The sequence below is a fragment of the Vibrio sp. KMM 9700 genome, from assembly GCF_058545285.1.
Genome location: NZ_CM178589.1, coordinates 807402 through 865072, shown reverse-complemented (window position 1 = coordinate 865072; position 57671 = coordinate 807402). Strand labels below are relative to the sequence as shown.

Annotated in this window: 50 protein-coding genes and 1 other RNA gene (2 of these 51 cut by a window edge); 39 read left to right on the top strand and 12 right to left on the bottom strand. The window is 42.0% G+C overall.

The genetic code is table 11. From position 1 onward, the window contains the following. Positions 1–359, bottom strand: partial view of a methionine adenosyltransferase gene (gene metK, locus AC2VOY_RS03910; RefSeq protein WP_491832352.1) — the 5' portion only. 796 nt of this gene lie to the left of the window's left edge; 359 of the gene's 1155 nt are visible here — the first part of the coding sequence; it begins with the start codon at positions 357–359; its stop codon lies off the left edge, out of view. A 649-nt stretch (positions 360–1008) separates the two neighbouring features. Between metK and tkt the strand changes: the two genes are divergently transcribed. The 8 genes from tkt to AC2VOY_RS03870 all read left to right on the top strand — a co-directional run bounded on the left by tkt (position 1009) and on the right by AC2VOY_RS03870 (position 13380). Beyond that, positions 1009–3003 (top strand): transketolase, encoded by a 1995-nt coding sequence (gene tkt / locus AC2VOY_RS03905; RefSeq protein WP_491832350.1) that lies wholly within the window; start codon positions 1009–1011, stop codon positions 3001–3003. 316 nt (positions 3004–3319) lie between these two features. Then, entirely contained in the window at positions 3320–5275 is a 1956-nt protein-coding gene (locus tag AC2VOY_RS03900) for a ligand-gated channel protein (RefSeq protein ID WP_491832348.1), read from the top strand. 353 nt (positions 5276–5628) lie between these two features. Further along, a complete protein-coding gene (locus AC2VOY_RS03895; RefSeq protein WP_491832346.1) occupies positions 5629–7551 on the top strand; it encodes a TonB-dependent receptor domain-containing protein in 1923 nt (640 codons plus the stop codon). Positions 7552–7693: 142 nt separating this feature from the next. Then, positions 7694–8725 (top strand): erythrose-4-phosphate dehydrogenase, encoded by a 1032-nt coding sequence (gene epd / locus AC2VOY_RS03890; RefSeq protein WP_491832344.1) that lies wholly within the window; start codon positions 7694–7696, stop codon positions 8723–8725. A 205-nt stretch (positions 8726–8930) separates the two neighbouring features. Beyond that, entirely contained in the window at positions 8931–10094 is a 1164-nt protein-coding gene (locus tag AC2VOY_RS03885) for a phosphoglycerate kinase (protein WP_491832342.1), read from the top strand. Between the two features lie 175 nt (positions 10095–10269). Next, a complete protein-coding gene (gene fbaA, locus AC2VOY_RS03880; protein ID WP_491832340.1) occupies positions 10270–11346 on the top strand; it encodes a class II fructose-bisphosphate aldolase in 1077 nt (358 codons plus the stop codon). A gap of 296 nt (positions 11347–11642) precedes the next feature. Next, complete coding sequence (gene mscS, locus AC2VOY_RS03875) at positions 11643–12521, top strand: small-conductance mechanosensitive channel MscS (RefSeq protein WP_491832339.1); 879 nt, start codon at positions 11643–11645, stop codon at positions 12519–12521. Between the two features lie 148 nt (positions 12522–12669). Then, a complete protein-coding gene (locus AC2VOY_RS03870; protein ID WP_491832337.1) occupies positions 12670–13380 on the top strand; it encodes an SIMPL domain-containing protein in 711 nt (236 codons plus the stop codon). A gap of 157 nt (positions 13381–13537) precedes the next feature. On the opposite strand, the gene serA is transcribed toward AC2VOY_RS03870, so the two are convergent. The 5 genes from serA to zapA form a co-directional block, all read right to left on the bottom strand. Continuing rightward, positions 13538–14788 (bottom strand): phosphoglycerate dehydrogenase, encoded by a 1251-nt coding sequence (gene serA / locus AC2VOY_RS03865; protein ID WP_491832335.1) that lies wholly within the window; start codon positions 14786–14788, stop codon positions 13538–13540. Between the two features lie 254 nt (positions 14789–15042). Next, a complete protein-coding gene (gene rpiA, locus AC2VOY_RS03860; RefSeq protein ID WP_491832333.1) occupies positions 15043–15702 on the bottom strand; it encodes a ribose-5-phosphate isomerase RpiA in 660 nt (219 codons plus the stop codon). 112 nt (positions 15703–15814) lie between these two features. Continuing rightward, positions 15815–16411 (bottom strand): 5-formyltetrahydrofolate cyclo-ligase, encoded by a 597-nt coding sequence (locus AC2VOY_RS03855; RefSeq protein ID WP_491832331.1) that lies wholly within the window; start codon positions 16409–16411, stop codon positions 15815–15817. A 38-nt stretch (positions 16412–16449) separates the two neighbouring features. After that, positions 16450–16633, bottom strand: a non-coding RNA gene (gene ssrS / locus AC2VOY_RS03850) — 6S RNA. A 20-nt stretch (positions 16634–16653) separates the two neighbouring features. Further along, the gene (zapA, locus tag AC2VOY_RS03845) at positions 16654–16962 is read right to left on the bottom strand and encodes a cell division protein ZapA (RefSeq protein WP_491832329.1); all 309 of its coding nucleotides are present in this window, start codon (positions 16960–16962) and stop codon (positions 16654–16656) included. Positions 16963–17262: 300 nt separating this feature from the next. Here zapA and AC2VOY_RS03840 point away from each other — a divergent pair, with 300 nt between their 5' ends. From AC2VOY_RS03840 to AC2VOY_RS03830, 3 genes are read left to right on the top strand one after another with little or no spacing between them, the layout of a single operon-like run. Continuing rightward, the gene (locus tag AC2VOY_RS03840; protein WP_491832327.1) at positions 17263–17832 is read left to right on the top strand and encodes a UPF0149 family protein; all 570 of its coding nucleotides are present in this window, start codon (positions 17263–17265) and stop codon (positions 17830–17832) included. A 20-nt stretch (positions 17833–17852) separates the two neighbouring features. Further along, complete coding sequence (gene ubiH, locus AC2VOY_RS03835; protein ID WP_491832325.1) at positions 17853–19151, top strand: 2-octaprenyl-6-methoxyphenyl hydroxylase; 1299 nt, start codon at positions 17853–17855, stop codon at positions 19149–19151. After that, entirely contained in the window at positions 19152–20390 is a 1239-nt protein-coding gene (locus tag AC2VOY_RS03830) for an FAD-dependent 2-octaprenylphenol hydroxylase (protein WP_491832323.1), read from the top strand. It begins immediately after the preceding gene. 91 nt (positions 20391–20481) lie between these two features. On the opposite strand, the gene AC2VOY_RS03825 is transcribed toward AC2VOY_RS03830, so the two are convergent. Continuing rightward, positions 20482–20691 carry a DUF1107 domain-containing protein gene (locus AC2VOY_RS03825; RefSeq protein ID WP_491833007.1) on the bottom strand — a complete coding sequence of 70 codons (210 nt, stop codon included), beginning with the start codon at positions 20689–20691 and terminating at the stop codon, positions 20482–20484. A gap of 378 nt (positions 20692–21069) precedes the next feature. Continuing rightward, entirely contained in the window at positions 21070–22083 is a 1014-nt protein-coding gene (ygfZ, locus tag AC2VOY_RS03820; protein WP_491832321.1) for a tRNA-modifying protein YgfZ, read from the bottom strand. A 223-nt stretch (positions 22084–22306) separates the two neighbouring features. Here ygfZ and AC2VOY_RS03815 point away from each other — a divergent pair, with 223 nt between their 5' ends. Further along, on the top strand, positions 22307–22567 hold the full coding sequence (locus AC2VOY_RS03815; protein ID WP_491832319.1) for an FAD assembly factor SdhE: 261 nt from the start codon (positions 22307–22309) through the stop codon (positions 22565–22567). A 29-nt stretch (positions 22568–22596) separates the two neighbouring features. After that, positions 22597–23028 (top strand): hypothetical protein, encoded by a 432-nt coding sequence (locus AC2VOY_RS03810; RefSeq protein ID WP_491832317.1) that lies wholly within the window; start codon positions 22597–22599, stop codon positions 23026–23028. On the opposite strand, the gene nadB is transcribed toward AC2VOY_RS03810, so the two are convergent. After that, positions 23025–24656 carry an L-aspartate oxidase gene (gene nadB, locus AC2VOY_RS03805; RefSeq protein WP_491832315.1) on the bottom strand — a complete coding sequence of 544 codons (1632 nt, stop codon included), beginning with the start codon at positions 24654–24656 and terminating at the stop codon, positions 23025–23027. The genes AC2VOY_RS03810 and nadB overlap by 4 nt on opposite strands. Before the next feature lie 373 nt (positions 24657–25029). Here nadB and rpoE point away from each other — a divergent pair, with 373 nt between their 5' ends. The 13 genes from rpoE to AC2VOY_RS03740 all read left to right on the top strand — a co-directional run bounded on the left by rpoE (position 25030) and on the right by AC2VOY_RS03740 (position 37329). Next, complete coding sequence (gene rpoE / locus AC2VOY_RS03800; RefSeq protein ID WP_491832313.1) at positions 25030–25608, top strand: RNA polymerase sigma factor RpoE; 579 nt, start codon at positions 25030–25032, stop codon at positions 25606–25608. Positions 25609–25688: 80 nt separating this feature from the next. After that, positions 25689–26315 (top strand): RseA family anti-sigma factor, encoded by a 627-nt coding sequence (locus tag AC2VOY_RS03795; protein ID WP_491832311.1) that lies wholly within the window; start codon positions 25689–25691, stop codon positions 26313–26315. A 1-nt stretch (position 26316) separates the two neighbouring features. Then, on the top strand, positions 26317–27267 hold the full coding sequence (gene rseB, locus AC2VOY_RS03790) for a sigma-E factor regulatory protein RseB (protein WP_491832309.1): 951 nt from the start codon (positions 26317–26319) through the stop codon (positions 27265–27267). Positions 27268–27341: 74 nt separating this feature from the next. After that, positions 27342–27812: a SoxR reducing system RseC family protein gene (locus AC2VOY_RS03785; protein ID WP_491832307.1), complete on the top strand. Its 471-nt coding sequence runs from the start codon at positions 27342–27344 to the stop codon at positions 27810–27812. 107 nt (positions 27813–27919) lie between these two features. Continuing rightward, a complete protein-coding gene (gene lepA, locus AC2VOY_RS03780) occupies positions 27920–29713 on the top strand; it encodes a translation elongation factor 4 (protein ID WP_491832305.1) in 1794 nt (597 codons plus the stop codon). 66 nt (positions 29714–29779) lie between these two features. Then, complete coding sequence (lepB, locus tag AC2VOY_RS03775; protein WP_491832303.1) at positions 29780–30682, top strand: signal peptidase I; 903 nt, start codon at positions 29780–29782, stop codon at positions 30680–30682. Positions 30683–30692: 10 nt separating this feature from the next. Further along, positions 30693–31400 carry a ribonuclease III gene (rnc, locus tag AC2VOY_RS03770; RefSeq protein ID WP_491832301.1) on the top strand — a complete coding sequence of 236 codons (708 nt, stop codon included), beginning with the start codon at positions 30693–30695 and terminating at the stop codon, positions 31398–31400. After that, the gene (era, locus tag AC2VOY_RS03765; protein WP_491832299.1) at positions 31400–32443 is read left to right on the top strand and encodes a GTPase Era; all 1044 of its coding nucleotides are present in this window, start codon (positions 31400–31402) and stop codon (positions 32441–32443) included. Before rnc ends, era begins: the two co-directional genes overlap by 1 nt. A 176-nt stretch (positions 32444–32619) precedes the next feature. Next, on the top strand, positions 32620–32934 hold the full coding sequence (locus AC2VOY_RS03760) for a hypothetical protein (RefSeq protein ID WP_491832297.1): 315 nt from the start codon (positions 32620–32622) through the stop codon (positions 32932–32934). 80 nt (positions 32935–33014) lie between these two features. Further along, positions 33015–33743: a DNA repair protein RecO gene (gene recO, locus AC2VOY_RS03755; protein WP_491832295.1), complete on the top strand. Its 729-nt coding sequence runs from the start codon at positions 33015–33017 to the stop codon at positions 33741–33743. Next, positions 33740–34477, top strand: coding sequence for a pyridoxine 5'-phosphate synthase (gene pdxJ / locus AC2VOY_RS03750; protein WP_491832294.1), 738 nt, complete (start codon positions 33740–33742; stop codon positions 34475–34477). Before recO ends, pdxJ begins: the two co-directional genes overlap by 4 nt. Before the next feature lie 155 nt (positions 34478–34632). Continuing rightward, on the top strand, positions 34633–35028 hold the full coding sequence (acpS, locus tag AC2VOY_RS03745; protein WP_491832293.1) for a holo-ACP synthase: 396 nt from the start codon (positions 34633–34635) through the stop codon (positions 35026–35028). 18 nt (positions 35029–35046) lie between these two features. Next, positions 35047–37329 carry a peptidase U32 family protein gene (locus tag AC2VOY_RS03740; protein ID WP_491832292.1) on the top strand — a complete coding sequence of 761 codons (2283 nt, stop codon included), beginning with the start codon at positions 35047–35049 and terminating at the stop codon, positions 37327–37329. Between the two features lie 39 nt (positions 37330–37368). Here AC2VOY_RS03740 and barA read toward each other — a convergent pair whose 3' ends face one another. Next, on the bottom strand, positions 37369–40161 hold the full coding sequence (gene barA / locus AC2VOY_RS03735; RefSeq protein WP_491832291.1) for a two-component sensor histidine kinase BarA: 2793 nt from the start codon (positions 40159–40161) through the stop codon (positions 37369–37371). A gap of 202 nt (positions 40162–40363) precedes the next feature. On the opposite strand from barA, the gene rlmD reads away from it, so the two are divergent. The 13 genes from rlmD (at position 40364) to rpoS (ending at position 54426) form a co-directional block, all read left to right on the top strand. Continuing rightward, positions 40364–41842 (top strand): 23S rRNA (uracil(1939)-C(5))-methyltransferase RlmD, encoded by a 1479-nt coding sequence (rlmD, locus tag AC2VOY_RS03730; RefSeq protein WP_491832290.1) that lies wholly within the window; start codon positions 40364–40366, stop codon positions 41840–41842. Between the two features lie 56 nt (positions 41843–41898). Next, positions 41899–44118, top strand: coding sequence for a GTP diphosphokinase (gene relA / locus AC2VOY_RS03725; RefSeq protein WP_491832289.1), 2220 nt, complete (start codon positions 41899–41901; stop codon positions 44116–44118). 47 nt (positions 44119–44165) lie between these two features. Continuing rightward, positions 44166–44612: a MazG family protein gene (locus tag AC2VOY_RS03720; RefSeq protein ID WP_491832288.1), complete on the top strand. Its 447-nt coding sequence runs from the start codon at positions 44166–44168 to the stop codon at positions 44610–44612. Positions 44613–44776: 164 nt separating this feature from the next. Continuing rightward, positions 44777–46417 carry a CTP synthase gene (pyrG, locus tag AC2VOY_RS03715; RefSeq protein WP_491832287.1) on the top strand — a complete coding sequence of 547 codons (1641 nt, stop codon included), beginning with the start codon at positions 44777–44779 and terminating at the stop codon, positions 46415–46417. A gap of 364 nt (positions 46418–46781) precedes the next feature. Further along, the gene (gene eno, locus AC2VOY_RS03710; protein ID WP_491832286.1) at positions 46782–48083 is read left to right on the top strand and encodes a phosphopyruvate hydratase; all 1302 of its coding nucleotides are present in this window, start codon (positions 46782–46784) and stop codon (positions 48081–48083) included. Between the two features lie 139 nt (positions 48084–48222). Further along, on the top strand, positions 48223–48525 hold the full coding sequence (gene ftsB / locus AC2VOY_RS03705; protein ID WP_491832285.1) for a cell division protein FtsB: 303 nt from the start codon (positions 48223–48225) through the stop codon (positions 48523–48525). A gap of 24 nt (positions 48526–48549) precedes the next feature. After that, positions 48550–49290 carry a 2-C-methyl-D-erythritol 4-phosphate cytidylyltransferase gene (gene ispD, locus AC2VOY_RS03700; protein WP_491832284.1) on the top strand — a complete coding sequence of 247 codons (741 nt, stop codon included), beginning with the start codon at positions 48550–48552 and terminating at the stop codon, positions 49288–49290. Positions 49291–49390: 100 nt separating this feature from the next. Further along, entirely contained in the window at positions 49391–49876 is a 486-nt protein-coding gene (ispF, locus tag AC2VOY_RS03695) for a 2-C-methyl-D-erythritol 2,4-cyclodiphosphate synthase (protein WP_491833005.1), read from the top strand. Positions 49877–49890: 14 nt separating this feature from the next. After that, the gene (truD, locus tag AC2VOY_RS03690; protein ID WP_491832283.1) at positions 49891–51021 is read left to right on the top strand and encodes a tRNA pseudouridine(13) synthase TruD; all 1131 of its coding nucleotides are present in this window, start codon (positions 49891–49893) and stop codon (positions 51019–51021) included. Next, positions 51005–51748, top strand: a complete 744-nt coding sequence (gene surE / locus AC2VOY_RS03685) for a 5'/3'-nucleotidase SurE (protein WP_491832282.1) — start codon at positions 51005–51007, stop codon at positions 51746–51748. Before truD ends, surE begins: the two co-directional genes overlap by 17 nt. Positions 51749–51786: 38 nt before the next feature. Next, on the top strand, positions 51787–52416 hold the full coding sequence (locus tag AC2VOY_RS03680; RefSeq protein ID WP_491832281.1) for a protein-L-isoaspartate(D-aspartate) O-methyltransferase: 630 nt from the start codon (positions 51787–51789) through the stop codon (positions 52414–52416). A gap of 71 nt (positions 52417–52487) precedes the next feature. After that, positions 52488–53381 carry a peptidoglycan DD-metalloendopeptidase family protein gene (locus tag AC2VOY_RS03675; RefSeq protein WP_491833003.1) on the top strand — a complete coding sequence of 298 codons (894 nt, stop codon included), beginning with the start codon at positions 52488–52490 and terminating at the stop codon, positions 53379–53381. Between the two features lie 58 nt (positions 53382–53439). Next, positions 53440–54426 (top strand): RNA polymerase sigma factor RpoS, encoded by a 987-nt coding sequence (gene rpoS, locus AC2VOY_RS03670; protein ID WP_491832280.1) that lies wholly within the window; start codon positions 53440–53442, stop codon positions 54424–54426. Positions 54427–54487: 61 nt separating this feature from the next. Here the strand turns inward: rpoS and mutS are convergent, their stop codons facing one another. Then, complete coding sequence (gene mutS / locus AC2VOY_RS03665; protein WP_491833001.1) at positions 54488–57067, bottom strand: DNA mismatch repair protein MutS; 2580 nt, start codon at positions 57065–57067, stop codon at positions 54488–54490. A gap of 125 nt (positions 57068–57192) precedes the next feature. Further along, positions 57193–57671: the 3' portion of an arsenic transporter gene (locus tag AC2VOY_RS03660; protein WP_491832279.1), read on the bottom strand. The gene runs 805 nt beyond the window's last position; the window shows 479 of its 1284 coding nt (coding positions 806–1284); its start codon lies off the right edge, out of view; it ends in the stop codon at positions 57193–57195.

The window sequence follows — 57671 nt, the reverse complement described above, 5'->3', positions numbered from 1 at the left end:
TGGTCGCCAGCGCCTTGATCTTTCGGATCAGCTTTATCAACACCTTGGTTGATGTCAGGTGATTGTTTACCGATAGTGTTTAACACTGCGCAAGAGTCAGCATCAAAGCCCATATCAGAATGCACATAACCGATTTCACGAACCGTTTCACGCGTTAGCTCTTCAATATCAACCCAAGCAGAAGTAGTGATTTCACCGCCAACCATAACCATGCCAGTTTTAACATAGGTTTCACACGCAACGCGTGCTTTTGGGTCTTGCTCTAAAATTGCATCAAGAACGGCATCAGAGATCTGATCCGCGATTTTATCTGGGTGACCTTCTGATACTGATTCAGAGGTAAAAAGATGCTTAGACATAAAAATAGGCTCCACTCATTTAGCTTGATGCGCAAAGCTTACGAGCACATCAATTAGAGGTAAAAAAAGGTGCACACAAACCAATGCGCACCTTGATATAAAATTTGTGTCACACCAAGCGTTCAACGCTCACCTTATCAAGCTCTATTTCTTGAAAGCTATATCCATATCTAGAACAAGGTGTGTGGGTGTTTTGACTTCTAGACGTCTATTTTAAGGATGAAATCCAAAATCGCAAGCTTATTTAACAAAAAAAGCAAAAAAATGATGTTTTATTGTTCAGTTTAAAAAGATTAGAGCTTTGTATCGTGCAATGATGAGTGACTCTCTCTGATTTAATTAGCGGTATTTGGGTGAAAAGGGGGTTAATCAAGGCGTTAATGAATCGAATGATTGTACACATAATAAGAAGAAGCTCACAATGAAATACGCCTGATAAGCCTCTTACACACTGAATTATGCAAAAAAGCGACGAAAATTAGATTTAAACTTGACGAATTGAATTGATTTTATTGCGATTTAGTTATTGCTTTGCGACAATAGCGAACAATTAAAGATTGAGCTGTTTAGGCGAGTTCGTTTTTTTAAAAGCTTGGCTAAACGTTTGCTTGATCTCTTTTCTACCAATCGCTCACTTTGAGGAATAGACATGGCGTCTCGTAAAGATTTAGCAAATGCAATCCGCGCTTTAAGCATGGACGGAGTTCAACAAGCAAATTCAGGTCACCCTGGTGCACCTATGGGAATGGCTGATATTGCAGAAGTGCTGTGGCGTTCGCACCTAAAGCATAATCCGCAAAATCCGAATTGGACAGATCGCGATCGTTTTGTACTGTCAAACGGCCACGGATCAATGCTGATTTACTCTCTTCTTCACCTTTCTGGTTATGATCTTCCTCTTTCAGAGCTTAAAAACTTCCGCCAACTTCACTCTAAAACTCCAGGTCACCCTGAATACGGTTATGCACCGGGCGTTGAAACGACGACTGGGCCACTAGGTCAAGGTATCACGAACGCTGTTGGTATGGCGCTTGCTGAGAAATCATTGGCAGCGCAATTTAACCGTGACGGTCATGACATTGTTGATCACTTCACTTATGTTTTCCTAGGCGATGGCTGCATGATGGAAGGTATTTCACATGAAGCATGTTCACTTGCTGGCACTTTAGGTTTAGGCAAGCTAGTTGCATTTTGGGATGACAACGGCATTTCTATCGATGGTGAAGTTGAAGGTTGGTTCTCTGATGACACACCAAAACGTTTCGAAGCGTACGGCTGGCATGTGATCCCAGCTGTTGATGGCCACGACAGTGATGCAATCAATGCGGCGATTGAAGCGGCAAAAGCTGATCCACGTCCAACCCTAATCTGTACTAAAACTGTAATTGGTTTTGGTTCACCAAACAAAGCGGGCACGCACGATTGTCACGGCGCACCACTTGGCGCTGATGAAATCGCAGCAACCAAAGAAGCACTTGGTTGGAAATACGGCGCGTTTGAAATCCCTGAAGATATTTATAGCGAATGGGATGCAAAACAAGCAGGCGCAGCAAACGAAAGTGCATGGGAAGAAAAATTTGCAGCTTATGCAAAAGCTTACCCAGAGCTAGCAGCAGAATACAAACGCCGCATGGCGGGTGACTTGCCACAAGAGTGGGAAGAAAAAGCAACTGCTATCATCAATGATCTGCAAGCAAACCCTGCAAACATTGCATCACGTAAAGCGTCTCAAAACGCACTTGAAGCTTTCGGTCAAATGCTTCCTGAGTTTATGGGCGGCTCGGCTGACCTTGCTCCATCAAACCTAACCATGTGGTCTGGTTCTAAATCACTGACTGCTGACGATGCTTCAGGCAACTACATCCACTACGGTGTGCGTGAGTTTGCGATGACAGCTATCATCAATGGTATCGCACTACACGGTGGCTTTGTTCCTTACGGCGCAACCTTCTTGATGTTTATGGAATATGCACGTAACGCTATGCGTATGGCTGCATTGATGAAAATCCAAAACATCCAAGTGTATACCCATGACTCTATCGGTCTGGGCGAAGATGGTCCAACTCACCAACCTGTTGAGCAAATGGCAAGCTTACGTCTAACACCAAACATGAGCACATGGCGTCCTTGTGATCAGGTTGAATCTGCGGTTGCTTGGAAACTTGCAATTGAGCGTAAAGATGCACCAAGCTCACTTATTTTCTCGCGTCAAAACTTAGCGCAACAAGAGCGTAGCGCAGAGCAAGTTGCAAACATTGCTAAAGGTGCTTACATCCTTAAAGATTGTGACGGCAAACCTGAGCTTATCTTGATTGCAACAGGCTCTGAAGTTGAGCTAGCAGTTAATGCAGCGGCTGAGCTTAGCGCACAAGGCACAAAAGTTCGCGTTGTGTCTATGCCATCAACAGATGCATTTGATAAGCAAGATGCAGCATACCGCGAGTCTGTCCTACCATCTGATGTGACTGCACGTATCGCAATTGAAGCAGGTATTGCTGATTTCTGGTACAAGTATGTGGGTCTAAACGGTCGCGTGATCGGTATGACAACATTTGGTGAATCTGCGCCAGCAGGTGAGCTATTCAAGATGTTCGGCTTTACAACTGAAAATGTTGTGAGCACTGCAAAAGAGCTTCTTGCGTAAGTAGAAAAGGCCATATCCATGAATAATTAATGGGTATGACTACTTAAATAAGCATTAAAATTTAAGCCATCTCAACCACGAGGTGGCTTTTTTGTATTTTTATTCTCCAAAAAATCTTCATGTTTTCTTCATTATGTCAACTTAACGCGCTTATTTTAGCAACAATTAAACCTATCAATTGTTAAAATATCGATCCAAATCGCAATCTAAATGTTAATGCTTATCATATATATTTAATATACTTGCAAATTCGGTATCAATCTGAATAATAATGCAAACGAAATTAATTATCATTTAGATTAAAAGGAATTTATACATGTTCACTCAAAAGCCGAGACTTGCTGCATTAAGCTCTGCAATCTTAGTTTCTCTTTCTTCTCAATCTTTTGCTGCTGATGAAACTATGGTCGTAACGGCCTCAGGTTTTGAACAATCACAAGCAGATGCTGCGGCAAGTATCAGTGTGATCACGCGTGAAGATCTTGAAAAGAAATATTATCGTGATGTGACTGATGCCTTGCGTGATGTACCTGGGGTCACCATTACCGATGGGGGTGATGGTACAGATATCAGCATGCGTGGTATGGGCTCTGCATATACTTTGATTTTGGTTGATGGCAAACGCCAAAACTCTCGTCAAACACGTCCAAATAGCGATGGCCCTGGTATCGAACATGGTTGGTTGCCACCACTTGAGGCGATTGAACGTATTGAAGTTGTGCGTGGTCCTATGTCAACCTTATATGGCTCAGAAGCTATGGGGGGTGTGATCAACGTGATCACGCGTAAAGTTTCTAAAGAGTGGTCTGGTAATGTCAGTGTTGATGCGATCATTCAAGAAAGCAATGAATCTGGGAATCAGTACGGCAGTAATTTTTATCTTAATGGCCCATTAATCGACGACAAGCTAGGACTTCAGCTTTATGGTCAATATGTGCAACGTGATGAAGATGAAATCATTGATGGTTATGAAGATAAAAGCATTCAGAGTCTAACTTCTAAGTTTAATTACCGTTTAAATGACTCAAATGATCTGATTTTTGAAGCGGGTATTAATGAGCAAAATCGCTCTGGTACCGTTGGCAAAACAATTGAACATGAATTTAATGATGCCGGAGTCGATGAAGCAGAAGATAGTGAAAACAACTATCGTCGTAGCCATTACTCTTTGACTCACCAAGGGCAATATGGCTTTGGTATGTCTGATTCTTATGTTCAATATGAGCGTACAGACAATGACTCACGCGATATGACAATTGAGAACACTGTGGCTAAATCAACTTGGACATTGCCACTTAATGCTCATTTCTTAACAGTCGGTGGTGAGTATAAGTATGAAAAACTGACCGATGAAGGCAACCAAAATTCAAACTCTGATCTAAGCAAAATTGATAGCAGTGCAGGTGCGCTCTTTATTGAGGATGAATGGGCGATTACCGATACCTTTGCGGTAACTTCAGGGGTTCGTTTTGATTATGACGAGGATTACGAAGAGCACTTTAGTCCACGTATTTACGGTGTTTGGCATACAACCGAAGAGTTAACGATTAAAGGTGGTGTGTCTACCGGCTTTAAAGCGCCAGACTTACGCGCGAAAACGCCAAACTGGGTGCAAGTCAGCCGTGGTGGTAATATCTATGGTAATGAAGACCTTGAGCCAGAAAAATCAATTAACTATGAAATTGGCGCACTCTTTAATAATGATTATGGCATCAATACCGGTGTAACTGTCTTTTATAATGAGTTTGATGACAAGATCACACGTGTTGCCTGCCCAACAGATGTTTGTACGGATGGGGTGAATGATTATGGTAGCGATCCAACTTACCGAGTGAATGTGGACGAAGCAATCACTAAAGGTGTGGAAGTCACTTTTGAAGCGCCAATTACTGAAACCATCAGCATGAATTCTAGCTATAGCTATACCTACTCAGAGCAAAAATCTGGTGAGTATAAAGGTGAGCCGCTAAACCAAATTCCTGAGCATTTAGCTAACTTAGGGCTAGATTGGCAAGTCAATGAAAAGACTTCTACATGGGGTAAGGTGACTTACCGTGGTGAAGAAAGTCAACCAACAACAGGGCCATCTAGCGATAGCTTGATTGCACCGGATTACACATTTGTGGATATGGGTATCAACTATAAAGTGAATCAAAATACAAAACTCAAAGCCGCTGTGTATAACCTATTTGATGATGAAATTACAGCCGATGAATATGGTTATGTTGAAGATGGTCGTCGCTATTGGGTTGGATTAGATGTTAACTTCTAATTAAATTTTTACATTTTCCATATAAATGCCTCAATTGCCGAGTGAGTGAATCGCTCGGCTTTTTTGCATTTTGAATTAAATATAAATAGTCAATGACACAAGTAGGGAGAACTTAAAATAACACAGAAAAAATGTATCAATTCATGTCTAAACCATTTCATAACTATGGTTTCAAGTCAAATTTAAGTGTTTCTTTTATATGCACTTAATTGTTTGGATTGCTTTATCCTCGATCTAGATCTCAATATAAATACAAATGAGATATATTTCTATTTACAAGGTTGAACTTTTTTAAGACCTTATGAATAATAATGAAAATAACATTTATTCTCATTTAATCTAAAGGATTTGATATGTACTCCCAGAAGCCGAGTTTAGCTGTACTCGCCTCAGCTGTTATCTTCTCTCTCTCGAGTCAAGCCGCGCTTGCAAATGTTGATGAAACTATGGTTGTGACAGCATCAGGTTTTGAACAAGCACAAATTGACGCTGCTGCAAGTATTAGTGTTGTGACCCGTGAAGACCTAGAAAAAAGATATTATCGTGATATTACAGATGCGCTACGTGATGTACCGGGCGTGACAGTGAGTGATGGCGGCGATAATACAGATATCAGTATCCGCGGTATGGGCTCTGCATACACACTTATCTTGGTTGATGGTAAGCGTCAAAACTCACGTGAAACCCGTCCAAATAGTGATGGCCCTGGGATTGAACATGGTTTTTTACCACCACTTGAAGCGATTGAGCGCATTGAGGTGATCAAAGGGCCAATGTCAACGCTTTATGGCTCTGATGCGATTGGTGGTGTGATCAATGTGATCACGCGTAAAGTTAGCAACGAATGGTCTGGTAATGTTCAAGTTGATGCTTTGATTCAAGAAGATAGCGATTCGGGCAATCAATATGGAGCGAACTTCTACTTAAATGGCCCACTGATTAAAGATCAAATCGGCATGCAAGTTTACGGTCAATACGTGAGCCGTGAAGAAGATTCAATTCTTAATGGTTTTGAAGATAAAGATCTGCAAAGCTTAACCGGTAAGTGGACCTATCAAGTTGATGATGTTAACACTTGGATTTTAGAATCAGGTGTCAATGAGCAGGAGCGTTCCAGTTCACTCGGTAAAACAGTGGATGATATTGATGATGTGGATGTCAATAACTATCGCCGCGTACATGTAGGTTTAACTCACCAAGGCACATATGACTTTGGTGCATCGGATTCTTATGTTCAGTTTGAGCGAACTGATAACGATAGTCGCGATATTCGTATCGAAAACACTGTCTTGAAAAGTACTTGGACCATGCCTTTTGATTCTCATTTCTTAACCTTTGGTGGTGAGTATGAATATGAGCAGTTAAATGATGATGGCACTAATGGGAATCCAAACTCAGATCTTACTAAGATTGACAACAGCTCTGGCGCACTCTTTATTGAAGATGAATGGATGATCACGGATAGCTTCTTCTTAACTGCTGGTTTGCGGTTTGATTACGATGAAGAATATGACGAGCACTTTAGCCCTCGTGCTTACGGTGTGTGGCATATGACAGATGAATGGACAATGAAAGGTGGGGTCTCAACCGGCTTTAAAGCGCCAACATTACGCCAAAAAACAGCGGGCTGGGCACAGACAAGTAATGGTGGTGACATTTATGGTAACCCAGATCTTGATCCAGAAGAATCAGTTAACTATGAGCTTGGGGTGCTGTATAACAATGACTTTGGGATCAGCTCAGGCGTTACACTCTTCTTTAGTGATTTTGATGACAAGATCATTACCACTGAAAACTGCCCAGACTCAATCTGTGTGAATGATACTGATAGATATAGAACTAATGTTGATGAAGCCGAAACCAAAGGTGTAGAAGTGAACTTTTCATCACCTATCACGGAAACGGTTTCGATGAAATCTAGCTATAGCTACACTGATTCTGAGCATAAAACAGGAGAGCTAAAAGGTAAGGCGCTAACCGAGTTGCCAAAACACCTTGCAAACTTGAGCTTAGATTGGCAGAACACAGATGCATTAAATTCTTGGACACGTGTGACGTATCGCGGTAAAGAGTCAAGTAGCCCATCGACTAAATCAAGCGTAGTCAAAGCACCGGATTATACTTTCGTTGATGTGGGTTTAAATTATCAACTGAACAAAGATACTAAATTAAAAGCAGCGGTTTATAATATTTTTGACGAAGATGTTGATTATGATGAATACGGTTATGTTGAAGATGGTCGCCGTTATTGGATTGGTATGGATGTGAGTTTTTAAGCTCGCGTGCAAAGCTTATCTAACCCGGATCGGTTAATATAATCCTATCGCTTCAAAGCCAAGTGTTGTTTAATGCTTGGCTTTTTGCTATTTATGAATAAAATCATGTTAAAAATGAAAAATTATTAGACAGGGAAAGCGAATGTTAAAAATAGCCATTAATGGTTTTGGCAGAATCGGCCGCAGTGTGCTGCGCGCACTCTATGAAAGCGGCAAAAGTGACAGTATTCAAGTGGTCGCGATTAACGAGCTTGCGAAACCAGAGGCAATGGCGCATCTTTTGCAATATGATTCGACGCATGGCCGTTTTATGCATCAAGTTAGCCATGATCAAGAAAATATATTTATCGAGCACAACTCAAATGCGATCAAAAGCTTAGACTCAATCCGCTTGCTTCACCTTGAGCAGCTTGAGCTTTTGCCATGGAAGAACTTAGAAGTGGATATAGTGCTAGATTGCACTGGCAAATTTGGCTCGCGTGAAGATGGCTTAGCGCACCTCAAAGCGGGCGCAAAGAAGGTTTTATTTTCTCATCCCGGTAGCCCAGATCTCGATAAAACCGTGATTTATGGCGTTAACCATGATGCCTTGGAAGCCAGTGATAAAATAGTTTCCAATGGTTCTTGCACCACCAATTGTATTGTTCCGATTATCAAAATATTAGATGAAAACTTCGGCATAGATTCTGGCACGATAACCACGATTCACTCCTCGATGAATGATCAGCAAGTCATTGATGCATACCATGATGATTTACGCCGTACGCGCGCTGCAAGCCAATCCATTATTCCTGTGGATACCAAATTGCACAAAGGTATCGAGCGCATCTTCCCTAAGTTTGAAAATAAATTTGAAGCGATTTCAGTACGCGTGCCAACGGTGAACGTCACGGCAATGGATTTAAGTGTCACACTTCACAAAAACGTAACACTTGATGATATAAATCAAAAAATGCAACAGGCATCTAAGTGTACATTAGAGGGCATTGTGGACTTCACCCAAGCGCCGCTCGTTTCTAGTGACTTTAACCATGATCCGCATAGCGCAATTGTTGATGGCACCCAAACGCGCGTGAGTAACGGGCATTTAGTAAAAATGCTAGTTTGGTGCGATAATGAATGGGGATTTGCTAATCGCATGCTCGATACAGCGTTAACTATGTATCGTTTATAAACCGTAAATCGATTGCTGCGGCGAATTAATTTCAAGGTGATGATTTTTAAATTATTTTCAAAGCGTAGAATATAAATTGCATAAAAAAGTGCGATTTATTTATTTTTACACTTGAAATAAATATGAATCATCTCCATATTACAACTAGTTAAGTTGTTATTTTTCACAACACATAGATTTTTAATAATCCATTAGAGGACAAAACATGTCTTACATCAAGCTAACTGACCTAGACCTAGCAGGTAAACGTATCTTCATCCGCGCTGACCTTAACGTGCCAGTAAAAGACGGTAAAGTAACTTCAGATGCGCGTATCCTTGCATCTATCCCGACTATCAAGCACTGCCTTGAAGCTGGCGCAAAAGTAATGGTTACTTCTCACCTTGGTCGTCCAACAGAAGGTGAGTACGATGAAGCATTCTCACTACAACCTGTTGTGAACTACCTAAACGACGCGCTTGATTGTGACGTTAAACTTGCGAAAGATTACCTAAACGGTCTTGAGCTAAACGCTGGTGAGCTTGTTGTTCTTGAAAACGTTCGCTTTAACAAAGGCGAGAAGAAAAACGACGAAGAATTATCTAAGAAATATGCAGCGCTTTGCGACATCTTCGTGATGGACGCATTCGGTACCGCGCACCGTGCACAAGCATCAACTCACGGTGTTGGCATGAATGCACCAGTTGCATGTGCAGGTCCTCTACTTGCAAACGAGCTTGAAGCACTAGCAAAAGCTATGGACAAACCAGCACGCCCAATGGTTGCTATCGTTGGTGGTTCTAAAGTTTCAACGAAACTAACAGTACTTGAGTCACTATCTAAAGTTGCTGACCAACTTGTTGTTGGTGGCGGCATTGCAAACACATTCATCGCAGCAGCTGGCCACAATGTAGGTAAGTCGCTTTATGAAGCAGACCTAGTTGGCACTGCGAAAAAACTAATGGACGAGTGTGCAATTCCAGTTGCAACTGACGTTGCATGTGCAAAAGCATTTGATGAAAACGCAGAAGCTGAAATCAAACACGTTTCTGAAGTTCAAGATGACGACATGATCTTCGACTTAGGTCCTGATTCAACTGCAGAACTTGCGAAAATCCTTAAAGATGCAAAAACTATTCTTTGGAATGGTCCTGTTGGCGTATTCGAATTCAAAAACTTCGAAGCTGGTACAGCTGGCATCTCTAAAGCAATCGCTGACTCTGAAGGCTTCTCTGTTGCAGGCGGCGGTGACACACTAGCAGCTATCGACAAGTTTGGCATCAAAGCAGACGTTTCTTACATCTCAACAGGTGGTGGCGCTTTCCTTGAATTCGTTGAAGGTAAAGTACTTCCAGCAGTTGCTATGCTAGAAGAACGCGCAAAAGCATAATAAATAAATTCACGGGCATAAATTTATGCCCGTTTTTAATTTCATCGGTTGGTTCAGGTAAGCTTTATTGATATAATCCAGCCGATCATTCATAGCAAACGGTTTCCTCATCCTTGTCTATACTTGTATGAAAGCCTCATTTGCAAGAAAAACCATGAAAAATAGGACTAAATCCATGTCTAAGATCTTCGATTTTGTAAAACCTGGTGTTATCTCTGGTGATGACGTACAAAAAGTATTTGAAGTTGCTAAAGAGAACAAATTTGCACTTCCAGCGGTAAACGTTGTAAACACTGACTCAGTGAACGCAGTACTTGAAGCAGCAGCTAAAGTTAAAGCGCCTGTAATCGTTCAGTTCTCTAACGGCGGTGCTGGTTTCTTCGCTGGTAAAGGTCTAAAACTTGAAGGTCAAGATGCTCAAATTCTTGGCGCTGTTGCTGGTGCAAAATATGTTCACGCGATTGCTGAAACATATGGTATCCCAGTGATTCTACACACTGACCACGCTGCGAAAAAACTTCTTCCTTGGATCGACGGTCTACTTGACGCTGGTGAAGAGTTCTTCGCTCAAACTGGTAAGCCTCTATTCTCTTCTCACATGCTTGACCTTTCTGAAGAGTCACTAGAAGAGAACGTTGAAACTTGTGCGAAATATCTAGAGCGCATGGCTAAAATGAACATGACAATCGAGATCGAACTTGGTTGTACTGGTGGTGAAGAAGACGGCGTAGATAACTCTCACATGGACGCATCTGAGCTTTACACTTCTCCAGAAGACGTTGCATACGCATATGAGAAACTAAACGCAGTTAGCCACCGTTTCACTATCGCAGCATCTTTCGGTAACGTACACGGTGTTTATAAGCCAGGTAACGTTGTACTTACTCCAACTATCCTACGTGATTCTCAAGCATACGTTTCAGAGAAATTTGGCCTACCAGCTAACTCTCTAAACTTCGTATTCCACGGTGGTAGTGGTTCAACTGAAGCTGAAATCCAAGAGTCTATCGGTTACGGTGTTATCAAAATGAACATCGATACAGATACACAATGGGCTAACTGGGATGGCGTTCGTGCATACGAAGCTGAAAACCACGATTACCTACAAGGTCAAATCGGTAACCCAACTGGTACTGATGCACCAAACAAAAAATACTATGATCCACGCGTATGGTTACGTGCAGGTCAAGCGTCAATGGTTGCACGTCTAGAAAAAGCATTTGCTGATCTAAACGCAATCGACGTACTTTAATTTATCGCTCTTTATTAGAGCTTTAAGTTAGATATCAAACCTCGCTATTTATGGCGGGGTTTTTTTATGCTTGTAAGAACCAAGTCGTTAAATAAGCTCATAAAACCAAACTGAATCTTGTTATTAAAAAGTTAAAAAAACAAATTTAAATATTTATTAATCCCTTAAAAAACTATATATTAGTGAGATAGGTCACACTTGCTCTTAAAGGGAAGCGAATCGTTCATTAATGCAGCAATGGGTGGGCCAATAAACTTTTATACAAGCCTCAAAATTTAATTAAGAAGGGAAAGCGCATGACTAAAGAAGTTGAATCCGTCGTAAGCGATACGATTTCAGATGCCGCATCTATTGTTCCACATATTGGGCAGTGGCTGACGGATAACAGTGGCATGATTATTCAATATAGTGTCAATATCATTTCAGCACTGATTATCCTATTTATTGGTAATATCATTGTCAAAACCATCAGCCGTAGTGTTGAAAAAATAATGAATAAAAAGCAAATGGACCCGGCCGTGGTGCATTTCATTGGTAGCCTTGTTCGTTACCTATTATTCGTTATCGTACTAATCGCAGCACTTGGTCGTGTTGGCGTTGAAACCGCGTCAGTGGTTGCGGTACTCGGTGCGGCAGGTTTAGCCGTTGGTCTTGCGCTACAAGGTTCACTTTCAAACTTTGCTGCTGGCGTATTGATCGTTGCTTTCCGTCCATTTAAATCTGGTGATTTTGTGGAACTTGCAGGCGTGAGCGGTACAGTTGAGTCAATTCAAGTTTTCCAAACCATTCTTAAAACAGCAGACAACAAAATGGTTGTCGTACCAAACGGTACAGTTATTGGTTCGCCAATGACTAACTATTCTAAGCATCCAACTCGTCGTATCGACCATGTGATTGGCGTGTCTTACAATGCTGACCTTAAAAAGACAAAAGAAGTTATCGCACGCGTATTAGCTGCGGATGAGCGTATTCTTAAAACGCCAGAGCCAACAATTGGTGTGGTTGCGCTTGCTGATTCCTCAGTAAACTTTGTTGTTCGCCCTTGGGTGAAAACTGCTGACTACTGGCCGGTATACTTTGATTCGCTACAAGCAATTAAAGAAGAGCTAGATAAAGAAGGTATTGAAATTCCATTCCCGCAAATGGATATTCACATGAATCAAGTATCAAACTAATATAATCTAAAGTTAATTAGTTGAGAAAAGATACAAAGATCTAATATTTAAAAGGTGCCTAGTGCGCCTTTTTTTTATTTTGTTAAACTGCGTCCAGTTTGCATTTTTATGCATATTTATTTTTATAAAATACAAGGGGATATGCACAATGAATAAAAAGCTATTAGGCCTTATTTTAACCGCAATGCTAATCAGCTCGCCATTGCAAGCTCAAGAGGGGCAATCGGTACTGCGTACTTCTGGTTTTGGTATGGTCACTGCAAAACCGGATATGGCGACATTTTCTGTGGCAGTTGATGCGACTAAAAATAGTGCTAAAGATGCGAAGCAAGAAGTCGATCAGGTTGTCACTAGTTTTTTAGCTGAACTTGAAAAAGCTGGGATAGATAGGGCTGCGGTAACGAGTGGTAATATCAATATTATGCCACGTTACAACAACACAGATGGTAAGCGTGAGTTAGTGGGTTATCAAGGTGTTCGTCAAGTTATAGTTAATGTTTATGATATTGAAAACCTAAATAAATATTTAGATGTCGCATTGGATGCGGGAATTAATCGGATCGATCAAATTGAGCTAAAAATTAAAGACTCAACCTTATACCAACAAAAAGCCCGTCGCCTTGCGATTGAAGATGCACAGCAAAAAGCAAAAGCAGTCGCAAATGGTTTTGACAGCCAGATTTCAGGCATTGTGAGCATTGATTATCAAAGTAACTCATATCGCCCAATTATGCCAAAAGCTGTCATGGCGATGGAAGCGCGAGCAAGCGCGGATGCAAGCTACCAAGATACCATGTTAGATATCTCGGATACGGTGAATGTGGAATATAAGATTGAACCAGAAAAACTAAGCAAGTAAAGCGTACAGGTTGGAGAGAGGTTCGGTCAGTCTTGAGGTATTTGTTGCTTAAGAAATAAATTAGCCCCTTGTTTTGATGATTAAAAACAAGGGGCTAATGATTTATATGACATGTATTAACTAAGTGAAAGTCAACTTAGCCAAATTCGTTCACTTATTAGTGCAACAAGCGCGCACGAATGGTACCTGAAATAGCTTTCATTTTTTCAAGTGCTTCTTGCGCACGATCTGCTTCAACATCAATCACAACATAACCAATTTCAGCACTTGTTTGCAGATACTGACCAGAAATGTTGATCCCTGCATCAGCAAAGATGGTGTTGATTTGAGTTAGAATACCTGGACGGTTTTCGTGAATATGTAATAAGCGTGAGCTCTTATTATGAATCGGCAGTGATACTTCAGGGAAGTTCACACTTGAAAGGGTTGAGCCATTATCTGAGTACTTCACTAACTTACCCGCAACTTCGACGCCGATATTCTCTTGCGCTTCTTGGGTTGAACCACCGATATGCGGCGTTAAGATTACATTATCAAATTCAATCAACTTCGACTCAAATGGGTCTTGGTTCGTTTTTGGCTCAGTTGGGAACACGTCCACAGCAGCGCCAGCGATATGACCAGATTTTAGTGCGTCACAAAGCGCATCGATATCCACCACTGTGCCACGCGCAGCATTGATAAAGATAGAACCTGGCTTCATCATCTCAAACTCAGCTTTGCCCATCATATCTTTTGTTTCTGGCGTTTCAGGAACATGTAAGCTTATCACGTCACACATGTTTAGTAGCTCACTCATGCTTGAGACTTGGGTGGCGTTACCCAGTGATAGTTTGCTTTCGATATCATAGTAATAAACATGCATGCCTAGGTGCTCAGCCATAATGCTTAACTGAGTACCGATGTGGCCATAACCGATAATACCAAAGCGTTTACCACGAGCTTCAAAAGAATGATCGGCTGACTTTTTCCAAATACCACGGTGCGCAAGGGCGTTTTTCTCAGGAATTCCGCGCAGGAGTAATAAGGTTTGTCCAAGAACAAGTTCAGCCACACTACGCGTATTTGAGAAAGGCGCGTTAAATACAGGAATACCACGTTTTGCCGCAGCATCTAGGTTGACTTGGTTAGTCCCAATACAAAAACACCCAACACCAACCAATTTTTTCGCACAATCAAAAACTTCTTGAGTTAAGTTAGTGCGTGAGCGCAGACCAACAAAGTGCGCATCTGCAATCGCTGCTTTAAGCTCTTCTTCTGGAAGCGAGCCTTTATGGTATTCAATATTGGTGTAGCCTGCAGCTTCAAACACTTCTACTGCTGAAGGGTGGAGCCCCTCAAGAAGTAGAATTTTGATTTTATCTTTGTCTAATGAGTTGCGGGGTTCATCTAAAACGGCTGTGCTCATGCTGGATAATCCTTTATTTTTAGTTTTAAACTGATCAAATGTATTTATTTCAAACTATCAAAAAAAATTGAATTTGTGTAATAAAAATACAAGTTTTTTATATAATAAATCGTATTAAAGCGTGGAGAATAGGTATATACCTAAGATTTTTAAGGTATAAATGAAAACGAGCAAGATTATTGGTAGCCATTACGCTATTTAATCTTACTCGTCTATCCATTTATTTAATCACTTCGAGGCTCTATCGTTTCGATCTAGAACTTCTTGGTGATAGCGCCTTGCGCTGTACCTGTAATGCTGACATCTGCGCCGCGGTGAGCAAATAGACCCACAGTAACCACGCCTGCAAGCGCATTGATTTGATCTTCTAGTTTTTTCGGATCAACAATTGAAAGGTTGTGCACATCTAAAATAATATTGCCGTTATCCGTTACCACACCTTGACGATATTCTGGCGTGCCGCCTAGTTTAACCAACTCACGTGCGACGTAAGAGCGCGCCATTGGAATTACTTCTACAGGCAGTGGGAACTTACCTAATACGTCCACAGCTTTAGTATCATCAATGATACAGATAAATTGCTTTGACAGAGCCGCAACGATTTTTTCACGGGTTAGGGCTGCGCCGCCACCTTTAATCATCGCACCTTGCGCATTGATTTCATCTGCGCCATCAACATACACATCTAAGCCATCGACTTCGTTCGCATCAAAAACTTGAATCCCTAAGCCTTTCAGCTTTTCTGTTGACGCAATTGAGCTTGAAACCGCACCCTCAATTTGTCCTTTCATTGTGCCAAGCGCATCAATAAAATGATTTACAGTTGAACCTGTGCCGACACCGACAATGCTTCCAGGTTTTACATAATCAAGTGCCGCCCAACCAGCTGCTTTTTTCATTTCATCTTGCGTCATTTTCGTATCCTTTAAGGGGTTAAAGATAAGGTAATCGATTGCGTGGAATTATATACCCAAGTGGATGAAAGATGCTAGCATCCGGCGAAATTAAAGCGATTCTCTTTTAGCTTTACAATTTTGCAGGGATGATCACTTGGCTTGGCGTAAGGATAAAGTCTAAATCTTGATCCCAAGGAGAAGGGCTTATCTGAGTGACTTGCTGGCAGTCATGGGCAAGCCCAAGCTTTTTACCCTTAAAGTGAGCAAAAGTTCGATCATAATAGCCGCCTCCCATACCAATGCGGTGACCTTGAGCATCAAAGGCAACGAGAGGCGTGCAAATCATATCGAGCCTATCCAGTGGGCAGATGTTCGAACAGCGCAGGGCCGGCTCAAGAATATTATATTTATTCGCGATTAGTTTAGTTTCAGGTGCGTAGTGCAAAAAGAGTAACTGACCTTTAGAGAATGGATGGATCACTGGTAAATAAACGGACTTTCCTTGTTTCCATAACCAATCTATTACAAGGTTTGGAGAAAGCTCCCCATCTTGCGCTAGGTATAAGGCAATATGTGTTATTTGGTCAATATTAGGCAGGCTTTTAAACTTTAATAAAAGATCTTTTGTCGCCAGAGACTGAGCGCTAGGTGTTAGGGATTGACGACGAGTACGCACTTGATGACGAATTTGTGCATTACTGAGAGTAACAGAGGATGACGTCGACATAGGTTTCCTTAGTTGAAGGAAAGTATTACGAGAGAAAGGAATACCCCAAGGTGCCGTTGAGAATGGTGTGCCTATGAACCAGCTCGTTCAAGGCGGATTGGTTATTCTGACTTTAGGCTTCCCGATACGAGTCGGGCTTGCGCGTCCATCAAAAAAACGAACCCTTAGTTTTTACTTATCGGCTCAGGGACTAAAATCCTCTGACGCACACCCCAGGGTAAATTTTGTATCCTGATAACTTCTTATTTGTTATCAGTTTTATCATCAGATAGATCTTTTTTATTTAAAGCTGTATCTAATAATTTTTGTAATTCTTGCGCTCTTTCTTTAATTGCATGACTCTGAGAGGCTTTTTCTGCTTTTACATTTCGAAGTTCGTAATAAGCATTTAAAGCTGAGATAGCGAGTAATTGCTGCGCATCTTTCACTTTAGTACGCTCTGACATTTGCTTCAAGCGATCATTAAGCTCTTGAGCGACTTCTTCCAGAGCTTCTTCTTGTCCAGGTGGACAATTGACGCGAATGATTTTACCTAAAATTTTAACTTCCACAGTCAAATACCCTAATTTGTGACAATAGGCGTATTCTGCCTGCTTCGCCCTCTCATTTCAATTAAATCCTAACTTTGATCGCTTATATATTCAAGTGTTTAGAAAAAATATTGAGCGCAACTGCCCAATATTAAATCAAACTTGCCGCGCAAGGGAACTTGCTGAATGTTTTCTATACAAAAAACGGCTTTTTTAGCTAGATTCTCTTGTATGAAAGGATATCTTGCGCTGAATATTTTCACTTAACTTGTCATCTTGGTATACTCTCAAATGTTGATTTTTTTCTACACAGGAAACCCTATGAGCCAAGCTAAACTACCAAGCTATACCCAAACGACCCAAAGCCTGCAAAGTGCGAGTCTTTCTTTAACCGCTGCAGACTTACACGGCCTGATCACCGGGATGTTGTCAACTGGCATGGATTTTAGCCAAGAGCAGTGGAAGGTTCTCCTGCATGATTATACCAATGATGGGATGAGTTGGCCGATTGATATCCAAGCAATGGCAACTGAGCTTGCAGAGTTTACTTCAAACCAACTCAATGAAAATGATTTTGAGCTTTCTTTGTTACTCGATGAAGAAGGCGATATCTTTGAGCTTGCTGAGAGTGTGAGCCAGTGGGTGAATCACTTTATTTCAGGTATTGGTCTTGGCCATCACTTGGGTTTAAAGCTTTCTAATCCGCAGATCAAAGAAGCGATGGAAGATTTAGAAGAAATTGCTCGCCTTGGCATAGATGAAGATGATGATTTAAATGAGCAAGCGCTACTTCTTGAGCAAGTGATTGAACACGTTAAAGTTTGTGTCTTAAGCTTAGCCATGGAATTTGAACAAGCAGCGAAAAAGCAAACCAAGAAAACTCTTCACTAAATTTAAACAAAGGAAACCGCATGCAATCTTATGATGTTGTGATTGTCGGTGCAGGAATGACAGGAGCGAGCTTAGCTTTGGCGTTAAATCAAGCGCTCAAGCAAAGTCATAGTCGCCTGAAAATTGCTGTTGTTGAAGCGAAAGCGCATGATGATGCAGCGCATCCAGGTTTTGATGCCAGAGCTATCGCCTTGTCTTACGGGACGGTTAACTTACTTAAGCAAATTCAAATCTGGGAGAAGCTGAAACCTTTTGCTTCGCCGATTCATAACATTCATATCTCAGAGACGGGGCATGCGAGTTCCTGTGAGCTTAAAGCGCAAGATTATCATGTTGATGCGCTTGGCTATGTCGTGGCTTTAGAGGATGTCGGGGCGATTTATCATCAAAAGTTAAACGCGCTTGCAAACTCAGAACCAGATCTTGATCTTTACTGTCCAGTTTCAATTGAGGCGATTGATCGCTGCCAAGACGAGGTGCGTTTAAGTTTAAGCACAGGTGAATGCGTGCGCGCTAACTTGCTTGTGGCTGCCGATGGTACTTTCTCCAAAACTTGCCAAGCTTTAAATATCCCACTGCTTGAAAAAGACTTTGGTCAAAGTGCAATCATTGCCAATGTGGCGACTCAAGAGCCAGTAAACGCTTGGGCTTATGAAAGATTCACGCAGCAAGGGCCGATTGCTTTTTTGCCAATGAATGCCGCCCAGCAGGTTTCAAAGTCCGAATATCAGCGCACTGCGATTAATACCAAGCATAGATATTCAGTTGTTTACTGCCTGAAAAATACGACGCGTATTGAGCAGCAAAATATAACCAGCCTGATTGAGTCAGATGATGCTGTTTTCTTAGATAAACTCCAGCAAGATTTTGGTTGGCGCTTAGGTAAACTGACAGCAACAGGTAAACGCAATGCTTATCCACTTAAGTTGTATTACCGTGAGCGAGTGATAAGCCATCGCTGCGTGATGATAGGCAATGCCGCGCAAACCTTACATCCGATTGCCGGACAAGGTTTTAATTTAGGCATTAGAGATGTGATTAGCCTCGCAGAAACCCTGATTGATTCGATGCACACTTCTAAACAAGAGCCAGAAAAGGCTTTAGATCTAGGAAGTTACGCCGTATTAAATACTTACAGCAAAAGACGTCAAGCAGATAGAGATAAAACGATCGCGCTTACATCAAACTTGGTACATCTTTTTTCTAATGGCTACCCAAGTATGATTTTAGGACGTAATTTAGGTTTAATGGCATTAGATGCCTTAGACAGAGTTAAGCAACCGATAGTAACCCGCACGATGGGACTTGTGGAGCGATAAATGCAGATTCATAATTTTGATATTGCCATCATTGGCGGCGGTATGGTTGGGCTTTCATTAGCTGCTTCGTTTGAAAATACAAACCTACGTGTTGCTGTGATCGAAGGACAAGCACCAGATGAAACCTTAAATGATCTGCCAGATAATCGTGTCTCTGCGCTCAGTCGTGCAAGTGAAACCTTTTTATCTCATTTAGGTGCTTGGCCTTATATTGAGTCAAAGCGCTTGGCCGCTTATGTTGGAATGCAAGTGTGGGAGAAAGACAGCTTTGCAGAGCTAAACTTTAATGCCCAAGAAATTGCTCAACCAAACCTTGGATATATCATTGAAAACCGTGTGATTCATTTGGCACTGCTTGAAAAAGTACGCAGTTTATCAAATGTCACTGTTTTTATGCCTGAAAGATGCCAAAGCCTTGCGGTTGGCGAGCAAGAAGCATGGTTAACATTAAGCTCTGGTGATGCTTTAACCACAAAACTTGTGGTCGGCGCCGATGGTGCGAACTCTTGGTTGCGTCAGCAGCAGGATATTCCACTGACGCATTGGGATTATGGACACAGTGCCATTGTGGCGAACATTTTAACCAAAGAGCCACATCAGGGGATTGCTCGTCAAGTCTTTACCCCACAGGGGCCTGTTGCTATGTTGCCTTTGACTGAGCCTAACTTGTGTTCATTGGTTTGGTCTACCGATCCTGAGCGCGCACAGAACTTAACTAACGCTTCAGCCGAAGAATTTAATCAAGCTTTAACTGTTGAGCTTGATAACTGTCTTGGGCTTTGCCAAGTCTTAGGTAAGCGCCAATCTCACCCTTTAAAAATGCGTTATGCCCGTGATTTTGTACGCCCTAGAGTCGCTTTAGTTGGCGATGCGGCGCACACGATTCACCCGTTAGCTGGTCAAGGGGTTAACTTAGGTTTTCTCGATGCAGCGAGTCTTGCCGAGGAGGTCAAAGCAATTTGGCAACAAGGCAAAGATATTGGCGCGGTTGAAAATTTGCGAGCATATGAACGTTGGCGTAAAGCTGAAGCGGCGAAGATGATTGCAGCAATGCAGGGCTTTCGCGACCTATTTGAAGGGGATAATCCGGCCAAGAAACTTGTGCGCAGTTTTGGCATGAGTTTATTTGATAAGTTGCCAGGTGCAAAAGATGAGATGATGAAGCGCGCTCTTGGGCTGAAAGGGCATTTACCCCAAGCCTGCCGGAGTCAACAAGTCAGCACTGCTAAATCAAACTAGAGTTAACCAATATAATCTAAGCACAAAAAATTAACGCCAGAAACCCAAAAGGTAACTGGCGCTAATTTTTAGTCGTTTTCTTTTTTATAAATTAAGCAGCAAAAGCGCAGCGTAGGCGTGAAATTTCCTGATTAACCTCTTTCACGGTTTTGAAATGACGTTGTTCTGCCTGTTCAGGCATAAGCAATTTGCCATTATCAAATTCGAATTTACCTACGCCGTGAATATAAATGCGTCCTTTAAACAGACGACTGACATGTTTTGCGATCATGCTCGGCATATAATTTTTAAAAAGTCTCATACCATTATCCTTATTAGTATTCAAAAGCAGCTTAGTCGATGACATAAGGACGACACCTGCTTTATGGCGCATAGTGTACACCATAAAATATTGCTTTTGAGTTATGTTTTGGTTAAACGTGATGAGTAAAGGGTATTTAGTCTTAAATTGCTCTAAAAATAAGCATCATGGCATCATTTATATTCTATATTTTAATTTTATATCCTTCACAGCGAATGTGCGAGGTTTCAAAGATGGTTTTGTGAATGCTGCCGCAGACTAAAGGTTTTAGTGATCTTGGTGGGAATTTTTTGCTAAATAGGGGCTCTAAACGAGAATAACCCTATCAATACGTGCAGCATTCATAGGGTTAAGTTATTTATTGAATCAAAATCGGGCTTATTCTTCTAAGCTATAGGGAAGTGCCTTGAAGCTTAGTTTAATATCTGGGTAAGCAGCTAAACGAAAACTTGTATCTGGCTCTAAGTCATTATTTAAAATAACAAGTCCAATTAATTTTGGATCAAAATATTGATACTGAGCAATGAAATGACCAGCCGATCGCCAATTCTCGCCTACTTGTCTTTCTACTTCTAACATGCCTTGTAATTCAAGTGCTGCTGGATATTCCTGGCTTTCTAAAATAAACAAGGCGCGTTTGTTAATACCGCGATACTTAGCGCGAGCAACGGTTTCTTGACCTGTATAGCAACCTTTAGTAAATGAAATACCGCCAAGTGCTTGCAAGTTAAAGGCTTGTGGAATATGGCTAGCTTGATCGGCTAGGTTTACTCTTGGGTGCGCATCGAGCACGTCATAACAATCCCACATATCTTGAGCGACTTTATGTCCTTCCTCAAAAAGCTTAACCAATTGCTCTGCATTTTCTTGTGGGATGCAGATTAAATATCGAAGCGGTGACACCTCAACGCAACTGCCACCTAAAAGATCATAAACGTTTGTTTGTGAGTCATCTACTTTTGCAAGTTGGTTTTCAGGATCGCGTGGCGTCGCGTGATGAGCGATAAATTCTTTTGCTTGGCTGCCTATCAGTCCAAAACAAAGATCATCACTTTGCTTGATCTCAATTTGTGAAAATACAGCATATTTTTTTAATTGTGTAACGGCTTCATCGATAGCTGATTTGGTTTGAAATAACGCATAACCTTGTTGATGATGAAACAGACGGAAAACACTCCAGACTTTGCCTTTTGCATCACAATGTGCACCAAAGCTTGCTTTATCTTTGGCAAGGGTGACGACATCACAAGTCAACTGGCCATTAAGATATGTCTTGCTGTCCTTACCTGTGACCGAAATTGTGCACCAATCTTTTAAATAAGTAAGTAAAAGCTCAGGTGTTGCATCTTGGCTTGCATGTGTCACTTTGGTAAAAATTTGCTCTAAATTCATCTGCCAAACCTTTGGTTGATTCTGTAAAATTTGTCCTATCTTATCCTTGATAGATAAGCAACATCAAGATGACTTTTGATTTTGTTTTTGAAACAGATCTTGATTTTATGCGATCCATCAAGATATTTTTTTCTACTTTGCTTATGATTGTAGTAGATGCATACTGATAACAAAAATACCTTGTAAAAATAAAGTTTTAGTCAATTAAATGGTGGGGATTTATATGTATACAGCAGAAGAAAAAGCGCGCATTAAGTGGGGGTGTCGTCGTGGCATGCTCGAGTTAGATGTGGTGATCATGCCATTTTTTGAAGAATGCTTTGAGGATCTCACAGAAAAAGAGCAACAAGATTTCGTCGCCTTGCTTGAGTGTGATGATCCCGATCTTTTTACTTGGATCATGGGGCATCAACGTAGCGAAAACTTATGTCATGCCAACATGGTGGATAAAATTATTGCGCATAACCGTAGTAAGCTTAGATAAAGCAAGTTCAGTTAATATATCGAGAGTATATGCACAAAGAAGAGCAGCACTATTTACTCCTAAAACTTAAGCGTTCAAAGCTAGTTTTTAAACTAAATTTGTTGATTTTCTTTGTGTTAGCCATCTTTTTAGCCATTTCAGAGTTTCCTCTAAGTGCCAGTTTATATGGCTACTTCTTCCTCTTTCGGCTCTATCAGGCGCGGCCGCATATTGATACGCTTTACCTTCGGCTAAGCGATAGCAATCAATTATTCTTGTGGCAACACAGATCGCAAATAGAAAGTCTTTACTTTAAAGAGTTGCGTTTGTTATTCGCACCGATCGCTGTACAAGTCAGGTTTTCTTACTCACACCAATTGCAAGCTAATCATTTGTGGATCTTTTTTGATATGCTCTCGGAAAAAGATTTTAAAGCCTTGATTAGACATCTTAAATCCCGAGAGCATCATTGGATGGATTAGAATAAAGGGTTACGTGTCTTATATTCTTCCGGCTCTAAAATCGTCGGTCCGCTGTGCTCTAGTTTATCTGGGTAATCAAGCGTGTAATGAAGGCCACGACTTTCTTTACGTTGCATGGCACAATGCACCATAAGTTCTGCTACCTGAAGTAAGTTACGCAGCTCAAGTAAGTTATTCGAAACTCTAAAGTTTGAATAGTATTCATGAGTTTCTTGTTGCAAGAGTTGAATACGGCGCAGGGCACGTTCCAAGCGTTTGTCGGTACGCACAATCCCCATATAATCCCACATGAAAAGGCGTAGCTCGTGCCAGTTATGTTGCAAGATAACTTCTTCATCTGAGTTGGTCACTTGGCTTTCATCCCAAGCAGGTAAACTTTCAGGGATCTGCACGGTATCGAGTTTAGCCAGCATATCTTGCGCACTTGCCCATGCATACACCACACATTCAAGTAATGAGTTAGATGCTAAACGATTGGCGCCATGTAACCCAGTGTAAGACACTTCACCAATTGCATACAGGTTTTCAATATCGGTTTGACCCTTAGTATTTACCATCACGCCGCCGCAGGTGTAATGGGCTGCAGGGACAATTGGAATCGGCTCTTTACGCATATCGATGCCAAGTTCAAGCAAACGTTTGAAGATGGTCGGAAAGTGTTTCTCGATAAATTCATCATCTTTATGACTAATATCTAGATACATACAATCCACACCTAAGCGCTTCATTTCATAGTCAATTGCACGTGCGACAATATCACGTGGTGCGAGCTCTTCGCGTTTATCAAACTCAGGCATAAAGCGCGTACCATCGGGGCGTTTTAGATAAGCGCCTTCACCGCGCAATGCTTCGGTAAGTAAAAAGTTTCTTGCCTCTGGGTGGAACAGACAAGTCGGGTGGAATTGGTTAAATTCAAGGTTAGCGACGCGACAACCTGCGCGCCATGCCATCGCAATGCCATCACCTGATGCAATATCAGGGTTTGAAGTATATTGATAAACTTTTGATGCGCCGCCAGTGGCTAACACAACAAATTTAGCGCGGACAGTTTCAACATGCTCGGCTTCACGGTTCCAAATATAAGCGCCAACAATTTTACGCGCACTGCCGCCAATTTTAGCTTCAGAAATTAAATCAATCGCATTATAGCGCTCGAGAATTTGAATGTTTGGGTGAGCAATGGCGTTGTCTTGTAAGGAGTTTTGCATCGCCATGCCCGTTGCATCGGCTGCATGTAGAATGCGGCGATGGCTGTGGCCGCCTTCACGGGTTAAGTGATGCTTTGGATTTTTACTTTTATCTGCTTCATCTAAATCAAAAGGCACGCCGCCATCAATCAGCCATTGGACGCAATCTTTGGCGTTTTTAGCTATAAATTCGACGGTTGGCTTTTCACAGATCCCAGCGCCAGCTATTAAGGTGTCTTCTACATGCGAATCGACGGTATCTTCTTTATCAAACACAGCAGCAATCCCGCCTTGTGCATAATAAGTCGAACCTTCACTCAGTGGGCCTTTACTTAAGACCAATACTTTTGCATGATTTGCCAGACGCAGTGCAAGGGATAAACCAGCCGCACCACTGCCAATAACCAAAATGTCACATTGATGTTCTTCTTGAGTATTCATAGCTTGTCCAAATTAAGATGCGACAGGTACATTTGCGCCTGTGTCTATGCCAAAATGACTTCAATTCAAGTTAGATCTTGATTTAAATCTAGCGTTATTTTTTCTATATTGATAGAAATTTTAAAAAGTCACTTAGGGATAAGTTCGCATTATGAAAGAGAATATGCAAAGATTATACCCAGACGAAGAAGATGGAAAGTGCTATAAGCATATTATTTATTATTGGAACAAAATAATTTGAACCTTTTGATTTCACATGAGTCCTATTTTCATAAGAGATAGGAGCCAAGACGTGATTTGAGTGTTCAAGTCAAAAGGTCACCAAGATAAATTTCCACACTACAAATAATAACAATAGGAGTAGGTGCTCGAAATGAGCGACCAGTTGACAGATCAAGTCTTAATTGAGCGAGTTCAAAACGGAGATAAACAAGCATTCAACCTTTTGGTCGTTAAGTATCAAAACAAAGTTTGTAACTTAATTTCTCGTTATATTAAAAATTCGGGCGACGTGCCTGATGTCGCTCAAGAAGCTTTTATTAAGGCATATCGTGCGCTGCCCAACTTTAGAGGGGAGAGCGCCTTTTATACTTGGCTTTATCGGATCGCGGTGAATACGGCAAAAAACCATATTGTATCGCAGTCACGCAGACCGCCATCGAGCGATGTGGACGCCGAAGAAGCTGAATTCTATGAAAATAACAATGGATTAAAAGAAATATCGAACCCTGAGAACTTAACGTTGTCAGAAGAATTAAAGCAGGTTGTGTTTCATGCAATTGAAGCCTTGCCTGATGATTTAAAAACGGCCATGACATTACGCGAGCTTGATGGATTAAGCTATGAAGAAATCGCAGTCGTAATGGATTGTCCAGTCGGCACTGTGCGATCGCGAATCTTTCGTGCGCGTGAGGCAGTGGAGCGTAAAATTCAACCACTTATCCAAAGGTAGCTTGCTTCATATAGCTTATCTAAGATGAGTAACTAAATGAAATAGGCGTGAACATTTTGGGAAGTGACAAGGTGAATAAAATGTCAAATAAAGAACAGCTTTCAGCACTAATGGACGGCGAAGCTATTGATCTATCTTTGATTAAAGCAATTGAGCAAGATTCAGAAAGCTTTCAATCCTGGAAAAATTTCCATTTGATTTCTGATACTCTCAAGGGTGAGGCGCCAGCTGAGTCAAATTGGGATATCAGTTTGAATGTTGCTGCAGCACTTGAAGCTGAGCCTAGCTATAGCAAGTTAGATGACTCAATTGTGCCTGATAATGTTCAAGACTTGAAAGAGTCGCAACCAACACCTCAAAAAGCACGCAAACATTTACCTGCTTGGTTGACGCAATTGTCACAAGTCGGGGTGGCGGCATGTGTTTCCTTGATGGTTATTTTTGGCGTTCAACAGTATTCAGGTCAAGATGGAGCAGATGCTGATGCTGATGCAGTACCGGTTCTTCAGACGATCCCTTTTTCAGGTGCAGCAGAGCCTGTTAGTTTAACGCGTGAATCTGTGCGTGCTCAGTCTGAAGAAGCAAAACAGCTTGATGAAAGTCGTCAAATTAATGCCTTGATGCAAGACTATCAAATGCAATTGCGTTTAAATCATAGTCAAAGCAATCTTGATAATGAAAATCACATTCAAGAATCTATAAAATAAGATGAAAAAAATTCTGATAAGTACTTTGTTGCTTTTCAGCGCAATCACTCAAGCAGCCTCTTCTGATGACATCTCAGCAGAGGCTTTATTGCGCGAGATGAGCCAAGCGAGTAGAAGCTTAAACTATGAGCTTTCTTACATTTTGGTCGAAAAGAACAATATCGAACCGCTCGTTTATCGCCATGCTAATGTGAATCAACAACAAATTGCTCACCTTGCTTACCTTAGCGGTCCTTTACGTGAAGTGATCCGTCGTAATAACGAAATCAGTTATATCGAGCCTAATACCGATCCTTTCACTGTCAACAGTGATCGTATGGTCGCGCCTGTCTTACCTTTTATTAATATTGATATCTCCCAACTTGAATCTCAGTATGACTTTTTACTTATTGGCCGTTCACGCGAAGCGGGTGCAGTGTGCCAAGTGGTTCGTATTGTGCCTAAAGACGGTCAACGTTATTCATATCTTGTTTGGGTGGATGAGCGTAGCAAACTACCTATTCGCGCGGACCTAAAAGATCGCAATGGGGAGACAATTGAGCAATACAGAACGATTTCATTTTCAATTAATGATCAAATTGGGACTTTGCTCGAGCGCTTAAACCAAGCCAAGTTACCAAAAGTCTTAAGTTTTCCTGAGAAAACACCAGAAAAATCTGATTGGAAAGTGACTTGGTTGCCGGATGGTTTCCAAGGCAGTGAAATGAATAGCTATCGTATTTCTTTGACTCAAAGAATGGTCGAAAGCCAAATTTTCACAGATGGGTTATTCTATTTTTCAATCTATGTTTCGGATGTCGATACAAAAGATAACCATGCAAAAATTTATCGCCAAGGGCGTCGCACCTTGCACACCTTCACAAAAGGCGATAAAGAGATTTCTGTGATTGGTGATCTTCCTCCAGCCACAGCGAAACGTATTGCCGAATCGGTTCAATTTACATCAAGCTAAGCCTAGATGTATACTTATCATCTAGGCTATATTTAGTCTGAGGTATGATGAATTGAACCCAAAAGGACACTATTATGATCACAGCACTAGCACAAGTTGTTGACCTAAAAGCTAAAAAAGATGGTCAGCTGGTATATTTAAGCTGTGATCAGCAAACCACATGTAAAAGCTGCTCGTCGCAAGATTCTTGTGGCTCAGGCTTGGTAAGTAAAGCTTTAGTCAAAAAATCTCATAGTTGGCAAGTCTTTAGCGATAAAGATATTAAAGTTGGCGATCAAGTTGAAATTGGCCTGAGTGAAAAAAGCCTGCTTGAGTCGGCCTTACTTGTATATTTATTCCCGCTCTTGTGTATGATTATTGCCACTGCATTTGCTGTCATGTTTGAGCTAAGTGAAGGCTTGCAAATTCTTAGCTTTATTGCAGGCGGACTGTTCGGGTTTATTTTTGCTAAAAAAGCGGCAAGACATCCATATTTTTCTAGTCAATACAAGGTCGTTCTACTTCGTCACCTTGGCACATCGGTCTCAAATTTCAAGAGTATATAAATAGCTCTAGCAGCACGGCGTGAAATTCGGTAGAATCCCTGCATTATTTGCAAGCTAGTTTTAGAGCTTGCGCATCCTAATATTTTTTAAGAGTTCCCTACTAACCTATGAAGCACATTCGTAATTTTTCGATTATTGCCCACATCGACCATGGTAAATCAACCTTATCTGATCGTCTTATCCAAGTTTGTGGTGGCCTTTCTGAGCGTGAAATGGACGTCCAAGTTCTTGATTCAATGGATCTTGAGCGTGAGCGTGGGATCACAATCAAAGCGCAAAGCGTCACCTTGAACTATAAAGCAAATGATGGTGAAACTTACCAACTTAACTTTATCGACACCCCTGGACACGTTGACTTTTCTTATGAAGTGTCACGCTCACTTGCGGCTTGTGAAGGTGCTTTATTAGTTGTTGATGCTGGCCAAGGTGTAGAAGCGCAAACTCTTGCAAACTGTTACACAGCGATTGAGATGGATTTGGAAGTTGTGCCAATCCTAAATAAAATCGACTTACCAGCAGCCGATCCTGAGCGCGTGGCAGAAGAAATTGAAGAAATCGTTGGTATTGATGCGATGGAAGCGACTCGCTGCTCGGCAAAAACAGGTGTTGGCGTGGATGACGTATTAGAAAATATCGTCACAGCGATTCCTGCACCAGAAGGCGATCCGGATGCACCACTGCAAGCTCTAATCATCGACTCATGGTTTGATAACTATTTAGGCGTAGTTTCTTTAGTGCGTATTAAAAACGGCAAACTAAAGAAAAACGACAAAATCAAAGTGATGAGCACAGGCCAAGTGTGGGGTGTGGATCGCATTGGTATCTTTACACCTAAGCAAGTTGATACTGACGGTTTAAGCACTGGTGAAGTAGGCTGGGTAGTTTGTGGGATTAAAGACATCCTTGGCGCGCCAGTTGGGGATACCTTAACCCATGCTAAAGGCGGCAGTGACAAAGCACTCCCAGGTTTTCAAAAAGTAAAACCTCAGGTCTATGCTGGTCTGTTCCCTGTTTCATCGGATGATTATGAAAACTTCCGTGACGCGTTAGGTAAATTAAGTCTTAACGATGCATCACTTTTCTATGAGCCAGAAAGCTCAGCAGCACTTGGCTTTGGTTTCCGTTGTGGTTTCCTTGGCATGCTGCATATGGAAATTATTCAAGAGCGTCTTGAGCGTGAATATGATCTTGATTTGATCACGACAGCGCCAACCGTAGTGTATGAAGTTGAAAAAACTGATAAAAGTGTTCTTTATGTTGATAGCCCAGCCAAACTGCCAGCTATTAATGACATTGAAGAAATTCGTGAGCCAATCGCGCGCTGTAATATCTTAGTGCCATCGGATTACCTCGGTAATGTGATCACATTATGCGTTGAAAAACGTGGTATTCAGGTTGATATGGTTTATCACGGCAACCAAGTTGCATTAACATATGACTTGCCAATGGCAGAAGTGGTTCTTGATTTCTTCGATCGCTTAAAATCAACTTCACGCGGTTATGCATCACTTGATTATAACTTCCACCGTTATGAGCACTCCAATATGGTGCGTGTGGACGTTCTGCTTAACGGTGATACAGTTGATGCACTAGCGATTATCACGCATAAAGATCAAGCGCAAACCCGTGGTCGTCAATTGGTTGAGAAGATGAAAGAATTCATCCCTCGCCAAATGTTTGATATCGCAATTCAAGCGGCTATCGGTAACCATATCATTGCACGTTCAACCGTGAAGCAGTTACGTAAGAACGTCATCGCAAAATGTTATGGCGGTGATGTCAGCCGTAAGAAAAAGCTATTGAAGAAACAAAAAGAAGGTAAGAAACGCATGAAGCAAATTGGTAATGTTGAATTGCCACAAGAAGCTTTCCTTGCAATCTTACACGTTGGTAAAGACTAATAAATAACTCTCGGTCAAGCCTTTGCCTGAGAGTTAATTAACTAATTTAAATTATTAGGGAAAATAATGGCAAACCTATTTTCGTTGTTCTTGGTTGTTATCACCTTGATTACAGGTGTGATCTGGTGCTGTGATCGTTTTTCATGGCGTAAAAAGCGTCAGCAAAAACTAGAAGTTGCACAGACGCATACCCAATCAGCTTTAGATGAAGAAACCAAACAGAAAATCCTAGCGCAACCTGCTTGGGTTGAAAATACGGCTTCGATTTTCCCTGTAATTGCGATTGTTTTAGTCTTACGCAGCTTTATTTTTGAACCTTTCCAGATCCCATCAGGTTCTATGATGCCAACTCTGCTCGTCGGTGATTTTATTGCAGTTGAAAAATATGCATATGGAATTAAAGACCCTGTTTTTCAAAGCACTTTGATTGAAACGGGTAAGCCTGAGCGTGGTGACATTGTGGTATTTAAATACCCAGTGAACCCAAGTATTGATTACATCAAGCGTACAGTCGGTCTTCCTGGGGACACGGTACGTTATAACCCTGAAACCAAGCAAATTGCGATTAAAAAAGCGGGCAGCACTGAGTTTGAAGTGGTCGCGCAGATGGATCAAAAAGAAAGTGAGTTCTTGCAAGATAATGTTAATCAGCAGGAATTTTCAGAGCAGCTTGGCAGCGTTAAACACAAAATTCTAAAGTCACCAACACGTTATGATGCGGTGACCCAATACCAACCACGTCCAGGTCAAAATGAATGGGTGGTTCCTGAAGAGCATTACTTTATGATGGGCGACAACCGTGATAATAGCGCAGATAGCCGTTATTGGGGTTTTGTTCCTGAAAAATACTTAGTCGGTAAAGCCGTTGCTATCTGGATCAGCTTTGAGTTTGATCGTGATGATTCGAGCATTTTACCTTCATGGATCCCCACTGGTATACGCTTTAGCCGTATCGGTGGCTTAACATAATTGAGAGCATATGAATTCTCAGATAAAACGTCTTGAAACAAAAATTGGCTATACTTTTACTAATAGCGAACACCTAGAGCTGGCACTGACACACCGTAGTGCCAGCAGTAAGCACAATGAACGTCTTGAATTTTTGGGCGATTCAATTTTAAGTTTTGTCATTGCAGATGAACTCTATCATAGATTCCCTAAGGTTAACGAAGGGGACATGAGCCGTATGCGTGCAACTTTAGTACGTGGGCATACGCTGGCTGAAATTGGCCGAGAGTTTGAACTTGGAGATTACTTAAAATTAGGTCCAGGTGAGTTAAAAAGTGGTGGTTTTCGCCGAGATTCTATCTTAGCGGATGCAGTCGAAGCCATTATTGGTGCCATCTACCTTGATAGCGAAACTGAAAATGTTCGCAACATTATCTTAGCTTGGTATCAAGAAAGATTAGATTCGATTAAGCCGGGCGTGTCGCAAAAAGATCCGAAAACCCGTCTTCAAGAGCACTTACAAGGCAAACGTCAGCCTTTACCTGTGTACACTGTTGCACGCATTAAAGGTGAAGCGCACAACCAAGAGTTTACCGTCAATTGTGAAATCAAAGGCACGGATAAACTGGTTGTAGGCAAAGGGACGAGCCGTCGTAAAGCAGAGCAAGCAGCGGCTGAAATTGCACTGGATATGCTCAGCAATACTAAAGTGAAAAATAACGGCGAAGGTGCAGAATAATGCCAAAGCATGATGATGAAAAAGCAAAATCAATCGATCTTGCAAATGAGCAAGAGCTAGAAGATTTAAGTCAAGCTCCTGAAATTGACTTAGACGCATATTTTGCAGGTGAGTCAGAGCAAGAAGCCATTGTTTATGATGAAAGCGAGCAACACTGCGGTTTTGTCGCGATTGTTGGTCGTCCAAACGTGGGCAAATCAACACTTTTGAATAAGCTTCTTGGCCAAAAGATTTCGATTACATCACGTAAGCCTCAAACCACACGCCACCGTATTATGGGTGTGGATACCAAAGGCCCATATCAAGCCATCTTTGTGGATACCCCAGGGCTTCACATCGAAGAAAAACGTGCGATTAACCGTTTGATGAACCGCGCGGCAAATAGCTCACTTTCCGATGTGAACTTAGTACTTTTCGTTGTCGATGGTACCCATTGGACAGCTGATGATGAAATGGTGCTGAATAAGCTAAAAACAGCTAACTTCCCAACTGTTTTACTCGTCAATAAAGTTGATAATGTAAAAGATAAAAATGATGTCATGCTGCATATGCTTGATATGTCTGAAAAAATGGATTTTGTAGATATTATCCCAATTTCAGCTAAGCATGGTCGCAATACGGATGCAATTGAAAAGCATGTTCGTGCGCACTTGCCACAAGCTGTGCATCACTTCCCTGAGGAGTATGTAACAGATAGATCGCAACGCTTTATGGCATCTGAAATCATCCGTGAAAAACTAATGCGTTTTACAGGTGAAGAACTGCCTTATTCAGTAACCGTTGAAATCGAGCGTTTTGATTACAATCCTGATACTGATGGTTTTCGTATCAATGGTTTGATCTTAGTTGAGCGTACCGGTCAGAAGAAAATGGTGATTGGTAAAGGCGGAGAGAAGATCAAAACAATTGGTCGTGAAGCACGTCTGGATATGGAAGATTTATTTGGCCGCAAAGTTTATCTTGAACTTTGGGTTAAAGTTAAATCCGGTTGGGCTGATGATGAACGCGCATTGCGCTCACTTGGTTATATTGACGATTTATAATATAAGCCAATAGACATATTTAAATGAAAGGGGCCTTGTGCCTCTTTTTTTATGTGTAAGATTTCTCAATTTCTTAACTTGATTTGGCCAAGATTAACAGTTTTTATCAGAGAAAAATACCTCACTTGCTTTTTCCTTTATGCTTGATTTGTAAGCTTAACCAGGGAGGTCAGCGAATGATGTTTAAATACTTAGTTGTTGCCAGCATGCTTGGGATGAGTGTTGCCAGTCATGCGATTTCAAAAACGGATTCTTGGGATAAAATTCGAGCTGAGCTTAAAACTAGCGAGGTGATGCGCATGCAGACAGATGATGCTATTTTTAACCGTCATCAACTCTCTGCTTACGATGTTTGCGATCGAAAATATCAACTTACTTATACCAGACAACTGCAAACAAATGGTACACATAGCCCTGAGCTAAAAGAGACTAAAGTGCCAACTTTAACTCGCTCTTACCAAGTTCCTTTGTGTCAAAATCGGCAAGAGTAAGGCGCTTTATTTCGTCTATGCTACCGCTTAAGCTGACTTGGGTATATAATCAAACTTCTTTCATATTCAAATAAGATTTCATGTCAAACGCCCAGTCTAAACTTCAAGTGCAGCGTAGCTTCATTTTACATCGCCGTGATTATACCGAAAGCAGTTTACTACTGGATGTTTTCACCGAAGATCACGGCCGTATCAGCTTACTTGCTAAAGGTGCAAGACGCCCGCGTTCAGCGCTGAAAGGCATCTTGCAGGCCTTTACGCCCTTGTCTCTGACTTGGAGTGGTAAAAGTGGCCTTGCTACGTTACGTCAAGCTGAGGCGCTAAGTTTAGGCATTCCTCTATATGGCGTAAATCTTTATTCTGCTATGTATGTCAATGAGTTAATTGGACGTGTGATCCAACCTAATTCCCCATACCCTGAATTATTCCATGATTATCTCACCGTTTTAACTGAGCTTGCGCAGGCGTCAAACCCTGAGCCTGCACTGCGCCGTTTTGAGCTTGGACTATTACAAGCTTTAGGCTATGGCGTCGATTTTTTACATTGTGCGGGCACAGGTGAAGGGATAGATCCTAAAATGACCTATCGCTATCGCGAGCAAAAAGGTTTTATTGCCAGCGTAAGAATCGATCAACTGACATTTAAAGGCAATGAGCTCATAGCAATCAGTGAAAGACGTTTTTCAACCAAAGAAGAGTTACAAGCGGCAAAACGCTTTACTCGGATTGCCCTAAAGCCGTATATTGGCGGACAACCATTAAAAAGTAGGGAACTATTTATTCCCAGAACAAGGAGTTTACAGCAATGAAACCTATCTATTTAGGCGTGAATATCGATCATATCGCAACCCTAAGAAATGCCCGCGGCACAAGTTATCCTGATCCAGTGCATGCTGCTGAGATCGCAGAGCGTGCTGGTGCAGATGGGATCACGATTCACCTACGTGAAGATCGCCGTCATATTTTAGATAGAGATGTGAAAATCTTGCGTCAAACATTGCAAACGCGCATGAACCTTGAGATGGCGGTGACTGATGAAATGGTGCAAATTGCACTGGAAACCTTGCCTGAATATGTCTGCCTTGTACCTGAAAAACGTGAAGAGCTAACGACAGAAGGTGGCCTTGATGTTGCAGGTCAACTAGACAAAATCAAAGCTGCAACCGAAGCGCTATCACGCGCAGGGATCAAAGTTTCTTTATTTATCGATCCATCAAAAGAGCAAATTGATGCGGCAAAATATTGTGGCGCACCTTTTATTGAGTTGCACACTGGTCATTACGCTGAAGCAAAAACAGATCAAGAGATCGAAACTGAATTAGATAAAATTGCTCGCGCTGCAACCTATGCGGCAAGTCAAGGGATCACAGTTAATGCTGGGCACGGTCTGACGTATCATAATGTTGGACCAATTGCAGCCTTACCTGAGATTTATGAGCTAAATATCGGTCACTCAATTATTGGCCGCGCTGTGTTTGATGGGCTTGAAAAAGCGGTTCGAGATATGCGCGTTGAGATGCAAAATGCTCGTCAAAATAGCTGATTTTTTATAGCGAGCAGTTAGTTGAGCAAAACTCCTTTCCCCAAAGCAATACGGGGATGGAGTTTTAGCATAGGTTCTATTTAAAGCTATTCTTAGCTAAAAGAGTTATTCACCACAAGCGTTCGAAAAATTAAACCCAAAACTAGGATAAAATAATGCCTATACTTGGACTTGGAACAGATATATGCGATATTCGTCGCCTTGCTCAAAGCCTAGATAAATTAGGTGAAAAATTTGCGCAACGTATTTTAACTGAGCTTGAATTTTCTCAATATCAAGCTAGACAAGAAACATCTACTCAAGCCGCAACCGCATTTCTCGCCAAACGTTGGGCGACCAAAGAAGCCGCTTCAAAAGCCCTTGGCACAGGGATAGCCAAAGGGGTGAGTTTTCAAAATTTTGAAATCACTCATGACCAAAATGGAAAACCTATTTTACATTTAAACGCTAAAGCACTAGAAATTGCCACAGCTTTAGGGGTGACGTCTATTCATCTGTCGATTTCAGATGAGGTGGACTACGCCATGGCAACCGTGATTTTTGAAAACTAAATAAATTTGGAAAATAATATGACTAAGCAGTTTGAGCTTTTGGCACCCGGTGGTGATATAGATTCAATTAAGGCCGCCATCCTTGCCGGAGCCGATGCTATTTATTGTGGCTTGGATAAATTCAATGCCCGTAATCGCGCCGTAAACATTTCACTTGAAAACCTTCATGGTTTGGTTCGCCTAGCCCATGAGTATGATTGTAAGATTTTCATTACTTTAAATATCATCATTCTTGAAAATGAAGTGCCAGAAGTGGTGCGCTTGCTCAATAAGTTAGTCAATATAGATATTGATGGCGTGATCTTACAAGATCTCGGCTTATTTCATATTATTAAACAGCATTTCCCAAGTTTAGATGTGCATGCATCAACTCAGCTGAATACTCACAACCCAGGTCAGATAGATTTCTTAGCTCAGCTTCGCGCCAGTCGTGTAAATTTATCCCGTGAGCTCAATATCCATGAGATCAAACGTTTGGCTGATTATGGGCATGAGCGTAATGTCTTGATGGAAGTTTTCGTGCATGGCTCATATTGCATTGGCTTTTCGGGTTTGTGTTATATCAGCTCGGCTAAAAATGGTAACTCGGGCAACCGTGGTCGTTGTAGTCAGCCGTGCCGTGATCAATATCAGCCAACCAAAGCGGGGAAAAATTTTCCGCTTAATATGAAAGATAACTCAGCCTTTGATGATATGGCGCTTTTAGCGGATGCTGGGGTATATTCACTCAAAGTCGAAGGGCGAATTAAAAAGCCGCATTATGTATTTACTGTAGTGGACCAATGGCGCCACCAAATAGATAACTATTGTCAAAGCGGCGAAGTCAGCACAGATAAAGAAGCTCTATATAAAGTCTTTAACCGTGATTTTTCAAATGGCTACTTAAAAGGGACAATCAATAACAGCATGTTTATTGATAATCCGAGAGCAAACTCGGTGAAGCACTTTACTCAAGTTTATGAGTGTAAAACAGAGGATAGTGTGCAAGGTCTCAAGCGCAAACTCTATGATGAAAACACTCAAGTGATCCAAACCTTAGAAGCGCGCAGTGCCAAGTTAAATATCGACAAATTAAAGATTGCGCTACAAGTGTCAGGTCAGCAAGGTGAACCTTTATGCGTGAAAATTATCACCCAAAAGGCTACCCATACACTGAAATCTGAGACTTATTTGAATGCGAGTTCGCAATATGAACTTAGCCAAGCTGATTTAGAAGATAAATTTAAGCCGCTAACCAATGACAAGCAGGTGCTAACTTCGGTTGATGTGAGTGGGTTGGCAAAAGGTTTGATCTTGCCATTTAAAGAATTGACTCAACTGCGTGACAAGGCGATTGTTGCTTTAAATGGTGGCAAGCCATTGATTGCGCCAGTGGAGCCATTAAAACTTAGCCGTCATGCGCCGTTAACCAATGCGCCAAAGCTGAACGTTTTGCTTTCAAATGAGAAAGATATTCCAGTTTGCGTAGATAAAGGCGCGCAATTGTATTTTCATCTGCCAAGTGCAATGAAAGTAAACTTGAACAAACTGCTCAGCTTATTTGAAAAAAATCCAAGCCTTACGCCTTATTTTCCTGCGATCTTAATCGATGAGGATTTTGATGCTGCGGTTGAGTTTTTACGCCAAGTGCAGCCAACAAATCTTATCACCAACAATACTGGGATAGCGTTTGAAGCGGCAAAACTTGGACTTGGCTGGATTGCAGGGCCACAGCTTAACTTAACCAACTCCTATGCATTGGCTTGTATTGAAGAAGAGTTTGACGCAACGGGCGCTTTTATTTCAAATGAAATTAACAAAAAGCAAATGCGTCATATCGTTAGACCCAAGACAAAAAATGGCCCTGAGTTTAAAGTCTTTCATAGCATTTATCATCCGATTACTTTGCTGACTAGCCGTCAGTGTTTGTTCCATCAAACTGTCGGTTGTAAGATCAAAGCTTTTGATGAGAAGTGCTTGAAAAACTGCAAAAAACAAGCCTCGATTATTAACTTAAATACCGCGCATTATGTAATAGACAAGCAAAAAGGTGAGCACAACCATATGTTTAGTGATCATAACTTTTTGAACTTAGAAGTCTTAAATGATATTCCTGATTTATTTACAGATATCTTCATTGATTTACGTGATATTCAAACCCAAACGCAAGTTGCACTAGAGAAACCTGAGCTCATTGAGCTTTTTGCAAGCGCTATCGCGGGACAAGTGGAGAAAGTGCCAGCTGCTCAGGAAGAAAGCTTTACTGCGCTAAAACAAGCACTTCATCCAACGACCATGGCGCAATATAAAAAGGGCTTATAGTTAGTTTTTAGGACGTTTGATGTTAAGACGCCTGAGTGATTAATCCAAATACTCATGAGCTGCTTTGATGACTTTCTCCATTTCATCTTGCAGCTCAAAGAGCTCAGGCTCAATATCAAACACTTCTTTCCCCATACGCAAATTACTTTCAATCGTCGCGCATAAGCTTTGCATTTTCGGCACGCCAGAGTAGGCGCAACTGCCATGCAGTTTATGGATAATTGCGCTTAGCGCATCCTTGTGCTCATCAGGATCAGCAATCGCATCATCGATGAGTTGATCCACTTCTGGAATAAAGGCGACTAACATTTCGAGCATTTCGACGGCTAGATCTTCTTTACCCGCGGCTTGAATTAATGCTTTTTGCCAATCTATGCTTTGATTCTTACCTTCTTGATGCTCTAACCCTAGCACTTGCTCTGAAAGAAGAGCCTCGTTTATATCCGTTATAGCTTCTGGAACTTCAGATAAATCTGCACCTTTATGCCAGTAAATCAGGCATTGATATAAACGCTTTTCATCCAATGGTTTAGAAATATAATCATCCATTCCAAGGCCGATTAAACGCTCTTTTTCACCTTCAATTGCATGCGCCGTAACGGCAATACAAGGGGTGAATTGATTTAAATTGGTTTGACGTATGTATTTGGAGGCGGTGACACCATCCATTTCTGGCATTTGAATATCCATTAAGATCACATCAAAGTGATGTAACTTAGCTTGCTCTAATGCTTCTTGACCACTTTGGGCTAAGGTGACCCCTATAACCTGATCTTCAAGCAAGGCTTTTAACAGTTTTAAGTTGGCAAAGTTATCATCAACCGCTAGTACATGCATATTCAGCTTTACCTGCTTAGATGGCTCAATGACTTGGATTAACTCTTCTTCGTCACTTAAAAACTGAATCAGTTTGCGTCTTGCAATCGGCTTAGCGATACACTCAATAGGGTATTGATAGGTTAAGCTTTCTGACAGGGCAAGCTCTGTACTTGGCAGACCGACCATGACTTTTGTATGAGCATCAATAGCTTGGTCTAACATCGGGGTCAGCTGTTTGAGGTTAACTTCTTGATCTGTTGGCAGGTTAATCAAGCACAAGTCATAGTCTGCAAAGTTTGTAACATCATCAGGGTGAGCAAGATGGGTGATCTGTACTTTTAAGTCAGTCAGCTGTTGGAATAAGTGTTGCGCCGACTCTTCTCGAGGATCAACGAGTAGCAAACGGCGGTGAGCAAAGCTTGGCAGTTCAGTTTGTTTCGACTCTTGAAGCTCATTTTGCTCAAGGGTCAGATTAAAGTAAAAACTTGATCCTTGACCAACTTGGCTTTCAACATAGATTTCGCCACCCATTTGGCTGACAAGTTTCTGAGTGATCACAAGCCCAAGGCCTGTTCCGCCATAACGACGTGAAATACTTGCATCCGCTTGGCTAAAGGCTTGGAATAGTTGCGCTTGTTGTTTTTCCGAGATCCCTATTCCGGTATCTGATATTTTAAACTCAAGAGTGAAGCGGTTTTTTTCGCGCTCGATTAAGGCAACAAAAATTGAAATTGAGCCTTGTTCAGTAAACTTAATCGCATTGCCGACAAGGTTAGTGATCACTTGCCCAAGGCGTAGCGGATCACCAATTAATTGTGTCGGGACTTTTTGCTCAAACAATAAGCTAAGCTCTAAGCCTTTTTCATGGGCACTTGGTGCCTGCAAACTCAGCACATCATCAAGCGTATCTTGAAGATCGAATGGAATTTGCTCAAGGGTGAGCTTACCGGCTTCAAGTTTGGAGAAGTCTAAAATATCATTAATAATAGATAATAAATTTTGCGCTGATTTTTCAATGGTTTGCAAGTAATCTATTTGATTTGAATTCAGGCTCGTTTTGAGCATTTGGCGGGTAAAGCCAAGCACACCATTTAACGGCGTTCGTAATTCATGGGACATATTGGCTAAGAATTCAGATTTGACACGTGCCGCTTCTTGGGCGCGTTTTTTCGCAATATCTAGCTCAACGTTTTGGATCTCAAGCTGCTCTAAGGTTTCACGCAGATCCGATGTTGCCTGATCGATACTATTTTGCATCTCAACATGATAATCCGACAACGACACTGCCATCGAGTTGATACCCGTTTTTAAGGTATCGAGTTCACCATAAAGCTTGCCTTCAATTCGCACATCTAAATAGCCGCGGCGGATTTTATCCACCACACGCACCATGTTGGTGATTGGATAGGTAATGTCTTGCATCAAGCGATAGGCAAAGATACCAGCAAGCAAAACGCCGAGAAATAACACAGCAAGGGCAGAGAGGATTTCATGGTATTGCTGCAAGCGTAGCGAGGAGCGATCAAGCTCCATTGCCACATAACCTAGGGCTTGGTCTGATTTTACTTGATTCCCCGAGCTATCTAAAAATTGGCCTTCAGCTAAAATAGGCGCGCGTAAGATCAAGACATCATTTTGATTATCAATACTACTTAGTAGCGGAATCGGCTGAGTAGCATCAAATTTTAAGGCTTCAAAGTTGGGGTGGAAGTTTGAGGTCACAAAGAGATGATGGTTAGAATCAAACACAGCAATGCTGCGCACTATATCTGAATGCTTGCGATGTGCATAACTGATTAAACGGCGCACCGCTTCGCGGTTTTGCTCTGTCATGCCAAACTCACTCGCAATCGCCAGTGGCTCGACAATATTGGTACCCGATGTGATGAGCTGTTTTTCTAAATCATGATAACGATTGAATGTAAAAAAGGCACTTAATAATAAGCCGATAATAATCGTCGGAGCTAAGGTCAGAGTGATCACGCGTGCGCGTAAGCTATAGCGATTCGTCATGGAGAAGTCTGCAACCTATTTTATGAAGCTAAGAGTTTTGATAAAGCCATGGGTTTGAGTCTTGCCATGGGTCGAAATTGAATTAGTCAGCTTGTGCCTAACTTGCTATTATACATTAATTATACTCAAAATAACCGTGTAGCCTGAGAAGTTTTGCTAGGCTAAGGTTGATGAGTACTCACTTGCTTTACAGGTTTATATCATGGCGAAAGTTTCTCGCAAATCCCAAACTGCAAAAAAATCGACAACAGCTAAAAAATCACAGTTTTCAAATAATTCTAGCTTTTATCAGGCGAAAACTAGCCCTAAATTGAGCCAAAAACATCAAGTAATGAAAATCGAGGCGCTCGATGATCGCGGCGCAGGAATCGCCTATATCAAGCAAGGCAGTAAAAACTTAGCTGTGTTTATTGAGGGCGCTTTAGTCGGTGAAACGGTTCGCGTGCAACTGATTGAGCAAAAAGCTAAATATGCACGCGCCAAATTGATTGCAGTTGAAAAAACAAGTGAGCTTGATCAAGCGACGGCAAAGAGAATTGATGCGACTTGCCCGCATTACCAAGAGTGTGGCGGTTGCCAGTTGCAGCATATGTCGCATCAAGCGCAAGTTGAGTACAAATCAGAGACGCTAAAAAGCCTGTTCCAAAAAATGGCCGGGCACGCCAAGCAATCCTTAAGCTCTGTGATTGAATCACAAAGTTTTGGTTATCGTCGCCGCGTGCGCATCAGTTTGCTGTGGGATGCTAAATCCCAGTCCCTTGAGTTTGGCTTTCGTAAGGCAAATACCAATCAAATTAGCATGATAGAAACTTGCCCTGTGCTAGTGCCAGAGCTTGAAGCTTTAATCTTACCTTTTAAACAGCTACTTAGCAGCTTTGAAAGCCCGCAATCACTTGGCCATTTAGAGCTTGTGTTTGATGGCGCTAAGGTCACGGCTTTACTTCGCCATGTGCGTAAATTAGCGCCTCAAGATCATGATGTTTTGCTCGAGTTTGCGAAAAATCAATCAATAAATTTATACTTGCAAGCTGATAAAGATAAGCTTGAGCAAGTTTATGGCGAGCCTTCTATCTATCAAGAAGCTGGGGTTGAGATTGCCTTCTTACCGACCGACTTTATTCAAGTCAACCAAGACATTAACCAAAAGATGATTAATCAAGCGATTGAGTACTTAGATCTTAATCCAAGCGATCGCGTACTCGATCTTTTCTGCGGCTTAGGGAATTTCAGTTTGCCGATTGCAAAACAAGTCGCGCATGTCGTCGGGGTGGAAGGCGTTGATGCTATGGTGGCGCGCGCAAAGCAAAATGCAGAGCGAAATGGCATTGCAAATATTGATTTTTATCAAGCAAACTTAGAACTAAGTCAAAAAGATACTCAATGGGCGATGCAAAAGTTTGATAAAATCATTCTCGATCCTGCGCGCGCAGGGGCAAGTGGTGCGCTTGAGTTTATCGCGCAGATGGCGCCTGAAAGAATTGTTTATATTTCATGCAATCCAGCAACGCTTGCGCGTGATAGTCAAGAATTGTCACAATTTGGTTATCAAGTTGAGAAACTTTCAATGCTCGATATGTTCCCACAAACGAAGCATTTAGAATCTATGGCATTATTTGTAAAAACAAACAAGCCACGTAAACCCGTTTCACGTAAAGCACCGCCGAAAAAGCTGGTGATTTAATTCCCTAAAGTCGGTGATTTTAGGTATATCAAAGTTTAAAAATTTAGGAAGAATTCATGGTCGCAGTTCGCAGCGCACATTTAAACGAGAACACAGAGTTTGAACTTAATCAATGGATCACGAGTTTAAAGCAAAGCCAAAAAATAGCGGATGCCTTGACTAAGGTATATCAAGAGTGCGAAGCCCGTCTAGAACATCACGGCGACAAAACGATCTTGTTGTGGCGTGGACGTGAGATGATTGAAATCTTGATTACCTTGTCGATGGATAAGGCGACTTTAGTTGCTGCATTATTATTCCCACTTGTTTCAAGCAAGGTCATTGATCGCGACGAGTTAACCGAAGAGTACGGTAAAGAAATCCTCAAACTGATTGATGGCGTTGAAGAAATGGCGGCAATTGGTCAGTTAAATATCAGCATGGATGGCAGTGAAGCGTCCGAGCAAGTGGATAATGTACGCCGCATGCTGCTTGCGATGGTGGATGATTTTCGCTGCGTGGTGATTAAACTTGCCGAGCGTATTTGTAATTTACGTGAAGTTAAAAAAGAACCTGATGAAGTGCGTTTGGCTGCTGCGAAAGAATGTGCCAACATCTATGCACCTCTTGCCAACCGTTTAGGCATTGGTCAGCTTAAATGGGAAATCGAAGACTACGCATTTCGCTACCAACATTCAGAAACCTACAAAAAGATAGCCAAGCAACTTGCCGAAAGACGTATTGTACGCGAGCAATATATCCATGATTTTGTCAGTGATTTAGCCAAAGACATGAAGCAAGCGAATATCAATGCAGAAGTCAGCGGGCGTCCAAAGCATATCTATAGTATCTGGCGCAAGATGCAAAAGAAAAATCTCGCCTTTGATGAGCTATTTGATGTGCGTGCGGTGCGAATTATCGCGGATAAACTGCAAGACTGTTACGCCGCTTTAGGTATGGTGCATACCAAATACAAACACTTACCAAGTGAGTTTGATGATTATGTTGCCAACCCTAAGCCAAATGGTTATCAATCTATTCACACTGTTGTGCTTGGCCCAGAAGGCAAAACCATCGAAATCCAGATCCGTACCAAGCAAATGCACGAAGAGTCTGAGCTTGGAGTTGCAGCGCACTGGAAATATAAAGAAGGTGGCACGGGGACGCGCAATGGCTATGATGAGAAAATTACATGGCTGCGTAAACTTATTGATTGGCAAGAAGAAATGTCAGATTCTGGCGAAATGCTGGATGAGCTTCGTAGCCAAGTCTTCGATGATCGCGTGTATGCCTTTACCCCGCGCGGGGATGTAGTCGACTTACCTATGGGCGCAACACCGCTGGATTTTGCTTATCATATCCATTCAGAAGTTGGTCATCGCTGCATTGGTGCCAAAGTTGGCGGCCGAATCGTGCCTTTTACCCATCAACTCTCTATGGGCGATCAAGTTGAAATCATTACCCAAAAAGAGCCCAACCCATCACGTGATTGGTTAAATCCAAGTCTAGGCTTTGTGACCTCAAGCCGCGCGCGCGCAAAAATAAATGCTTGGTTTAGAAAGCAAAGTCGTGAGAAGAACGTTGAAGCAGGACGTGAGATTTTAGAAACTGAGCTAGGCAAAATTGGCGCTAGTCTAAAAGATGCGCAAGCTTATGCATTAAAACGCTTTAATGTGAATTCGGCAGATGAGCTTTATGCTGGGGTAGGCAGTGGCGATCTCAAAATTAACCAAGTTGTGAATCATATCAATGCCTTGGTAAATAAACCTTCGATGGAAGAAGAAGATCGCCAAGCATTTGAGAAATTCAATGAAGCTGCTGTCGATAGCGCGACGCAAAAACCGCGTAAAGATGCGGTTGTGGTGGAAGGGGTGGATAACCTGATGACCCATCTAGCGCGTTGCTGCCAACCGATTCCAGGCGATGAGATTCGCGGTTATATCACCCAAGGACGAGGCATTTCTGTGCACCGCGCCGATTGTGAGCAACTTGCCGAGCTTGAGCACCATGTGCCAGAGCGTGTGATTGAAACGGTTTGGGGCGCAGGTTTTGTTGGCAGTTATACGATTCGACTACGTGTTGAGGCGATGGAGCGTGCAGGGTTACTTAAAGATATTTCAGCGCTATGTGCGAATGAAAAATTTAAAGTCAGCAGCATGAACAGCCGCTCTGACTATAAGCGTCAAATGATAGTCATGGATTTTCATTTGCAAGTGACGGATGTGGAAGCCCTTGGCCGCTTAGTTAAGCGAATTGAGCAAATCAAAGATGTGATGTCTGTGAAACGAATGCACTAACTATTCTCGCTGTATTTGGTCGTGTTGCTTGGCTTCATCATCAAATAGTGAGGGATAGAAATAGGAATAAAATGAAAAGTATTTTAGATGAGGTGTCACAGCAGGCACCTGCGCTGGAAGTTGCCACTAAATTGCAACAAAGCTGTGCTAAATATGGTTTTGATTGGGATGAAATGACGCCTGTTATCGGTAAAGTGCGCGAAGAGATCACCGAAGTGGAAGAAGAAATTTTTGCCCCGCAGCAAGACAAAGCAAAAATTTTTGAAGAGTTTGGCGATTTACTCTTTGCGATTGTGAATCTGGCGCGTCATCTCGATATCAACCCAGAAGAAGCACTGCGCTACGCCAATGCTAAATTTACACGTCGTTTTCAAGGGGTAGAGCAACTCGCCAGTGCAACAAGTGTGGGCGCTAAACTGACAGATTACTCTCTTGAAGAACTTGATCGCTTTTGGGAACAAGTCAAAGCGATAGAAAAGAAACAGTCTATTTAGAACAAATGGTTAAGTGATACTTTTAGAAAGACAGGCAAAACATAAAGCAAGATTGTTTTACTTAACAGTTAGATTCAGATTGTCGAGGGCAATGGATTCTGGTATATTCGCTTCCCGTCCAGATGTAATCCATTTCCCTCATATAAACCAATTTCAGGCTAAGCATGACAACAAACTATATTTTTGTGACTGGCGGGGTAGTTTCCTCACTAGGTAAAGGTATTGCAGCAGCATCACTTGCAGCGATTCTTGAAGCTCGCGGTCTTAAAGTGACCATGATGAAACTTGATCCATACATTAACGTGGATCCAGGCACAATGAGCCCAATTCAACACGGTGAAGTTTTCGTTACTGAAGATGGCGCAGAAACCGATCTTGACTTAGGTCACTATGAGCGTTTCATTCGCACCAAAATGAGTAAGCGTAACAACTTTACAGCGGGTCGTGTTTACGCAGACGTTTTACGTAAAGAACGTCGTGGCGACTACTTAGGCGCAACTATTCAGGTTATTCCTCATATCACCAACGAAATCAAAGATCGTGTGATTGCAGGCGCGCAAGGCCATGACATCGCTATCGTCGAAGTGGGCGGTACGGTTGGTGATATCGAATCTTTACCATTTATGGAAGCGATTCGCCAACTTGCAGTTGATGTTGGTCGTCAAAATGCACTTTTCATGCACCTAACTCTAGTTCCTTATCTTGCAGCTGCTGGTGAAGTGAAAACTAAACCAACACAGCACTCAGTGAAAGAGCTTCTTTCTATTGGTATTCAGCCAGATATCCTTGTTTGCCGTAGCGATCGCACGATTCCTGCAAACGAGCGTAAGAAAATTGCACTTTTCTGTAACGTTGCAGAAAAAGCAGTTATCTCGATGAAAGATGTTGATTCTATCTACAAGATCCCACAACTTATCAAGTCACAAGGCTTAGATGATTTAGTTTGTGAGCGCTTTAATATTTCTGCAAAAGATGCAGACTTATCTGAGTGGGAACAAGTAATTTATGAAGAAGCAAATCCAACGGGTGAAGTAACTATCGGTATGGTCGGTAAATATATCGAACTGCCAGATGCGTATAAATCTGTGAACGAAGCGCTAAAACATGCGGGTCTTAAAAACCGTCTAAGCGTGAATATCCGTTATGTTGATTCGCAAGATCTTGAGTCAAAAGGCACAGATATTCTTGAAGGCCTTGACGCTATTCTTGTTCCTGGTGGTTTTGGTGATCGCGGCGTTGAAGGTAAGATTTTAGCTGCGCAATATGCACGTGAAAACAAAGTCCCATATCTTGGTATCTGTTTAGGGATGCAAGTGGCACTAATTGAATATGCACGTAATGTTGCAGGCATGCCAGGCGCACACTCTTCTGAGTTCTCAAAAGAGACCAAATACCCAGTTGTTGGCCTTATCACTGAATGGGTTGATGAAGAAGGTAACGTTGAAGAGCGTGATGAGAAGTCAGATCTTGGCGGCACAATGCGCCTAGGTTCACAGCTTTGCCACCTTGAAAAGGGCACGAAAGCTCATACACTTTACGGCAGCGATACAATTTATGAGCGTCACCGTCACCGTTATGAGGTGAACAACAACTTGCGCCCGCAAATTGAAAAAGCTGGCCTTAAGGTTTCAGGTTTATCAGCAGATAAGAAACTAGTTGAAGTGATTGAGAACCCTAACCATCCTTGGTTTGTGGCTGCTCAATTCCACCCAGAATTCACCTCTACGCCACGTGATGGCCACCCACTATTCAGTGGTTTTGTGAAAGCTGCGGGTCAGTTTCAACGCGATGAGCTTGAAGGCTAATTAATTATGAATGCAGTCTTATGTATGGTTAAGTTTCATGCATAAGGCTCGCGTATCGTATTAAAGTTAGACGCTGAAAAGTAAAATTGCAGATATTTTTCATTATTTGATTGATATTTGCTGCATTTTTAGCGTTAATAGCTAGATATTTTGCAAGTCTTGCATAATTTTCGTTTAAGTTTGACCTAAAGCAAAGTTTGATTATTATTGAAAGGTTAAGTTAGATATAATTTAAAGCTTAAAATAAATCGAACACAGGCGAGTGTGAGACTTAAGTAAAAAATTCCGTTTAGCTAAAATCTCGTCACAAGACGTTTTTGGCTGGACATATAAATTGACATTTATACAACGAGAGGAAACATTAATGTCTAAGATCGTTAAAGTTCTAGGTCGCGAAATCATCGACTCACGCGGTAACCCAACTGTAGAAGCAGAAGTTCACCTAGAAGGTGGTTTTGTAGGTATGGCTGCTGCGCCATCTGGTGCATCAACTGGTTCTCGTGAAGCACTTGAATTACGTGACGGCGACAAATCACGTTTCCTAGGTAAAGGTGTTCTTAAAGCTGTTGAAGCTGTAAACGGCGAAATCGCAACTGCACTAGTTGGTAAAGATGCGAAAGACCAAGCTGCAATCGACCAAATCATGATCGATTTAGACGGCACTGAAAACAAAAACAAATTTGGTGCGAACGCAATCCTTGCTGTTTCTCTAGCAAACGCAAAAGCTGCAGCTGCATCAAAAGGCATGCCTTTGTTCGAGCACATCGCTGAACTAAACGGCACTCCAGGTGTATTCTCTATGCCTCTACCTATGATGAACATCATCAACGGTGGTGAGCACGCTGATAACAACGTTGATATCCAAGAATTCATGATTCAACCAGTTGGCGCGAAAACTATCAAAGAAGCACTACGTATCGGTGCTGAAGTATTCCACAACCTAGCTAAAGTTCTTAAAGCTAAAGGCCTAAGCACTGCAGTTGGTGATGAAGGTGGTTTCGCTCCTAACCTAGAATCAAACGCTGCTGCACTAGCAGCAATCAAAGAAGCTGTTGAGCTTGCAGGTTACGAGCTAGGTAAAGACGTTACACTAGCTATGGACTGTGCTGCATCTGAGTTCTATGACAAAGAAGCTGGTAACTACAACATGAAAGGTGAAGGCAAAATCTTCACTTCTGAAGAGTTCAACTTCTACCTACAAGACCTTGCTAACCAATACCCAATCGTTTCGATTGAAGATGGTCTAGACGAGTCTGATTGGGATGGTTTCAAACACCAAACAGAACTTCTTGGCGACAAGCTTCAACTTGTAGGTGATGACCTATTCGTAACAAACACTAAGATCCTTAAAGAAGGTATCGAGAAAGGTGTTGCGAACTCTATCCTTATCAAGTTCAACCAAATCGGTTCTCTAACTGAAACTCTAAACGCTATCAAAATGGCGAAAGATGCTGGCTACACAGCTGTTATCTCACACCGCTCTGGCGAAACTGAAGATGCAACAATTGCTGATCTAGCAGTTGGTACAGCTGCAGGTCAAATCAAAACTGGTTCTATGAGCCGCTCTGACCGTGTTGCTAAGTACAACCAACTTATCCGCATCGAAGAAGCTCTAGGCGCGAAAGCACCTTTCAACGGCCTTAAAGAAGTTAAAGGTCAAGCTTAATTCTTTATTGAATTAACTGCTTCATAATATAATTTATCCCTGCAAGCCTAGGTTTGTGGGGATTTTTTTTACTTCAAAAGATAAGCCTTTTAATTCCCATTCATGTATCATAGCAAAGACATTTTTGAGGTAGATAAGTATGCGACTTTTTGGATTCGGGTTAATCTTATTATTAGCACTGTTAGTGTACGATTTTTATTATGGCAAAAACGGTTATTTAGACTATCAAACCGTGACTGCTGATATTGATATTCAAACCCAAGTAAACAGCAGTTTGAAAAAACGTAATGATCAAATGCAAGCTGAGATAGATGATCTTAAGCAAGGCTTAGATGCGATTGAAGAAAGAGCGCGTCATGAATTAGGTTTAGTTAAAGAAGGGGAGACCTTCTATCGTCTGATCGAAGATAAAAACGAAGCCAAGCCGCTAGATGGCCAGTAATTTCTTCTGATAAATTTTAAGCATATGAATAATTCAAATAAAACTTCAGAGTCTATTTCGCACTTAATTAATGTAATTGTGCCTGCGGCAGGTGTTGGTGCCCGTATGCAAGCGAATTGCCCTAAGCAATACTTAAAAATTGGCCCTAAAACCATTTTAGAACATACGCTAGATAAGCTGTTAGCCCATCCTCGGGTTGGTAAGATTATTCTCGCTTTAAGTGAAGATGATGGCTATTTTGATGCCTTAGCGATCGCAAATGATCCACGGGTGATTCGCGTTAAAGGTGGTAAAGAACGCGCTGATTCCGTACTTGCTGGCCTACATTACTTAGCTCAAGAGCAAGCTATGAACCAATGCAATTTAAACCCTTGGGTTCTCGTGCATGATGCGGCAAGACCTTGCGTCAAACTGCAAGATATTAACTGTTTAATTGAGCATTGTGAGCAGCAACAAGTTGGCGGCATTTTAGCGATACGAGTCAAGGATACGATGAAGCGTAGCAATGATAAAAATCAAGTGCTCAAAACGGTTCCAAGAGACGATCTTTGGCATGCGTTGACGCCACAAATGTTTCCAGTCCAGACATTAATCCAAGCTATTGAATCTGGAATGAATCAGTATAAAACGATTACAGATGAAGCTTCTGCGATGGAAATGTCAGGTTTTAAGGTGGCGCTTATCGCTGGAAATGCGAGTAATATTAAAATTACCCATCCAGAAGATCTCGCGTTAGCCGAGTTTTACCTACAATGTGAATCGTGAATAGTAGGTAAGTTTTGAACTAAGGGGCTGTTTATCGCGCACTGCCAGATTAAAACACCCGTCACTTTATTTAAAATTCAAGAATATAAAATAGGATATTATTATGCGAATTGGACATGGCTTTGATGTACATAAATTTGGTGGTGAAGGCCCTGTGATGATTTGTGGTGTTCCGGTTCCTTATGAACAAGGTTTGATTGCCCACTCTGATGGGGATGTTGCGCTGCATGCACTGTGTGACGCACTTTTAGGCGCGATTGCCAGTGGTGATATTGGCACCCATTTCCCAGATACAGATGATAAATGGAAAGGCGCAGATAGCCGTGAATTGTTAAAAGCCGTTTATCAAGATGTTCAAGCCCAAGGTTTTACACTTGGCAACGCAGATGTGACCATCATAGCGCAAGCACCTAAGATGCTGCCTTTTATTACTAAGATGCGTCAAACTATCGCCCAAGATTTGGCGATTGAACTTAACCAAATTAATGTGAAAGCAACGACGACTGAAAAGCTAGGCTTTACCGGGCGTAAAGAAGGGATTGCTTGCGAAGCTGTGGTTCTATTGCTAGCAAAAGACATTAAGTAATTTTGAGTATAAAAATGACCGATATATTAGCGCCCTTTGCTTATCTTCATGAAGCACCAAAAGCAAAGGCAACTTTAAAACAAGACCCGAAAGACTTTTGTGTCGTCGAAGATCTTGGCTTTGAGTTTTCTGGTGCAGGCGAGCATTTAATGCTGCAAATCGAGAAAACAGGCGAAAACACCAGTTTTATAGCCAATGAATTGGCAAAAGTATGCGGTGTACCATCCAAGGCAATTGGATGGGCGGGATTAAAAGATCGCCATGCAGTCACAACCCAATGGTTTAGCGTACAGCTGCCAAGTACGCAAGCACCTGATTTATCAAAGCTAGAAGCGCAATATAAAGTTAGAGTACTAAAGGCTGCGCGTCATCATCAGAAATTACGCCCAGGCATGCTTGTTGGTAATGGTTTTGAAATCACGCTAAGAGATATCACTGATATGAGTGATTTGTTAGCACGTCTTGAGAAACTCGAGCAAGCCGGGATCCCAAACTATTTTGGTGAACAACGTTTTGGCAATGAAGGCAATAACCTCAATGAAGCCAGACGTTGGGGACGAGATAATGTGCGCACCCGTAACCAAAATAAACGTAGCTTATATTTATCGACCGCTCGTTCATGGATCTTCAACCATATCCTATCCAAGCGTATTCAAGCAGGGGTTTTTAACACCTTGATTGAAGGGGATATCGTACTTGATGAAACATCGACTCAAATTCTTGTTGATGCCAGCAATATCCAAGACTTGCAGCAAAAATTAGACGATAAAGAAATCAAACTCACTGCAGCGCTAGCTGGTGACAATGCCTTGCCAACCAAAGATAAAGCGCTAGAGTTAGAGCAGCCTTGCCTTGATGCTGAAGAAGATCTCATGAAGCTGATTCGTGGCAATCGCATGGCGCACGATCGTCGCCCAGTGTCCCTTGAGGTCTCTGAGCTGACTTGGGAGCAACTTGATGAATCTTCGGTTTGCATGCGTTTTTCTCTACCTGCGGGTAGTTTTGCAACTATGTTGTTACGTGAAATTGCAGTGTGCACTGAGCCTGAACGCATCTACCCACAAAAGCCGGAATATAAATTAGACACTTGGTTAAAGCAGCATAAAACTAAACTGAGCAAGGATAGAAATGAAGATTCTAATTAGTAATGATGACGGGGTAAATGCAAAAGGAATTACTACCTTAGCTAAAGCTTTAGCTGACATCGCAGAGGTTGTAATTGTTGCCCCAGATCGCAACCGCTCAGGCGCATCAAACTCTTTAACCTTAGAAATGCCTTTAATTGTCAATGAATTGCGCCCAAACGTTTATTCAGTACAAGGCACACCAACAGATTGCGTTCACTTTGCATTAAACGAGTTGATGAAAGATGATTTGCCTGATTTAGTGGTTTCAGGCATGAACCATGGCGCAAACTTAGGTGATGATGTTTTATATTCAGGCACAGTTGCGGCTGCGATGGAAGGGCACTTTCTTGGGGTTCAAGCTTTTGCCTTTTCATTAGTTGGCAAACAAAACTTTGATGCTGCAGCGCAAGTCGCGCTAAAGATTATTAAGCAGCATATGGCTTCGCCATTACCTGTTAAGCGTCTGATTAATGTGAATATTCCTGATCTTCCAGTTGAAGCGATTAAAGATTATAAAATCACTCGTCTTGGCGCGCGCCACCATGCTGAGGATATGATCAAGCAACTTGATCCTCGTGGTCAGCAAATATACTGGCTCGGGCCTCCTGGTAAAGAGCAAGACGCAGGCGCAGGGACAGACTTTTATGCCATTGAGCATAAGCAAGTATCAATCACACCACTGTTAGTGGATTTAACTGCGCATGAAGCGATGCCAGTACTTGATCAATGGCTGCAACAGTCATAGCTTGGCTATCAAAGGTAGAATAAGGTTTATTTCGTTTTATGGCTTATTTAAAATCACATCAACTTGTTGCATATTTAACCACGCAAGGCATAGACGATAGACAACTATTGGATGTGATAGCAAAAGTGCCAAGAGAGCTGTTCATTCCTGAAGTGATGCGTCATCAGGCGTATGATAATCATGCTTTGCCGATAGGTAATGGGCAGACGATCTCTAAACCTTATACGGTTGCAAAAATGACCCAGCTTCTTGATTTAAAGCCACAAGATCGTGTGCTTGAAATTGGTACAGGATCTGGCTATCAAACGGCTATTTTAGCGCATTTGGTCAATGATATTTACTCAGTTGAACGTATTCGATCGCTGCAAGATGATGCTAAATTAAATCTTGCTAAACTGGGGATCCATCATGTCAATATGCGCCATGCAGATGGTTGGCAAGGTTGGCAAGAAGCCGCGCCATTTGATGCGATTATCGTCACGGCTGCAGCACATGAAGTCCCACAAGCACTCCTTGCTCAACTTGCACAGGGCGGCCGCTTAGTCCTACCTGTTGGTAAATCAGAGCAACATTTATATAAAATCGTCAAACAACAAGGTCAATACCATTCGCACATTATTGAAACGGTACGTTTTGTACCGCTTGTTGCGGGTGAGTTAGATAGTTAATTTAAGGTTTCCCAGTGCAGCAGTATTTAAAGCTTCTTCGTTATTCCATTATTTCCTTATTTATCCTCAGTATGACAGCTTGTGTTTATGAACCAAGTTTTAAGCGCGATCAACGTGGTAGCTATCGTGGTAGTTTTTATCAAGTAAATAAGGGAGATACCTTATACTTTGTGTCATATATTACGGATCGAGATGTAAATGAAATAATTGCTTACAATCGTTTAGCTCCGCCATATACCATTCATCCGGGTCAAAAACTAAAACTTTGGAATACCGCCTATAGCGCGCCTGCGTATGGTAAAGCTACTGCATCTTCTTCAAATAATTCGGCAACTTATCAATCTTCTTCTACAAATAGCACACAAAATGTGCAAAATAATTCACCGGCTTCAGAGCAAGTTGTAGCTAGCTCAAATCCTAATGATAAGACTAAAGTCTATGATCAATCTGTGAATTCAAGTATTGATCAAAGTCAATCCTCAGAGTATGTTAGCCAAACAAGTAAACAAAATGTTAACGAAGTAGCGGCGACATCATCTTCACCAACACCTGTCCCTGCGCAACCAGTCAGCAAGGCAAGTTATGATCAAAAGATCGACAAATGGGTGTGGCCAACCAAAGGTTCGGTGGTGAGAAACTTCTCTTTATCTGAGCAAGGAAATAAAGGCATAGATATTGTGGGAAGTTCTGGGCAAGATGTCGTGTCTACTGCTAATGGAACGGTTGTTTACGCGGGAAATGCGTTAGCTGGATATGGCAACTTAGTCATTATTAAGCATAACGAAGAATATTTAAGCGCGTATGCTCACAACCAAAAGTTGTATGTGAAAGAAGGTGAAGCAGTGACCGCTGGGCAAAAAGTCGCTGCAATGGGAAATACAGGTGCGGATCGTACAAAGCTTCACTTTGAGATCCGATATAAAGGTAAACCAGTCAATCCGACAAATTATTTACCTAAGACCTAAGCTAAAGACATATTAAGTAGTTATGTCTTGCTCGCATAAATGCCAAGGGGAGGCGCTTATGGCTACAAGCAATACAGTTACTAAAAATATGGATCTAGACAAGTCTACATTGGATGAAAGTCTATTAGATATTGAGTCAGATGCCGCGATTAACGCAGAACTCAAGGAAGATTTCGACGCATCCACAAAAAGTCTAGATGCCACGCAAATGTATCTGAGTGAGATTGGTTTTTCACCTTTATTAAGCGCAGAAGAAGAAGTTCTTTATGCAAGACGCGCATTAAAAGGTGATTTAGCCGCTCGCCAACGTATGATTGAAAGTAACTTACGTTTGGTGGTTAAAATCTCACGCCGCTATAATAGCCGTGGCCTTGCTTTACTTGATTTAATTGAGGAAGGCAACTTAGGTTTAATCCGCGCCGTTGAAAAGTTTGATCCAGAACGCGGCTTTCGCTTCTCTACTTATGCAACCTGGTGGATTCGTCAAACCATTGAGCGTGCCTTGATGAATCAAACTCGCACCATTCGTCTTCCGATTCATGTGGTGAAAGAGCTTAATATTTATTTGCGCACGGCGCGTGAACTGGCGCAAAAGCTTGATCATGAACCAACCGCTGAAGAGATCGCCCAAAAGCTTGATAAACCAGTGGAAGATGTCAATAAAATGCTTCGCTTAAATGAGCGCATTAGCTCTGTCGATACGCCAATTGGCGGTGGCGCTGACGGTGAAAAAGCTTTATTGGATATTATTCCAGATGCAAACCAAGGCGCAGATCCTGAAGTTTCCACCCAAAATGATGATATTAACTCTTCGCTTCTATTATGGCTGGATGAGTTAAATCCAAAACAAAAAGAAGTGCTAGCGCGTCGCTTTGGCCTTTTAGGTTATGAAGCCTCTACGTTAGAAGAAGTCGGGCGTGAAATTAACCTCACTCGTGAGCGTGTGCGTCAAATTCAAGTGGAAGGTTTGAAGCGTCTGCGTGATATTTTAATGAAGCAAGGTTTGACTATGGAGTCTTTGTTCTCTGTAGAAAATGACAGTTAAAGCTTGATATATAAGTTATTTTAAAAGGAAACTCAAAGTTTTGGGTTTCCTTTTTTTGTTATCACATCAGAGCCTTTAATCGATACAAGGCTTCTAAGGCTTGCCTTGGCGTCAGCTCATCAGGGTCTATCTGCGCCATCACTTCCTCAAGTTCACTCACCGCAGGCAAGAGACTTAATTGCTCCTCTTGATACAAAGCCTTATCTGAGGTTTGTTTTGACGCTTGTTTTGCCACGACTTGTGTTTCAGTTGATTGGGCTAATAACTCAGCTTTTCCTGATTCAAGCTCAGCCAATTTTGCCTTTGCTTGATTAATCACAGCTTTGGGCACACCAGCAAGTCCTGCCACAGCAAGCCCATAAGACTTATTGGCTGCGCCATCTTGCACCGCATGCATAAAGGCAATACTGTCACCATGTTCTACCGCATCCAAATGCACATTGGCAAGTTTTGGCAGTTGATTCGGTAGTTCGGTTAATTCAAAATAATGAGTCGCAAATAACGTCAGTGCACCGATTTTTTCAGCCAGCCATTTAGCACTTGCCCACGCCAGCGATAGACCATCATAAGTACTTGTGCCGCGACCAATTTCATCCATAAGCACTAGGCTATGCTTGGTCGCATTGTGCAAGATATTTGCTGTTTCTGTCATTTCCACCATAAAGGTTGAACGCCCTGATGCGAGATCATCTTGCGCGCCGATACGGGTAAAGATGCGATCTAGCATACCAATGCTTGCGTGCTGCGCAGGGACATAGCTACCAATATGCGCAAGCAGGGCAATCAAAGCGGTTTGACGCATATAAGTGGATTTACCACCCATGTTCGGCCCTGTGATGATCAGCATTTGACGATCTGGGTTTAATTGGGTTGGGTTGGCGATAAAGGGCGCATCCAAGACTTGTTCTACCACAGGGTGACGACCCGCTTGGATATTAATTTGTGCATCTTGGGTGAGCTCAGGGCGCGTATAGTTTAGCGTATCTGCGCGCTCAGCAAGGTTGTGCAGGACATCTAACTCAGACAGTGCACTAGCGAGATTTTGTAGATCTTCAAGATCAGGCAAGATCAAATCAAACAACTCTTCCCACAAGCGCTTTTCAAGCGCTAAGGCTGCGGATTTTGAGTTCAGCACCTTATCTTCATGGGCTTTAAGCTCAGGAATAATATAACGCTCAGCATTTTTTAAAGTTTGGCGACGAATATAATGCGGCGGCACAAGGTGACTTTGACCTTTGCTGACTTGAATATAAAAACCGTGCACATTGTTATAGCCAACTTTTAAGCTATCAATGCCGTGACGATCACGCTCATCGGCTTCCATCTTCTCAAGATAATCTGTTGCGCCATCGGCTAAGTCTCTGAGCTCATCCAGTTCGCTATGATAGCCTTTTGCCAACACGCCGCCGTCACGAATAATGACAGGCGGGTTCTCACAAATCGCGCGACTAAGCAATTCAAAGAGCTCAGGCATCGGCTGAGTTTGCTTGGCTAAATCTTGTAAAAGCTGAGCATTAAAATCTTCAGAAAGGTTTGCCAGTTCAGGCAGTTGCGCCAAAGCATGGCGCAAACGAGTTAAATCACGTGGTCGCGCTGTACGTAAGGCTACTCGCGCAATAATACGTTCAATATCGCCAATCTGCTTTAAAATTGGATTTAAATCAGCAAAGTAAGCATTATCTTTGAGCTCACCAATCGCATCTAATCTGGCTTGGCGCAAAGGCAAATCGCGCATCGGTTGATTCAGCCAACGTGAGAGCAAACGCCCGCCCATAGGGGTTGCGGTGCGATCAAGCACGCTTGCAAGGGTATTTTCCAAACCACCGGCAAGATTTTGGCTGATTTCTAAATTACGTCGCGTTGCTGCATCAAGTACAACAGAAGAATCTTGGCGATCATAGGTCAGTGAGCGAATATGGGGCAGCGCCATTTTTTGGGTATCTTTGACATATTGGATCAAACAGCCGGCAGCGCGCAAGCCGAGCTCTGCATTTTCAACGCCAAAACCTATCAGATCACGGGTGCCAAATTGCAGATTAAGCTGCTGCTTTGCTGTATCTAAATCAAATTCCCAAATTGGGCGACGACGCTGACCTTTATATGGCGTGAGTAGGGCTGTATCAGCAAAATCTTCAGGATAAAGCAGCTCTTTAGGCTTAGTGCGCTCAAGTTCAGCTTGCATCGCTTCGAGCGAGTTTGGCTCAGAGAGTAAAAAGCGCCCAGATGTCATATCAAGACTGGCATAGCCAAAACGTTCACCAGATTGAACAATTGCGCACACAAGGTTATCGACACGTTCAGTCAAAAGGGCTTCATCAGTGACAGTGCCTGGCGTCACAATACGCACGACTTTACGCGCAACTGGGCCTTTACTGGTCGCAGGATCGCCAACTTGCTCGCAAATTGCAACCGACTCGCCGAGTTGCACAAGTTTGGCTAAGTAGCCTTCCACCGCGTGATAGGGCACGCCAGCCATAGGAATAGGTTCGCCGGCAGAAGCGCCGCGTTTGGTGAGAGATATATCTAAGAGTTGTGACGCGCGTTTGGCATCATCATAGAAAAGCTCATAAAAATCCCCCATGCGATAAAACAAAAGAATATCTGGATTCTCTGCTTTGAGCTTTAGATATTGTTGCATCATTGGGGTATGGGGAGATTTCTTAGTCACTCAGGCACCACTAGTCGATAGAGAAGGAAAATTAGCGCCTATGATAGTTTATCGAGGCGCTAAAAATCAACATACTATGCCTGCTGAGCTCTCTAAATTTATAGAGACAAACGCAGTGCTAATGCTGAGAGGGTCAAGAACAGAATTGGCAGGGTTAAGACAATCCCAACTCTGAAGTAATAACCCCAAGTGATCTTAATATCTTTTTGCGCTAAAACGTGCAGCCATAGCAAGGTTGCAAGGCTACCGATTGGCGTAATTTTAGGACCAAGATCAGAGCCAATCACATTGGCATAAACCATAGCTTCGCGGATCACATCAGATGTAGTGCTCGCATCAATCGACAGTGCGCCAATTAATACGGTTGGCATGTTATTCATAATTGATGACAAAAATGCAATTAAGAAGCCAGTACCCAGAGTTGCAATGTATAGGCCTTGCTCTGCTAAGCTATTTAAAATCGATGCGATAAGATCAGTTAAGCCTGCGTTACGTAAGCCGTAAACTACTAAATACATACCTAAAGAGAAAATAACGATCTGCCAAGGGGCGCCGCGGATAACTTTTTTGGTATCAA

Coding starts and splice junctions, on each gene's coding strand:
- rlmD (WP_491832290.1), top strand. CDS start 40,364: ATGGCGAAAGTTTCTCGCAAATCCCAAACTGCAAAAAAATCGACAACA.
- AC2VOY_RS03825 (WP_491833007.1), bottom strand. CDS start 20,691: ATGAGACTTTTTAAAAATTATATGCCGAGCATGATCGCAAAACATGTC.
- mutS (WP_491833001.1), bottom strand. CDS start 57,067: ATGATGCAACAATATCTAAAGCTCAAAGCAGAGAATCCAGATATTCTT.
- nadB (WP_491832315.1), bottom strand. CDS start 24,656: ATGAATACTCAAGAAGAACATCAATGTGACATTTTGGTTATTGGCAGT.
- AC2VOY_RS03900 (WP_491832348.1), top strand. CDS start 3,320: ATGTTCACTCAAAAGCCGAGACTTGCTGCATTAAGCTCTGCAATCTTA.
- truD (WP_491832283.1), top strand. CDS start 49,891: ATGACCGATATATTAGCGCCCTTTGCTTATCTTCATGAAGCACCAAAA.
- AC2VOY_RS03760 (WP_491832297.1), top strand. CDS start 32,620: ATGATGTTTAAATACTTAGTTGTTGCCAGCATGCTTGGGATGAGTGTT.
- lepA (WP_491832305.1), top strand. CDS start 27,920: ATGAAGCACATTCGTAATTTTTCGATTATTGCCCACATCGACCATGGT.
- AC2VOY_RS03785 (WP_491832307.1), top strand. CDS start 27,342: ATGATCACAGCACTAGCACAAGTTGTTGACCTAAAAGCTAAAAAAGAT.
- surE (WP_491832282.1), top strand. CDS start 51,005: ATGAAGATTCTAATTAGTAATGATGACGGGGTAAATGCAAAAGGAATT.
- AC2VOY_RS03840 (WP_491832327.1), top strand. CDS start 17,263: ATGAGCCAAGCTAAACTACCAAGCTATACCCAAACGACCCAAAGCCTG.
- AC2VOY_RS03885 (WP_491832342.1), top strand. CDS start 8,931: ATGTCTTACATCAAGCTAACTGACCTAGACCTAGCAGGTAAACGTATC.
- eno (WP_491832286.1), top strand. CDS start 46,782: ATGTCTAAGATCGTTAAAGTTCTAGGTCGCGAAATCATCGACTCACGC.
- barA (WP_491832291.1), bottom strand. CDS start 40,161: ATGACGAATCGCTATAGCTTACGCGCACGCGTGATCACTCTGACCTTA.
- epd (WP_491832344.1), top strand. CDS start 7,694: ATGTTAAAAATAGCCATTAATGGTTTTGGCAGAATCGGCCGCAGTGTG.
- rseB (WP_491832309.1), top strand. CDS start 26,317: ATGAAAAAAATTCTGATAAGTACTTTGTTGCTTTTCAGCGCAATCACT.
- rnc (WP_491832301.1), top strand. CDS start 30,693: ATGAATTCTCAGATAAAACGTCTTGAAACAAAAATTGGCTATACTTTT.
- ygfZ (WP_491832321.1), bottom strand. CDS start 22,083: ATGAATTTAGAGCAAATTTTTACCAAAGTGACACATGCAAGCCAAGAT.
- pyrG (WP_491832287.1), top strand. CDS start 44,777: ATGACAACAAACTATATTTTTGTGACTGGCGGGGTAGTTTCCTCACTA.
- AC2VOY_RS03740 (WP_491832292.1), top strand. CDS start 35,047: ATGACTAAGCAGTTTGAGCTTTTGGCACCCGGTGGTGATATAGATTCA.
- AC2VOY_RS03795 (WP_491832311.1), top strand. CDS start 25,689: ATGTCAAATAAAGAACAGCTTTCAGCACTAATGGACGGCGAAGCTATT.
- ubiH (WP_491832325.1), top strand. CDS start 17,853: ATGCAATCTTATGATGTTGTGATTGTCGGTGCAGGAATGACAGGAGCG.
- mscS (WP_491832339.1), top strand. CDS start 11,643: ATGACTAAAGAAGTTGAATCCGTCGTAAGCGATACGATTTCAGATGCC.
- rpoE (WP_491832313.1), top strand. CDS start 25,030: ATGAGCGACCAGTTGACAGATCAAGTCTTAATTGAGCGAGTTCAAAAC.
- AC2VOY_RS03830 (WP_491832323.1), top strand. CDS start 19,152: ATGCAGATTCATAATTTTGATATTGCCATCATTGGCGGCGGTATGGTT.
- AC2VOY_RS03870 (WP_491832337.1), top strand. CDS start 12,670: ATGAATAAAAAGCTATTAGGCCTTATTTTAACCGCAATGCTAATCAGC.
- recO (WP_491832295.1), top strand. CDS start 33,015: ATGTCAAACGCCCAGTCTAAACTTCAAGTGCAGCGTAGCTTCATTTTA.
- AC2VOY_RS03675 (WP_491833003.1), top strand. CDS start 52,488: ATGACAGCTTGTGTTTATGAACCAAGTTTTAAGCGCGATCAACGTGGT.
- serA (WP_491832335.1), bottom strand. CDS start 14,788: ATGAGCACAGCCGTTTTAGATGAACCCCGCAACTCATTAGACAAAGAT.
- rpiA (WP_491832333.1), bottom strand. CDS start 15,702: ATGACGCAAGATGAAATGAAAAAAGCAGCTGGTTGGGCGGCACTTGAT.
- lepB (WP_491832303.1), top strand. CDS start 29,780: ATGGCAAACCTATTTTCGTTGTTCTTGGTTGTTATCACCTTGATTACA.
- AC2VOY_RS03855 (WP_491832331.1), bottom strand. CDS start 16,411: ATGTCGACGTCATCCTCTGTTACTCTCAGTAATGCACAAATTCGTCAT.
- era (WP_491832299.1), top strand. CDS start 31,400: ATGCCAAAGCATGATGATGAAAAAGCAAAATCAATCGATCTTGCAAAT.
- rpoS (WP_491832280.1), top strand. CDS start 53,440: ATGGCTACAAGCAATACAGTTACTAAAAATATGGATCTAGACAAGTCT.
- ftsB (WP_491832285.1), top strand. CDS start 48,223: ATGCGACTTTTTGGATTCGGGTTAATCTTATTATTAGCACTGTTAGTG.
- AC2VOY_RS03895 (WP_491832346.1), top strand. CDS start 5,629: ATGTACTCCCAGAAGCCGAGTTTAGCTGTACTCGCCTCAGCTGTTATC.
- AC2VOY_RS03680 (WP_491832281.1), top strand. CDS start 51,787: ATGGCTTATTTAAAATCACATCAACTTGTTGCATATTTAACCACGCAA.
- AC2VOY_RS03815 (WP_491832319.1), top strand. CDS start 22,307: ATGTATACAGCAGAAGAAAAAGCGCGCATTAAGTGGGGGTGTCGTCGT.
- fbaA (WP_491832340.1), top strand. CDS start 10,270: ATGTCTAAGATCTTCGATTTTGTAAAACCTGGTGTTATCTCTGGTGAT.
- tkt (WP_491832350.1), top strand. CDS start 1,009: ATGGCGTCTCGTAAAGATTTAGCAAATGCAATCCGCGCTTTAAGCATG.
- pdxJ (WP_491832294.1), top strand. CDS start 33,740: ATGAAACCTATCTATTTAGGCGTGAATATCGATCATATCGCAACCCTA.
- ispD (WP_491832284.1), top strand. CDS start 48,550: ATGAATAATTCAAATAAAACTTCAGAGTCTATTTCGCACTTAATTAAT.
- acpS (WP_491832293.1), top strand. CDS start 34,633: ATGCCTATACTTGGACTTGGAACAGATATATGCGATATTCGTCGCCTT.
- AC2VOY_RS03810 (WP_491832317.1), top strand. CDS start 22,597: ATGCACAAAGAAGAGCAGCACTATTTACTCCTAAAACTTAAGCGTTCA.
- relA (WP_491832289.1), top strand. CDS start 41,899: ATGGTCGCAGTTCGCAGCGCACATTTAAACGAGAACACAGAGTTTGAA.